50 protein-coding genes (2 of these 50 running past the window's edge) are annotated in these 57,460 nt (G+C 60.7%); 24 read left to right on the forward strand and 26 right to left on the reverse strand.

Translation table 11 applies throughout. The annotated features are described in order from the left end of the window. From GFU70_RS00265 to GFU70_RS00290, 6 genes are all read left to right on the forward strand, one after another. Positions 1-345, forward strand: partial view of a c-type cytochrome gene (locus tag GFU70_RS00265; protein ID WP_058544827.1) — the 3' portion only. 267 nt of this gene lie to the left of the window's left edge; the window shows 345 of its 612 coding nt (coding positions 268-612); its start codon lies off the left edge, out of view; the stop codon is at positions 343-345. Between the two features lie 198 nt (positions 346-543). Continuing rightward, a complete protein-coding gene (locus GFU70_RS00270; RefSeq protein WP_058544828.1) occupies positions 544-1,188 on the forward strand; it encodes a thiol:disulfide interchange protein DsbA/DsbL in 645 nt (214 codons plus the stop codon). 15 nt (positions 1,189-1,203) lie between these two features. Continuing rightward, entirely contained in the window at positions 1,204-2,082 is an 879-nt protein-coding gene (locus GFU70_RS00275) for an endonuclease/exonuclease/phosphatase family protein (RefSeq protein ID WP_058544829.1), read from the forward strand. Then, positions 2,079-4,199 carry a diguanylate cyclase gene (locus GFU70_RS00280; RefSeq protein ID WP_153387430.1) on the forward strand — a complete coding sequence of 707 codons (2,121 nt, stop codon included), beginning with the start codon at positions 2,079-2,081 and terminating at the stop codon, positions 4,197-4,199. Before GFU70_RS00275 ends, GFU70_RS00280 begins: the two co-directional genes overlap by 4 nt. Positions 4,200-4,303: 104 nt before the next feature. After that, positions 4,304-5,083, forward strand: coding sequence for an N-acetylmuramoyl-L-alanine amidase (locus GFU70_RS00285; RefSeq protein ID WP_058544831.1), 780 nt, complete (start codon positions 4,304-4,306; stop codon positions 5,081-5,083). Between the two features lie 75 nt (positions 5,084-5,158). Continuing rightward, entirely contained in the window at positions 5,159-6,772 is a 1,614-nt protein-coding gene (locus GFU70_RS00290) for an EAL domain-containing protein (RefSeq protein WP_058544858.1), read from the forward strand. Between the two features lie 19 nt (positions 6,773-6,791). Here the strand turns inward: GFU70_RS00290 and GFU70_RS00295 are convergent, their stop codons facing one another. Next, a complete protein-coding gene (locus GFU70_RS00295; RefSeq protein WP_116643524.1) occupies positions 6,792-8,582 on the reverse strand; it encodes an ATP-binding protein in 1,791 nt (596 codons plus the stop codon). A 10-nt stretch (positions 8,583-8,592) separates the two neighbouring features. Next, positions 8,593-9,939: a sigma-54-dependent response regulator transcription factor AlgB gene (algB, locus tag GFU70_RS00300; RefSeq protein ID WP_003196247.1), complete on the reverse strand. Its 1,347-nt coding sequence runs from the start codon at positions 9,937-9,939 to the stop codon at positions 8,593-8,595. A gap of 439 nt (positions 9,940-10,378) precedes the next feature. Between algB and GFU70_RS00305 the strand changes: the two genes are divergently transcribed. From GFU70_RS00305 to GFU70_RS00325, 5 genes are all read left to right on the forward strand, one after another. After that, positions 10,379-10,699, forward strand: coding sequence for a hypothetical protein (locus GFU70_RS00305; protein ID WP_058544833.1), 321 nt, complete (start codon positions 10,379-10,381; stop codon positions 10,697-10,699). 81 nt (positions 10,700-10,780) lie between these two features. Further along, positions 10,781-10,945, forward strand: coding sequence for a DUF1328 domain-containing protein (locus GFU70_RS00310; protein WP_003177151.1), 165 nt, complete (start codon positions 10,781-10,783; stop codon positions 10,943-10,945). 2 nt (positions 10,946-10,947) lie between these two features. Then, entirely contained in the window at positions 10,948-11,412 is a 465-nt protein-coding gene (locus tag GFU70_RS00315) for an inhibitor of vertebrate lysozyme family protein (RefSeq protein ID WP_058544834.1), read from the forward strand. Positions 11,413-12,116: 704 nt separating this feature from the next. Next, positions 12,117-13,448 (forward strand): glutamate/aspartate:proton symporter GltP, encoded by a 1,332-nt coding sequence (gltP, locus tag GFU70_RS00320; RefSeq protein ID WP_058544835.1) that lies wholly within the window; start codon positions 12,117-12,119, stop codon positions 13,446-13,448. 86 nt (positions 13,449-13,534) lie between these two features. Next, the gene (locus GFU70_RS00325) at positions 13,535-14,764 is read left to right on the forward strand and encodes a nucleoside recognition domain-containing protein (protein ID WP_116643522.1); all 1,230 of its coding nucleotides are present in this window, start codon (positions 13,535-13,537) and stop codon (positions 14,762-14,764) included. A gap of 31 nt (positions 14,765-14,795) precedes the next feature. Here the strand turns inward: GFU70_RS00325 and GFU70_RS00330 are convergent, their stop codons facing one another. From GFU70_RS00330 to GFU70_RS00375, 10 genes are all read right to left on the reverse strand, one after another. Next, the gene (locus tag GFU70_RS00330; protein ID WP_058544837.1) at positions 14,796-15,431 is read right to left on the reverse strand and encodes an ABC-type transport auxiliary lipoprotein family protein; all 636 of its coding nucleotides are present in this window, start codon (positions 15,429-15,431) and stop codon (positions 14,796-14,798) included. Then, positions 15,428-16,366, reverse strand: a complete 939-nt coding sequence (locus GFU70_RS00335; protein ID WP_058544838.1) for an MlaD family protein — start codon at positions 16,364-16,366, stop codon at positions 15,428-15,430. The genes GFU70_RS00330 and GFU70_RS00335 overlap by 4 nt, the downstream gene beginning before the upstream one ends. Position 16,367: 1 nt before the next feature. Beyond that, on the reverse strand, positions 16,368-17,171 hold the full coding sequence (locus GFU70_RS00340) for an ABC transporter ATP-binding protein (RefSeq protein ID WP_153387431.1): 804 nt from the start codon (positions 17,169-17,171) through the stop codon (positions 16,368-16,370). Beyond that, positions 17,168-18,316, reverse strand: a complete 1,149-nt coding sequence (locus GFU70_RS00345; protein WP_153387432.1) for an ABC transporter permease — start codon at positions 18,314-18,316, stop codon at positions 17,168-17,170. The genes GFU70_RS00340 and GFU70_RS00345 overlap by 4 nt, the downstream gene beginning before the upstream one ends. A gap of 52 nt (positions 18,317-18,368) precedes the next feature. Then, the gene (locus GFU70_RS00350; RefSeq protein WP_058544841.1) at positions 18,369-19,394 is read right to left on the reverse strand and encodes a DUF5924 family protein; all 1,026 of its coding nucleotides are present in this window, start codon (positions 19,392-19,394) and stop codon (positions 18,369-18,371) included. A gap of 202 nt (positions 19,395-19,596) precedes the next feature. Further along, the gene (locus GFU70_RS00355) at positions 19,597-20,979 is read right to left on the reverse strand and encodes a M16 family metallopeptidase (protein WP_153387433.1); all 1,383 of its coding nucleotides are present in this window, start codon (positions 20,977-20,979) and stop codon (positions 19,597-19,599) included. Between the two features lie 200 nt (positions 20,980-21,179). Continuing rightward, positions 21,180-22,838 carry a Na/Pi cotransporter family protein gene (locus GFU70_RS00360; protein WP_153387434.1) on the reverse strand — a complete coding sequence of 553 codons (1,659 nt, stop codon included), beginning with the start codon at positions 22,836-22,838 and terminating at the stop codon, positions 21,180-21,182. A gap of 338 nt (positions 22,839-23,176) precedes the next feature. Continuing rightward, positions 23,177-23,944: a TerC family protein gene (locus GFU70_RS00365; RefSeq protein ID WP_058544844.1), complete on the reverse strand. Its 768-nt coding sequence runs from the start codon at positions 23,942-23,944 to the stop codon at positions 23,177-23,179. A 61-nt stretch (positions 23,945-24,005) separates the two neighbouring features. After that, positions 24,006-25,313 carry a CitMHS family transporter gene (locus GFU70_RS00370; protein WP_116643518.1) on the reverse strand — a complete coding sequence of 436 codons (1,308 nt, stop codon included), beginning with the start codon at positions 25,311-25,313 and terminating at the stop codon, positions 24,006-24,008. Between the two features lie 390 nt (positions 25,314-25,703). Beyond that, positions 25,704-26,030, reverse strand: coding sequence for a DOPA 4,5-dioxygenase family protein (locus GFU70_RS00375; RefSeq protein ID WP_058544846.1), 327 nt, complete (start codon positions 26,028-26,030; stop codon positions 25,704-25,706). Positions 26,031-26,114: 84 nt separating this feature from the next. Between GFU70_RS00375 and GFU70_RS00380 the strand changes: the two genes are divergently transcribed. Then, positions 26,115-26,774: an NAD(P)-dependent oxidoreductase gene (locus tag GFU70_RS00380; RefSeq protein ID WP_153387435.1), complete on the forward strand. Its 660-nt coding sequence runs from the start codon at positions 26,115-26,117 to the stop codon at positions 26,772-26,774. A 5-nt stretch (positions 26,775-26,779) separates the two neighbouring features. Here the strand turns inward: GFU70_RS00380 and GFU70_RS00385 are convergent, their stop codons facing one another. Beyond that, on the reverse strand, positions 26,780-27,727 hold the full coding sequence (locus GFU70_RS00385) for a choline sulfate utilization transcriptional regulator (RefSeq protein ID WP_058544848.1): 948 nt from the start codon (positions 27,725-27,727) through the stop codon (positions 26,780-26,782). 114 nt (positions 27,728-27,841) lie between these two features. Between GFU70_RS00385 and betC the strand changes: the two genes are divergently transcribed. The 3 genes from betC to GFU70_RS00400 all read left to right on the forward strand — a co-directional run bounded on the left by betC (position 27,842) and on the right by GFU70_RS00400 (position 32,106). Further along, positions 27,842-29,356 (forward strand): choline-sulfatase, encoded by a 1,515-nt coding sequence (betC, locus tag GFU70_RS00390; RefSeq protein ID WP_058544849.1) that lies wholly within the window; start codon positions 27,842-27,844, stop codon positions 29,354-29,356. A gap of 15 nt (positions 29,357-29,371) precedes the next feature. Continuing rightward, positions 29,372-30,292 carry a choline ABC transporter substrate-binding protein gene (gene choX, locus GFU70_RS00395; RefSeq protein ID WP_058544850.1) on the forward strand — a complete coding sequence of 307 codons (921 nt, stop codon included), beginning with the start codon at positions 29,372-29,374 and terminating at the stop codon, positions 30,290-30,292. A 245-nt stretch (positions 30,293-30,537) separates the two neighbouring features. Further along, positions 30,538-32,106 (forward strand): SulP family inorganic anion transporter, encoded by a 1,569-nt coding sequence (locus GFU70_RS00400; protein ID WP_153387436.1) that lies wholly within the window; start codon positions 30,538-30,540, stop codon positions 32,104-32,106. 195 nt (positions 32,107-32,301) lie between these two features. Here the strand turns inward: GFU70_RS00400 and aroE are convergent, their stop codons facing one another. Then, positions 32,302-33,123, reverse strand: a complete 822-nt coding sequence (aroE, locus tag GFU70_RS00405; protein WP_058544852.1) for a shikimate dehydrogenase — start codon at positions 33,121-33,123, stop codon at positions 32,302-32,304. A gap of 13 nt (positions 33,124-33,136) precedes the next feature. Continuing rightward, entirely contained in the window at positions 33,137-34,051 is a 915-nt protein-coding gene (gene hemF, locus GFU70_RS00410; RefSeq protein ID WP_024617012.1) for an oxygen-dependent coproporphyrinogen oxidase, read from the reverse strand. A 163-nt stretch (positions 34,052-34,214) separates the two neighbouring features. Here hemF and GFU70_RS00415 point away from each other — a divergent pair, with 163 nt between their 5' ends. Beyond that, entirely contained in the window at positions 34,215-35,192 is a 978-nt protein-coding gene (locus GFU70_RS00415; RefSeq protein WP_153387437.1) for an NADPH:quinone reductase, read from the forward strand. 416 nt (positions 35,193-35,608) lie between these two features. Here GFU70_RS00415 and GFU70_RS00420 read toward each other — a convergent pair whose 3' ends face one another. The 3 genes from GFU70_RS00420 to GFU70_RS00430 form a co-directional block, all read right to left on the reverse strand. After that, on the reverse strand, positions 35,609-36,166 hold the full coding sequence (locus GFU70_RS00420) for an L-threonylcarbamoyladenylate synthase (RefSeq protein ID WP_003196294.1): 558 nt from the start codon (positions 36,164-36,166) through the stop codon (positions 35,609-35,611). Between the two features lie 61 nt (positions 36,167-36,227). Then, positions 36,228-37,322, reverse strand: a complete 1,095-nt coding sequence (gene dprA / locus GFU70_RS00425) for a DNA-processing protein DprA (protein ID WP_153387438.1) — start codon at positions 37,320-37,322, stop codon at positions 36,228-36,230. A gap of 81 nt (positions 37,323-37,403) precedes the next feature. Then, on the reverse strand, positions 37,404-38,429 hold the full coding sequence (locus GFU70_RS00430; protein ID WP_153387439.1) for a LysM peptidoglycan-binding domain-containing protein: 1,026 nt from the start codon (positions 38,427-38,429) through the stop codon (positions 37,404-37,406). 169 nt (positions 38,430-38,598) lie between these two features. On the opposite strand from GFU70_RS00430, the gene def reads away from it, so the two are divergent. From def to GFU70_RS00460, 6 genes are all read left to right on the forward strand, one after another. Continuing rightward, a complete protein-coding gene (gene def / locus GFU70_RS00435; RefSeq protein WP_003196300.1) occupies positions 38,599-39,105 on the forward strand; it encodes a peptide deformylase in 507 nt (168 codons plus the stop codon). Between the two features lie 71 nt (positions 39,106-39,176). Continuing rightward, complete coding sequence (gene fmt / locus GFU70_RS00440) at positions 39,177-40,136, forward strand: methionyl-tRNA formyltransferase (RefSeq protein WP_153387440.1); 960 nt, start codon at positions 39,177-39,179, stop codon at positions 40,134-40,136. After that, positions 40,133-41,443 (forward strand): 16S rRNA (cytosine(967)-C(5))-methyltransferase RsmB, encoded by a 1,311-nt coding sequence (gene rsmB, locus GFU70_RS00445; protein ID WP_153387441.1) that lies wholly within the window; start codon positions 40,133-40,135, stop codon positions 41,441-41,443. Before fmt ends, rsmB begins: the two co-directional genes overlap by 4 nt. A 24-nt stretch (positions 41,444-41,467) precedes the next feature. Then, a complete protein-coding gene (gene trkA / locus GFU70_RS00450; RefSeq protein ID WP_058543072.1) occupies positions 41,468-42,841 on the forward strand; it encodes a Trk system potassium transporter TrkA in 1,374 nt (457 codons plus the stop codon). Between the two features lie 238 nt (positions 42,842-43,079). Continuing rightward, positions 43,080-43,391, forward strand: coding sequence for a tetratricopeptide repeat protein (locus tag GFU70_RS00455; protein WP_116643511.1), 312 nt, complete (start codon positions 43,080-43,082; stop codon positions 43,389-43,391). 279 nt (positions 43,392-43,670) lie between these two features. Beyond that, positions 43,671-43,835 carry a hypothetical protein gene (locus GFU70_RS00460; RefSeq protein ID WP_153387442.1) on the forward strand — a complete coding sequence of 55 codons (165 nt, stop codon included), beginning with the start codon at positions 43,671-43,673 and terminating at the stop codon, positions 43,833-43,835. Positions 43,836-44,043: 208 nt separating this feature from the next. On the opposite strand, the gene GFU70_RS00465 is transcribed toward GFU70_RS00460, so the two are convergent. From GFU70_RS00465 to GFU70_RS00495, 7 genes are all read right to left on the reverse strand, one after another. Continuing rightward, positions 44,044-45,216: a hypothetical protein gene (locus GFU70_RS00465; RefSeq protein ID WP_058542486.1), complete on the reverse strand. Its 1,173-nt coding sequence runs from the start codon at positions 45,214-45,216 to the stop codon at positions 44,044-44,046. A 268-nt stretch (positions 45,217-45,484) separates the two neighbouring features. Then, positions 45,485-46,393 carry a DMT family transporter gene (locus GFU70_RS00470; protein WP_116643509.1) on the reverse strand — a complete coding sequence of 303 codons (909 nt, stop codon included), beginning with the start codon at positions 46,391-46,393 and terminating at the stop codon, positions 45,485-45,487. 3 nt (positions 46,394-46,396) lie between these two features. Further along, positions 46,397-47,371 (reverse strand): aKG-HExxH-type peptide beta-hydroxylase, encoded by a 975-nt coding sequence (locus GFU70_RS00475; RefSeq protein WP_193034269.1) that lies wholly within the window; start codon positions 47,369-47,371, stop codon positions 46,397-46,399. A gap of 481 nt (positions 47,372-47,852) precedes the next feature. Beyond that, complete coding sequence (locus GFU70_RS00480; RefSeq protein WP_153387444.1) at positions 47,853-50,813, reverse strand: bpX6 domain-containing protein; 2,961 nt, start codon at positions 50,811-50,813, stop codon at positions 47,853-47,855. After that, positions 50,800-52,629 carry a hypothetical protein gene (locus GFU70_RS00485; protein ID WP_153387445.1) on the reverse strand — a complete coding sequence of 610 codons (1,830 nt, stop codon included), beginning with the start codon at positions 52,627-52,629 and terminating at the stop codon, positions 50,800-50,802. The genes GFU70_RS00480 and GFU70_RS00485 overlap by 14 nt, the downstream gene beginning before the upstream one ends. Beyond that, positions 52,629-53,066, reverse strand: a complete 438-nt coding sequence (locus GFU70_RS00490; protein ID WP_153387446.1) for a hypothetical protein — start codon at positions 53,064-53,066, stop codon at positions 52,629-52,631. The genes GFU70_RS00485 and GFU70_RS00490 overlap by 1 nt, the downstream gene beginning before the upstream one ends. A gap of 5 nt (positions 53,067-53,071) precedes the next feature. Continuing rightward, entirely contained in the window at positions 53,072-54,193 is a 1,122-nt protein-coding gene (locus tag GFU70_RS00495) for an AAA family ATPase (RefSeq protein WP_153387447.1), read from the reverse strand. 551 nt (positions 54,194-54,744) lie between these two features. On the opposite strand from GFU70_RS00495, the gene GFU70_RS00500 reads away from it, so the two are divergent. Continuing rightward, positions 54,745-55,956, forward strand: coding sequence for an alpha/beta hydrolase (locus tag GFU70_RS00500; protein ID WP_153387448.1), 1,212 nt, complete (start codon positions 54,745-54,747; stop codon positions 55,954-55,956). 249 nt (positions 55,957-56,205) lie between these two features. Here the strand turns inward: GFU70_RS00500 and GFU70_RS00505 are convergent, their stop codons facing one another. Continuing rightward, positions 56,206-56,634, reverse strand: coding sequence for a hypothetical protein (locus tag GFU70_RS00505; protein ID WP_043042372.1), 429 nt, complete (start codon positions 56,632-56,634; stop codon positions 56,206-56,208). Between the two features lie 285 nt (positions 56,635-56,919). On the opposite strand from GFU70_RS00505, the gene GFU70_RS00510 reads away from it, so the two are divergent. Then, positions 56,920-57,460: the 5' end (the start) of a M10 family metallopeptidase C-terminal domain-containing protein gene (locus tag GFU70_RS00510; protein ID WP_153387449.1), read on the forward strand. Its footprint extends 1,448 nt past the window's final position; 541 of the gene's 1,989 nt are visible here — the first part of the coding sequence; its start codon is at positions 56,920-56,922; its stop codon lies beyond the right edge, outside the window.

A 57,460-nucleotide genomic window follows, 5' to 3' on the forward strand; every position in this document is an offset into this window, starting at 1 on the left:
GCGGACATCGCGGCGTATTTCGCCAGCCAGAAGGGCAGTGTCGGCGCCGCCGATCCGAAGCTCGTGGCACGTGGTGAAGCGCTCTTTCGTGGCGGCAACCTGGACAAAGGGCTTGCAGCCTGCACCGGTTGCCACTCGCCTGACGGCAAAGGCAATGCTGCAGCCGGCTTCCCGCACCTGGGCGGCCAGCATGCCCAATACGTAGCCAAGCAATTGACCGACTTCCGCAAAGAAGAAGGTGGCCGGACCAACGACGGCGATACCAAGCCGATGCAGAGCATTGCGAAAAAACTGAGCGACGAGGATATCGCCGCGGTATCCAGCTACATCCAAGGCCTGCACTGAGGCCTTTGGCTGGCGTTGCGAGGGGCGTACATCCCTTGCAGCGTTAACGCTCGATTAATCTGTCGATGCGAGCATCAAAAGGGTGGCTTTGGCCGCCCTTTTTTGTGGCCGCTGCCGTTACACTAGAGAACTTGAACCCGCCACGGTCTGTCTTAGAAACAGGTCTCGCGAGGCCCCCTCATTGTCCAGGAGTAAAGCATGCGTAATCTGATCATCAGCGCCGCGCTCGTCGTTTTCAGCCTGTTCGGTATGGCCGTTCAAGCCAACGCCGAGGAGTCCAAAGCCCCTTACGTCGAACTGAGTAACCCCGTTCCGGTGGCGGTGCCTGGCAAGATCGAAGTCGTGGAGCTGTTCTGGTACGGCTGCCCGCATTGCTACGCTTTTGAGCCGGTCATCAACCCATGGGTCGAGAAGCTGCCTTCGGACGTCAACTTCGTACGCGTCCCCGCCATGTTCGGCGGCCCATGGGATGCCCACGGCCAGATGTTCCTGACCCTTGAAGCCATGGGCGTCGAGCACAAGGTTCACGCCGCGGTATTCAACGCGATCCAGAAAGAAGGCAAGAAGCTGGTCAAGAAAGAAGACATGGCGGACTTCCTCGCCACCCAGGGCGTGGATAAGGACAAGTTCCTCGCCACGTTCGACTCCTTCGCCATCCAGGGCCAGATCAAGAAGGCCAAGGAGCTTGCGAAGAAATACGAGATCACGGGCGTACCGACCATGGTCGTCAACGGCAAATACCGCTTTGACATCGGCTCCGCCGGCGGCGCAAATGAAGCGCTGCAACTGGCCGACCAACTGATCGCCAAAGAGCGAGCGGCCACCAAGGCTGCCGCCAACTAAGCGCGGCCCACGCCCATGGCCCGCTGGAGCACCGAACGCATCGTTGGCCTGCATGAACCGCGGGTCAACGAGCATCATGTCACGTCCACGGGCCTGCCTGGCGACAGCCGCTTGCGGCTGCTCAGCTTCAATATCCAGGTGGGCATCAGCACCGAGCGCTACCGGCATTACCTGACTCGCGGCTGGCAACATTTGCTGCCGCACACCGGACGTGCCGGTAACCTGCAGAAAATCGGCGACCTGCTCAAGGACTTCGACCTGGTGGCCCTGCAAGAAGCCGACGGCGGGAGCATGCGCTCAGGTTACGTCAACCAGGTGGAGCACCTGGCCCAATTGGGCGCTTTCCCCTACTGGTACCAGCAACTCAATCGCAACCTCGGACGGCTCGGCCAGCACAGCAATGGTGTGTTGAGTCGCTTGCGCCCGTGGGCGATCGAAGACCATCCCTTGCCGGGGCCCAAGGGGCGCGGGGCGATCCTCGCGCGTTTCGGCGAAGGCCCCGAGGCGCTGGTCGTGGTCATGATGCACCTGGCGCTCGGGGCGCGTACCCGGACGATGCAGCTGGCGTACATTCGCGAGCTGATCGGTGGCTACAAGCACCAGGTGCTGATGGGCGACATGAACACCCATGCCACCGATCTGCTGCAGACTTCGCCCCTGCGCGATCTCGGTCTGCTCGCTCCACAACTGGAAGCGACATTCCCCAGCTGGCGCCCCCAGCGCTGCCTGGACCATATCCTGTTGAGCCCGACCCTGACCCTCGAACGCGTCGAGGTGCTGGCCCAACCCATTTCCGATCACCTGCCGGTCGCGGTAGAAATTCGTTTGCCGGGTTCGCTCACGGCCGATGCATTCCCCGCGCTGAGTCCTGCCCCTCGCGGATCCGATGAATGAGCGACGACGCCGAACGCTGGAGAGAGAAATATTTCAAGAGTATCGAACAGCAGGAAAAGCTCGAGCGCCGTTGGGAGGCTCGACTCGACTTGCTGCGTCGGGGCCTGGTGCGCAGCACCTTGGCTGCCGAGGGCACTGACCGGGCTGTCGATCAATGCATGAAAGAGATGCGCGAGGTGGTGCGCACCGATGACATGGATGCCGCCCTCGCTGCCCTGCTGCCGCGCCTGGAGAAAGCCGTACTCGATTCCGAACAGCGCCGCGAAACCCGGGTCGAGCAGACGAGCGCCGCGTTGACGGCCCTGGTTACCCAGTTGCAGAGCCTGCCGCTGCCCAAAGAAGTCAGCCGCTCGCTGAAGAAGTTTGCCAAGCAACTGGAAGATCGGGCCAGCCAGGCCCGGGAGATTCCGTTGCTGCTCAGCGAGTTGAGCGGCCTGCAAGGCAAGGCAATCAGTGCCCAGGAAGCCCCTGTCGAACCGAGTCGCCCCGGCCTGCTGCAACGGCTGTTTGGTGGCCAGGGCCATGAAGAAGCGCCGCGCCAGTCCCTCGAACCTGCCCGGGCCAGCGTGGCGCCTGCGACAGAAACCGTTTTGCCAGTGGCTGTGGAGCCAGCAACTGCCGCAGAATCCGTCGCACCAGCACCAGCACCAGCACCAGCACCAGCACCAGCACCAGCACCAGCACCAGCACCAGCACCAGCTCCGCAGCCATCGGTGGCAGAGCAAGCGCCAGCGTTGGAGACGACGCCCGTGCCGGTTGTCCTCACTGCGCAGAAGATCGAGCCAGACCCGGCACCCGCTCCAATACCAGCAGCAGAGGTGGTTCAGCCCACCAGTGAACCGGAGGAAGCAACCGAGCCTGCGCCACTGTCGACGCCGCTGCCGTCACCGGTCGTCGAAGAACGCCCGGTAGTGGCACCCACGCTCGAGAATCCCGACGAACTGATGCCCGAGGAGCTTGCGCAGGCCCTGCCCGCCCCCTCGCTGGCGTCTGTGGAGCCCGACGACGAGGCACTGGAAGTCGCCGATGTGGTCGACGCCCAGTACGCCCTGCCCGACTCACCGGAGCCGTCCTACAGCTCGGTCGCCAAGCATATCGAAGACACGCTGTTGGGCCTTTTGGGTGACCTGACCTTGCCCGAGCGTCATCGACCACAAGCCGAAGCCATGTGTGAGCGTCTGCGAAATGGCTTGAACTGGTACGAATTGTTGCCGATCCTCGATGATCTGGCCGTACTGATGCTCGCCATCACGGACACTGGCCAGCATGAATTCGAAGCCTACCTGCAGCGCCTCAACGATCGGCTCGAGTCATTCCAGAGCAGTCTGCAGGCCGCCAGTGAAGACCACGCCGACAACCTGTCGGCCTCCAGGGAAATGGACACCCAGATTCGTGAGCAGGTGGACGGCCTGCAAAGCAGCGTGAAGGAAGCCGATGACCTGGAAGGCCTCAAGCAAGTGCTCGAGAATCACCTCGAAGGCTTGCTCGGCACGATGGACCACCACCGTCAGCAACGTGATCAACGCGAGCAGGAGGTCTCGGTTCGCCTGAAAAGCCTGGCCGACCGCGTCGCCCTGATGGAGCAGGATGCCCAGGTCGTGCGGGAGAATCTCGAGGAACAGCGGCAAAAAGCGCTGATCGATCCGCTCACCGGGCTGCCCAACCGCGCCGCCTGGTCCGAGCGCCTGGAACATGAAGTCGCCCAGTGGCAGCGACATGGCAACAGCTTGCTGCTGGCCATGCTCGATCTCGATCACTTCAAGCGCATCAACGACAACTACGGTCATCTGGCCGGTGACCGGGTGCTGAAGCTCATTGCCTCGGTCCTGCGTAAACGCCTGCGTGGCAGCGATTTCATTGCGCGTTTTGGTGGCGAGGAGTTTGTCCTGCTGGTGCCCGATACGCCCATGGCTGCCGGTACCAAGCTGGCCGAGACGCTGCGCCTGGCCATCGAAGCCTGTCCGTTTCATTTCAAGGGCGAGCCGGTGACGGTGACGGTGTCCATTGGGCTGACCGCCTTCAAACCTGGCGAACACAGCGATTTGGTGCTTAAAAGAGCCGATCAGGCGCTTTACCGGGCGAAAAATGCCGGGCGTAACCGAGTGGAACTGGGCTAAGGGGCTAATTGTTCCAATTTGTTTAATATCGCCGCGCGCACCGGATCATCGCGAGGCGATACGTTACACTGTTGCATTACTTCCAGCGTGTATTGCCTTCCACCATGAAATTTCTTTCGCTCATTGTTTCTATATTTATCCTGGCCGGCTGCACCAGCGGCCCGCGGCTCGACACCAGTCATCCCTCCGTCAACCATGACAACCGCATCCAATTCGTGGTGGTGCATTACACCTCGGCTTCCCTGGAGCGTTCCCTGGCCCTGCTGACCCATGGCGAAGTCAGTGCCCATTACCTGATCGGCGACGATAAAGGCGCGACCGTCTACAAACTGGTAGATGAAAGCCGACGCGCCTGGCACGCCGGGGAAAGTGAATGGGAAGGCCGAACCTGGCTCAATTCCAGTTCCATCGGCATCGAAATCGTCAATCCGGGCTTTGTCGACACGCCCACCGGGCGCCTCTGGTATCCCTACAGCCAAGCCCAGGTCCAGGCCTTGATCGTTTTGCTCAAGGACATCATCCAGCGCAACGGGATCAGCCCGCGCAACATTATTGGCCACAGCGACATCGCGCCCCTGCGCAAGCTCGACCCGGGGCCGCTGTTCCCCTGGAAGCGCCTGGCGCAAGCCGGCCTGGGGGTCTGGCCAGACGAACAGGCCGTCGCCCGCCAGCAAGCCGTCTTCGCGCCGCAACTGCCGCCTGCCAGTTGGTTCCAGGCCGAGCTGGCCCGTCTGGGCTATCCGACGCCGCAGACCGGCGAGTGGGACGTGGCCACCCACCATGTGATGGCCGCCTTCCAGATGCATTACCGGCCGACCCGCTTCGATGGCATGCCGGATGCGCAAAGCGCGGCGATCCTGCAGGTGCTCAACCAGACAAAATAATGACGCCCGTCTGACGGATCGGGCCAAATCCAAATCAGAAGCTATAACTCATTGGTAACTTTCGGATTACCCATGATGACGGCTGCCCGCGAAACCCTACAAAGCTGGCTTCATCGCCCCCTTTTCCTGGCGATGGTGGCAACTGCCCTAAGTACCGTCCTGCTGCTGGCGGGAAGTCTGTTCGTGGTCGTGCAGCAGATCCAGCAGCGCGAAAGCGACCAGATGAATGCCCAGGGCGAGCGCTTTCTGCAGCGCCTGGAACAGCTTTTCGGGCAGTTGCGTGAAAGCCTCGACGACCTGCAAAACCAGCCGTTGCGCGGTTGCGACGATGACATGATCGCGACATTGCAACAGGTCAGCTTCAACTACCGTTTCGTCTACGAGGCGGTTTATATCGATGGCAGCGGCGTCTGCTCCAATCGTCCGCGCCAGAGTGGGTTGTCAGTGACCCGCCCGCCCGACATCCGCGGGCCAACCTACAATTACTGGCTCAACACCACCACCGAGCCCGACGAAGACCGCGCAGCGTTGATGCTGGGCCGCGGCAACTTTCGGGTGGCCACGTCCCGGGGGCATTTGACCGACATGGTCGATTTACCACCGGGCAGCAGCCTGCTGGTCGTCCTGGATGACGGTAAACGGGCCATTCCCGTGCTCGGGACGGACCAATACTGGCCACCGATCGAGCCCTGGCCGCCGAAAGGCCACAATGCCTTGCAAGTGACACAGGACCGGTTGATCTATCGGATGCCGACCGACAGTCCGGTTTATCAACTGGTACTGATCGCCCCGCGCAACGGTTTTCAGGTTCCGGCCAATGCCTGGTGGATGTTGCCCATCAGCCTGATGCTGGGCCTGGGGATTGGTTTCCAGGTGTTTCTGCTGGCGCGCCAGCGCCAGTCCATGGACGCCGAACTGCACGGGGCCATCCGGCGAGGTGAATTGCAGGTGCTTTACCAGCCGATTTTCGACCTGAGCAGCCGCAACTGCGTCGGGGCTGAGGCCTTGTTGCGCTGGCGAAGACCGGACGGCACCCTGACCAGCCCGGACTTGTTTATCCCGATGGCCGAGAACACCGGGCAGATCCGCCAGATCACCGATTTCGTGCTGCAGCGGCTCTTCGATCAATTGGGCCAGCTGTTGCGGGCCAATCCGCAGTTGTATATCTCGGTGAACCTGGCAGCCTGCGATGTAATGGTGCCGCGTATTGGCGAAGTGATCGCCCGCCTGCTGGCGCTGCATCGCGTGTCGGCGCACCAGATTGCCTTCGAAGTGACCGAGCGTGGGCTGATCGATGTGTTGGTCGCCCGGGATAACCTGCAATCGCTGCGCGACGTCGGGCATCAGGTGTTGATCGACGACTTCGGCACCGGTTATTGCAGCCTGGCCTACCTGCAAACCCTACCGGTGGACTGCCTGAAAATCGACAAGGCCTTCATCGACGCCTTGGGCCACGATGCCGCCAGCAGCGGCGTGGCCCCGCACATCATTCGCATGGCCCATGCGCTGCAACTCAAGGTGATTGCCGAAGGCATCGAGCATGAAGCCCAGGCTTCCTACTTGAGCAGCGAAGGGGTGAAGTTCGGCCAGGGCTGGCTGTTCGCCCATGCCCTCAGCGCGGTGCAGCTCATCGAACTGATTACCCGTGGCCGACGCCTGCGTGGGCGCCGCCTTGATGACGAAGCCTGAGCCTGCTCATACCGTCCACTCAGACCGCCAGCGCCATGTAGAACTGCGTGCCCTGCCCCGGCCTTGAATAAACGCCCATGCGCCCGCCGTGGAGCTGGACGATCTCCTTGCACAGCGCCAGGCCCAGGCCAGCACCACCCTTTTTGCGTCCGACCTGGACGAAAGGTTCGAAGATCCGTCCCTGCTGGCCGTAGGCAATGCCTTCACCGTTGTCTTCGACACTGATGATCACCCGCTCGCCGTGACGCCGGGCCTGCAAGCGAATCTGACCGTTTTCGGCGGTGTGGCGCATGGCGTTGTCGATCAGGTTGTCGAGCACTCGATCCAGTTGCGCAGCGTCGGCATGCAATCGCGGGAGCGGGCCCTGGATCGCCACGAGCAGCTCGATACCCTTGGCTTGGGCCTGTTCGGCAAACCGCAACCGGGCGGCCTCCAATAGATCGTCGATGGAGCACGGCGCCAGGGTCAGCTTCTGCAGGCCGTTCTGGTAGCGGGAGAAATTCAGCAGGTCATTGATGAGCTGCATCAGCCGCTGCATTTCTTCGTTGACGGTGTTGAGCAGGTCTGCCTCGCGGGAGTCTTCAGCGAAATGCACGCGCTCCTGCAACAGGCCGAACGCCATGTGCATGCCGGTGACGGGGGTGCGCAGTTCGTGGGACGCGCGTAACACGAACTCACTGCGTACCCGTTCGAAAGCACGCTGTTCAGTGACATCGTGCAGCACCATCACAGCGCCAAGGATATGACCCTGGGTATGGCTGACCGGTGTGAGGCTGTAGGTCAGTACTCGCGACTCGCCATCGACCTCGATGCTCAGGTCGTCCGGCGCCCGTTCCTGGGTTCCGCCGCGCAGGACCAGATGCAGTTCTTCATTGAGTTCAGGGCGGCTCAGCGCCTCGCCCAATCCCTGCCCGAGGCGCTCCTCATCCCAGCCCAATTGACGCTGGGCCACCGGGTTGAGGTGCTCCAGCTGGCCTTGGCGGTCGATCATCAGCAAGCCGTCGTCGATGCTGTCGAGCACCGCTTGCAAACGTTGCTGGCCAGCGAGCAGCTCATCGACGTTGGTGGCCTGGTGCTCGCGCAAGGCCTCGGCCATGACCCCGAAGCGACGGGTCAGGAGGTTCAACTCTGCGGCCGAGGAAACGGGTAGCGTGACCTCGAAATTGCCTTGGCCGATGTCGTCCGCCGCTGCGGCCAGTGCCTCGATTGGCGCGCCGAAACGCCGGGCAATGCCATGGGCGGTGATAAATCCGATGATCAGCACTGCAAACCCCACCAGCCCCAGCAGTCCGGAAATCCACATCGCGCGTTCACGGGCGCGGTCCTGGGTTTCACTGATGCTGGTCAAGGCCTGGCGATAGCTCCCGATCAGCCCATTGCGCAGCACGTTGAATTTTTCGGTGAGGTCCTTGACGCTCGTGAGCTGGCTCGGCTGTTGGCGAGATGCGGTGTAGGCTTCATAAAAATCAATGTAGTCAGCCTTGGCCTTGCTGAAGCTGCCTGGCGCATCATCCAGCCCCTGTTCGTGAGCGATGCCCTCGTCGATCAGCGCCAGGTATTGCTGCCTGGATTGCTCCAACGCAGCGAGGTTGGGCTTGTCATCGAGCATGATCATCAACTGATCGCCGAGGCTCTTGCGCAGCTTGAGGCCCAGGTCCAGCAGGACGAAGTTGTCGCGTACCGATTGTTCCTGGGTATTGGCCATCTGCATCACGCTGACCAGGCCAAGCACCAATCCCAGCAAGGCCACGGTAATCAGGGCCGAGATACTGACAAACAGTCGTGTGCGCAGCTTCATCGCCAGTTTCATAAGGTGTCGCTCACAGGTTGTACTGCTTGCGTTTGCGATACAGCGTGGAGGCATCGATACCCAGGGTCTTGGCCGCCTGGTCGAGGGTGTCGGCCGTGGCCAGTACCGCGCCGATGTGGGCTTTTTCCAATTCGTCGAGGCTCAGTGCGGCGCCAATGCGCGGAGCGTTGTTGACAGGCTGCTCGGCCATGCCCAAATGACTGATTTCGACTTTTTCCTGAGGGCAGATGATGCTGGCGCGTTCGACCACGTTGCGCAGTTCCCGGATGTTGCCCGGCCACCGATAGCCTAGCAGCGCTTCGCGCGCTTCGTCGCTGAAGCCCCGGGCCGGGCGCGCGTATTCCTTGACGAAGCGGGCCAGGAAGCGGTCGGCCAGGGTCAGGATGTCTTCGGCGCGCTCTCGTAGCGGCGGCAGGTGCAGGGTGATGACGTTCAGGCGATACAGCAGGTCTTCGCGAAAGCGCCCGTCGCGCACCATGTCTTCGAGGTTGAGGTTGGTCGCTGCGAGAATCCGCACGTCGGCGCGACGGGTGACTGGGTCGCCTACCCGTTCATATTCCTTGTCCTGGATGAAACGCAGCAACTTTGGTTGTAACGTCAGGGGAAAATCGCCGATCTCGTCGAGAAACAGCGTGCCACCGTCGGCCTGGTTGACGCGTCCCAGCGTGCTTTCGCTGGCGCCGGTGAAAGCCCCACGACTATGGCCGAACAATTCGCTTTCCATCAACTCAGCGGTCAGTGACGGGCAATTGATGGTGACGCAGGACTTTTTCGCGCGCTTGCTCCAGCCATGGATCGCTCGCGCCAACTCACCTTTACCGGTGCCGGACTCCCCGAGGATCAGAATGTTGGCATCGGTACTGGCAACCTGACGCGCGGTCTCCAGGACGACTTTCATCGCCGGGCTGTGGGAGTCCAGGCCGTCCTTGGGTTTGCGCACTTCCCCTTCAAGGGCTTCGAGCCTGGCCGACAGTTGGCGTACTTCCAATTGCTTGGCGGTCGCCAGGCGCAATTGATCAGGGCTGCAAGGCTTGACCAGATAGTCGGCCGCCCCGGCCTGGATCGCATCGACCGCAGTATCGACCGCCGAGTGGGCGGTGACGATGACCACGCGCATCCAGGGTGCCTGGATACGCATTTGTGCCAGGACATCCAGGCCATTGTCCTCCCCCAGGCGCAGGTCGAGAAAACACAGGTCGAACACCTGGCGTTGCAGCAGTGCGTCGGCCTGGGCGGCGCTGTTGGCGGTGGCGACGCTATAGCCTTCGTCTTCCAGGCAGTATCGGAACGTACGCAGGATGGCGGACTCGTCGTCTACCAGCAGAATGCGGCCTTGGTGCTCAGTGGCGGATTCCATTTTTCCTACGCTCCTTTGGTCAATGATGTTGGTTAGTGTCAGAAAAATCGGGCAAGTTGCATGGTCGATTCTGAGGGAATATTACTCACCGTGAATGGCTCTGTGGACGTCAGACTCCTAAAAGACTGATTTGAGTTCCTTTTTTTATGATTTGTGTGGTTCGGACGGTTCGCATCGCTCATTCCGACAGCTGTGTCTCACAGCCAATTCGAAAACAATCTAACGTCTTTTCTCTTTCATTCGTGCAATACGCACGACCCACAGGGGGGCCATCGTGCAGGATGCGCTCCCAGTGTTGTGCAGTTATTTATTAACTCATTGATTTTAAAGATGTTTTCATCTTAAAAATTCCTGGCACGCCGGCTGCAATGCTCTGGTTAACGTGGCGTTCGCGCGCCTCAACCAGATCACTGCACCCGGGTGGGGGAGGAATTCCAGGATGAATCGTCAACGTGCCGCTCGATTTGGCGCCGCCCAATTTAAAAGCGCTGCCCAATTTCGACTCTCTTCCCTGCACATCCAGCAGGGCATGTGGGCAGCCTTGGCATTGTTGGTCACCCTCGTGGCAGGCCAGCAATGGTTGCTCTGGCATGAAAGCCAGCAGCCCGAAGCGCCGCAGGTGTCGATTCACCGCGCCCCACAAACTCATTTCAGCGCCGTCAGCAGCCTCAAAGAAGCCTCCGCTTCAATGCGCATGATGGATGTCGACCAGGCTCAGCCATTGGGCGCCATGCCGCGTGAAGAGCGTTGGGTGTTCTAACCCGATGAACCGGTCGTCCACTGCGCCGGAACCATCACCGCAAGACCCTCACTAAATAGAAAAAGCGTAAGGAGAATCACCATGTTGAGCTGGGCAATTACCTTCCTGATCATTGCCATCATCGCCGCGGTACTGGGCTTCGGTGGTATCGCAGGCACCGCCACGGGCATCGCCAAGATTCTCTTTGTCGTGTTTCTGGTGATGTTCATCGCTTCCTTCTTCTTTGGCCGTCGTGGCCGAGGCTGACCATGAGCGTTTCATTCAAAGGACTGGCCGCCGCCCTGTTGCTGGGCGGCAGCGCCATGGCAATGGCTGCCAATGATGGACAGATGCGCGTCAATGAGTTGCTTGAGGCCGACCCGCAATACCGTGAAACCTGGCAGCAGGTCGTGGAAAAAGAAGAACGCCTGCCTGAATGGGTGATGAACCTGTCGGGCGATGCCCAGCAGATGAATGCCGTCGAGGAAGACGGCGACAAGTACTTGGTGGGACCACTGTGTGAAACCCAGGCGACGTGCCGCAGCAAGCGCCTGTTTGTCGCCGTCAGTTTCGACAAGGACGAGGCCTACGCCATGTTGGTTGAAGTCCCGGCCGCACTACCCGCCGACAAATCGCCGACTCGTCACGCTGACTACCGTTTCCTCGGCAAGCCCGATGACGGTATGCAGAAACTGTTAATGGAACAACTCAAGAAAGATCCGAACTGGTACTGATTCTGAAAAACGGGAAAGGCAGCCCTGCTTTTCTCTGCTGCACAGCCCGAGGAGGGCCGGTGCATGACCAGGGGGCCGGGACGTTCTGACGGATGAGCGTCGGAGTGACCTACGGGCACAAGGGGTGCCTGCGAAAGGGCCGGGTCAGGTAAAAGCTGCGACGCAGGTTCGCGAAGCCATCATGGCTTGGCGAACTTGCGTAGAGCTTTGTGACGCAAGATGCTTGCGCCAGAGCGGTTGCCGGATTGGGCGCCGCAGGCCGCCCGGCGATGCGGCATTTTGTCTCCTCCCGCCTGTTTATTCCCCTTTCCCTGACCGTATATCGGAGAATGCCGACGCAATTTCTCCCTGGGGCCGCGTCTCGATTCGCTGCCGTCTCACCGGTTCCCCCCGCTTGCGAGAGAAAGCCCAGCTACGCTGAAATGGCCGGTTCACGGCACTTATGCCTGCATAAATGTCGTATTCGAACCGCTTGGAGGGCGGGTTTCGTTTGAAAAATCTCATGCCGATTCGGCATAGGGTAGGCGTTTACGGCATTAGACGAGCCCCCCTTGCATCGCAATAGTTGCGCCTTTTTTCGCCTGCCAGTAAGCCGCTAACGCGCTCGGGGTGACCTTATACGGGGGCGGGGGCGCGGATGTTTTTTCGTCATCGACGATGCATTCGCGCCACTGTCCGAGTCCAACTGAAGTAAGGGTAACGATATGAAGAAGGCACGACTAAGCCTCGCCTGGCAGATCCTCATCGGTCTGGTGCTAGGGATTGCATTGGGCGCGCTGCTCAACCATTTCAGTGCCGAGAAGGCCTGGTGGATCAGCAACGTGCTGCAACCGGCGGGCGATATCTTTATCCGTCTGATCAAGATGATCGTGATCCCGATCGTGATTTCCTCGCTGATCGTCGGCATTGCCGGAGTCGGTGATGCCAAGAAGCTCGGGCGCATCGGTCTCAAGACCATCCTTTACTTCGAAGTCGTCACCACCATCGCCATCGTCGTCGGCCTGCTGCTGGCCAACTTCTTCCAGCCCGGCAGCGGCATCGACATGAGCACCCTGGGTACGGTGGATATTTCCAAATACCAGGCCACGGCCGCGGAAGTCCAGCATGAACATGCGTTCGTCCAGACCATCCTCAACCTGATCCCGTCGAATATCTTCGCCGCCGTTGCCCGTGGCGAGATGCTGCCGATCATTTTCTTCTCCGTATTGTTCGGCCTGGGCCTGTCCAGCCTGCAATCGGACCTGCGCGAGCCGCTGGTGAAGATGTTCCAGGGCGTGTCGGAAAGCATGTTCAAGGTCACCCACATGATCATGCAATACGCCCCGATCGGCGTGTTCGCCCTGATCGCGGTGACGGTCGCCAACTTCGGTTTCGCGTCGCTGCTGCCGCTGGCCAAACTGGTGATCCTGGTTTACGTCGCCATCGCCTTCTTCGCCTTCGTGGTGCTGGGCCTGATCGCCCGCCTGTTTGGCTTCTCGGTGCTCAAGCTGATGCGCATCTTCAAGGATGAGCTGGTGCTGGCTTACTCCACCGCCAGTTCCGAAACCGTGCTGCCGCGCGTGATCGAGAAGATGGAAGCCTATGGCGCGCCAAAAGCCATCTGCAGCTTCGTGGTGCCCACCGGCTATTCGTTCAACCTCGATGGCTCGACCCTGTACCAGAGCATCGCGGCGATTTTCATCGCCCAGCTGTACGGCATCGACCTGTCCATCAGCCAGCAGTTGCTGCTGGTGCTGACCTTGATGGTCACCTCCAAAGGCATCGCCGGTGTGCCGGGGGTGTCGTTCGTGGTGTTGCTGGCGACCTTGGGCAGCGTGGGCATTCCGCTCGAAGGCCTGGCTTTCATTGCCGGTGTCGACCGCATCATGGACATGGCCCGTACCGCCCTGAACGTTATCGGCAACGCCCTGGCCGTGCTGGTCATCGCCCGCTGGGAAGGCATGTACGACGACGCCAAGGGCCAGCGCTACTGGAACTCCCTGCCGCACTGGCGCAGCAAAGAGCCGCTGCCGGCGGGGGAAACTTCCAGCCATTGATGCCAAGCAAACCCCGGAGAAATCCGGGGTTTGTCGTTTCTGCCAGCCCCGCTATCATTCGCGGCATCTTCCGGGGGATTTGACCGATGCTCAATGGCCTGTGGCTTGGCTTCTTTATCGTGGCAGCCGTGTCGGCGCTGGCGCAGTGGCTGATCGGTGGCAACGCCGGAATCTTCGCGGCCATGGTGGAAAGCATCTTTGCCATGGCCAAGCTGTCGGTTGAGGTCATGGTCCTGCTGTTCGGCACCTTGACCCTGTGGTTGGGCTTTTTGCGCATCGCCGAAAAGGCCGGCATCGTCGACTGGCTGGCCAAGGCCCTCGGCCCGCTGTTCTTGCGCCTGATGCCCGAGGTGCCTGCCGGCCACCCGGCCATTGGCCTGATCACCCTCAACTTCGCCGCCAACGGCCTGGGACTGGACAACGCGGCCACCCCCATCGGCCTCAAGGCCATGCGCGCCCTGCAAGACCTCAACCCCAGCCCGACCATCGCCAGCAATGCGCAGATCCTGTTCCTGGTGCTCAATGCCTCGTCGCTGACGCTGCTGCCGGTGACGATCTTCATGTACCGCGCGCAGCAAGGCGCGCCGGACCCGACCCTGGTGTTCCTGCCGATCCTGCTCGCCACCAGCGCCTCGACCCTGGTGGGACTGCTGTCGGTGGCGTTCATGCAACGCCTGCGGTTGTGGGACCCGGTGGTGCTGGCTTATCTGATCCCGGGGGCGCTGGCGCTGGGCGGGTTCATGGCGCTGTTGGCAACGCTCTCGGCCACGGCGCTGGCGGGGTTGTCATCGATTCTTGGCAACCTGACGCTGTTTGGCCTGATCATCCTGTTCCTGGTGGTGGGGGCCCTGCGCAAGGTCAAGGTGTATGAAGCCTTCATCGAGGGCGCCAAGGAGGGCTTCGACGTCGCCAAGACGTTGCTGCCCTACCTGGTAGCCATGCTCTGCGCCGTGGGCGTGCTGCGGGCTTCGGGGGCGCTGGATTTCGGCCTCGACGGCATCCGGCACCTGGTGCAGTGGGCCGGCTGGGACACGCGCTTCGTCGATGCCTTGCCGACCGCCTTGGTCAAGCCATTCTCCGGCAGTGCCGCCCGGGCGATGCTGATCGAGACCATGAAGACCTCCGGCGTCGACAGCTTCCCGGCCATGGTGGCGGCAACCATCCAGGGCAGCACCGAGACCACGTTCTACGTGCTGGCGGTGTATTTCGGCGCCGTGGGCATCCAGCGGGCGCGCCATGCCGTGGGGTGTGCGCTGCTGGCCGAATTCTCCGGGGTCGTGGCGGCGATTGGGGTTTGCTACTGGTTCTTCGGCTGAACCCCAATCCATTGCTTCAGATGGCGCGCCTTCAGTCAGGCGCAGGCGTTGCGAAACGCTGGCCTTGCTCCAATGTCCAGGCCACTACTTCGGCCGTCAGCCGGTCACCGGCCCGGCCAAAGCCGTCCACCACCGCCGGCACTTTCACATCGCTCAACGGCTGGCGCACTTCAAAACGGCGACTGGCCAGGATGCGCTGGTCGAACCCGCGCACCAGCAGCGCGTCCAGGCGAACCACCACGGTGGCCGCAGTGCCCTGGTATTCGGTCTGGAACGCCTGCAATTGCCCGCCCAGTTCCAGGTCTGCTTGCAGGTTGCTGTCGGCGACGCTCAACAGCCTGACGCGTCCATCCTGGGCGAAGCCATCGAGCAGGCGGTTGCGCAACAACACCGGGGCCGGGTCGCTCCAGCGCGAGGCGGCGTAGCTGCTGAACAGATTGCCCTGGGGGATCACCGCGATTTTCGGGCTGTTGAGCACCTCGCTGGCCTGGGGGCTGGCCAGGCGCAGCGACCAGCTCACCGCCGTGCCCGCAGATGCCGGGACCTGGGTGGCGGGCAAGCGATACACATTCGAAGGTTCAGCCTTGGGCAAAATCGAGCAACCGCCTACCAGGACAAATCCTGCCAGCAAGAGAAGAGGGCGGATAAACCGGTTGGACGGCTTCATGGCGTGAACTCCTTGTCCTTGTCATTGCCCAGCAAATAGCCGCTGGGGTTGGCATCCAGGCGCCGGGAAATCCCCCGCAAGGCGCTCAGGGTTTCGCGCAGCTCGCGCACGGCTGGCGCAAGGGCATTGAGGCCTTGCATGCCGTTATTCAACGAATCGCGGTTGTCACTCAACAGTTTGTCGAGCGTTGCGGTGCTGCGAGCCAGGGACTGCATGGCCTGGCCGGCGCTGCCGAACGCTTGTTTGCCCTGGTCGTTGAGCAAGCCATTGGCGTTGCGCATCAACGCGGTGGTCTGTTCCAGCGTGGCGCTGGCCTGTTTGCCGATGGACGCCAGTTGCTGCATGGCCTGGCGAATATCGCCGCGCTGCTCGGCAATGACCCCGGTGGTTTGTTCCAGATGCTCGAGCGTCTTGCCCAGGCTTTGAACGTTGTCCGAGGAAAACACCTCATTGGCGTTGTGCAGCAGCAGGTTGATGCTGGTCATCACGTCATCGCTGTTGTTGAGCAGGCGGGCGATAGGCGAGGGTGCGGCGATGATCACTGGCGGCTCACCGTCGTGCCCCGTCAGCGCCGGGCTTTGGGGCGTGCCGCCGCTGAGCTGGATAATCGAGGTGCCGGTGATGCCGGTCAGTGCCAGCTTGGCCTGGGTGTCTTGCTTGACCGGTGTTTCCCCGCTCAAGCGCACCCGCGCCAACACCCGACGCGGGTCCTTCGGGTCCAGGCGCAGGTTGACGACGTCGCCGACCTTGATCCCGCTGTACTCCACCGAGCTGCCTCGGGACAACCCGCTGACCGCCTCGTTGAACACCACTTCGTAATACTTGAATTCGCTGTCCACGTTGGACTTGGCCAGCCACAGGCCAAACAACAGGGCGCCGGCCACCACAATGACGGTGAACAGGCCGATCAGCACATGATGGGCTCGGGTTTCCATGTCAAACCTCGTTGGATTGTGTAGCGGCCGATAACGCCGCGCGGCCGCGAGGGCCATGGAAGTATTCGTGAATCCAGGGGTCGTCGGTTTCCGACACCTTGTCGATGACATCGGCCACCAGGACTTTTTTCTGCGCCAGCACCGCCACCCGGTCGGTGATGGTGTAGAGGGTGTCCAGGTCGTGGGTGACCAGGAACACGCTCAAGCCCAGGGCATCGCGCAGCGTCAGGATCAACTGGTCGAACGCCGCCGCACCGATGGGATCGAGGCCGGCGGTGGGTTCGTCGAGAAACAGGATGTCCGGGTCCAGGGCCAGCGCACGGGCCAGGGCCGCGCGCTTGATCATGCCGCCGGACAGCGAGGCGGGGTATTTGTCGGCGGCCGAGAGTGGCAGCCCGGCCAGCGCGAGTTTCACCGCCGCCAGGTGCTCGGCGTCGGCCCGGCTGAGCCCGGCATGTTCGATCAGCGGCAGGGCGACGTTTTCTGTCACGGTCAGTGACGAAAACAGCGCGCCTTTCTGAAACAACACGCCAAAGCGCCGTTCCACCCGCGAACGTTGCTCCGGGGGCAGGCTCGGCAAGTCCTCGCCGAACACCCGCACGGAGCCTTCGCTGGGGCGGTTCAGGCCGACGATGCTGCGCAGCAGCACCGATTTGCCGCTGCCGGAGCCGCCGACCACGGCGAGAATCTCGCCCTTGTACACGTCCAGGTCGAGGTTTTCGTGCACGCTCTGGCGGCCAAAGCGATTGCACAGGCCCCGCACTTGAATCACCGCCTCAGCGGGTGGTCGTAGGGCTTGGCTCACCAGTTCATCTCCATGAAAAACAGCGCGGCCACGGCATCGAGCACAATCACCACGAAAATCGACTGCACCACGCTGGACGTGGTGTGAGCCCCGACCGACTCGGCACTGCCACTGACCTTGAAACCCTCCAGGCAGCCTACGGCGGCGATCAGGAAGGCAAAGATCGGCGCCTTGGCCATCCCCACCAGGAAATGTTGCACGCCGATGTCCGACTGCAACAGTGTCAGGAACATGGCCGGTGAAATACCCAGCGACAAAGCGCAGACCACGCCGCCACCGATAATTCCTGAAAGCATGGCCAGGAAGGTCAGCATCGGCAGCGCCACCAACAGCGCCAGCACCCGTGGAATGACCAGCAACTCGACCGGATCGAGGCCAAGGGTGCGGATCGCGTCGATTTCTTCGTTGGCCTTCATCGAGCCGATCTGCGCGGTGAACGCGCTGGCAGTGCGGCCCGCCATGAGGATGGCCGTGAGCAATACGCCGAACTCGCGCAGGAACGAGAACGCCACCAGGTCCACGGTAAAGATGCTGGCGCCGAAATCGGCCAGCACCGTCGCGCCGAGGAACGCCACCACCGCGCCCACCAGGAATGTCAGCAGGGCGACGATGGGGGCCGCGTCCAGGCCGGTCTGTTCGATGTGAACGACCATCGCTGTCATGCGCCACCGCCTGGGACGAAACAGGTTGCGGCCCAGGGTTTCCAGGATCAGGCCGACAAAACCCAGCAGTTGCAGGGTGTCTTGCCAGACTTTGTCCACGGCGCCGCCGATCCGTGCCAGCAGCTGTGTCATCACGCTGACCTGCGGCTCTTTCACCGGCGCACAAAAGTCTGTCAGCGAGCAGTAGACCGTCTGCAACAGCGCCCGCTCGGCGGCCGGCAAGCGGCAATCGGGGTGCTCGGCGGTCTTGCCCAGCCGTTCGGACCCCAGCAGCTCCACCAGCAACGAAGCCCCGGCGGTGTCGAGGGCGCCGAGGCCGTTGAGGTCGATCAGGGTGTTCTCGTCGTATTGGCCGCGCAAGGATTCGCTCAAGCGCTTGAGCTGCGCGTAATGGGCCAGCGTCCAGTCGCCGCCGACCCGTAGCTGCGCCGGAGAGCGAGACGTGTCCAGCCGGGCAGTGCCAATGTGGGATCCGGGGGTCATAAGCTCCATGCTCGTTCGACTTGAACAGCGCTACCTAATAGCACGACCGCCGTTAATTTGCTTCGGGCGTGGCGGCGTTCACCGTGAAACGCAGCACGCCGATCATCTGGCCATTTTCCGTCAGCACCCGCACCTGCCATTTGCCCGTCGGGTCTTGCGGGAAGTTCTGCTTGTGGGTCCAGGCGCGATAGCCTTCCTTGCGCCCGCCGTGGATGTCCAGGGCGATGCGGTCGACTTCTTTGCCGTTGAACTGCCAGACGTGATAAATCCGCTCATCAAGCCCTCGCGGCGCATTGATGGCGGTGTAGGCGTACAAGCCGTTGCCGCGAATCTGCGCCGCACTGACCTCCTTGAGGCTGGCGCCCGGCGTGCGGTCCTCCAGCTGGGTACTGATCGCCACTTCGGTCATCCACAGCGTGGCCGGTGGCACCCAGGAGCGCAGCACCCAGCCAGCGGCGCCAATCCCCACGGTGATGCACAGGATCGCCAGGGCGTTGCGCACGGTGCGGATCGGGAAGATCGAGGCCAGGCTGGGAAACGACAGCAGCATGGCAATGCCCAGGGCCAGCTTGAAGCTCTGGTCGGTGGTCAGGTGCAGGATGACCGGCAACGCCGTGAGCAGGGCGGCGAACAGCGTCAGCGTGTGCAACGCCAGGAAGGCCCAGCGCCGGGGCGCCAGCCATTTGTAGTACAGCGGGTCGATGATCGAAATCAGCGCCGCGACGGTCAGCAGGCCGGTGAAAATCAGCTGGCTGCTGTTCCAGGTGGTGGTGATGAAGAAAAACGGCAGGACGAAAAACAGGCTTTCCTGGTGAATCATCTGCGTGGCGTAGCGCAACAGCGGCTGGGGGATTTCCCGTTTGAAAATCCGCGCGAACAGCCGGGTCATGCTGTTCTCGACCATCAGCCAGAGCCAGCTCACCAGCATCATGATGGCGATCCACGTCGCCAGGCCCTGCTGGCGATCCACCAGCATGAAACTGCCGACCCCGGAAATGAAACCACCGAGCGCAATGACCCCTGGATAGCGCTTCATTAATTCAAGGATGCGCTGGATGTAGAGCGTCAGGTTTTGCATTCGGCGGTTCACAGTAAGTCGTAGGAAATATCCCTGACAGAGTATCGTCAGGACATCGATGTGACGAGTGCTCTTGTGGCAAGTGGATTTAGCAAAACTTGGCACCTCCCTGTAGGAGCTGCCGAAGGCTGCGATCTTTTGATCTTGATCTTTCACTTGATACTCAAGCGTCAGGGGAAAGATCGCAGCCTCGTTGCACTCGTCAGCTCCTACGTCGCCGACGCACTTGCCACATCACCAGTCCGAGCAACAGCAACCCCAGCAAGCCGCCCAGCCCCCAGACGAATTCATCATCACTGAGCAAAGGCTTCTCGATGCGCAGGTAACCCGGGTCCTTGAGCAGTTCGCGCAGGGCCACGTTGGCTTGTTCCAGGCTCACCTCCTGCAGGCGCAGGGCCGGGTTGGCGAAGCGGCCGTCTTCATAATCGCCCAGGGCACCCCAGTAGTAATCGGCCAGTGCGCTGTTGCCTTGAACCGCCCAGGATTGGTGGGCAATGGCCGCGCGTTTGATCCGCACGAAACCGGCGGGGTCCAGGCCATCCTTGAGCAATGACTTGCGCAGTTCTTCCAGCGCCTGTTCGGCTTGGGGCAGGTCTTCGCGGGACAGGTCCGCGTTCAGGCTGAAAAAGCCAACGCCGCCGAACACCTCGCGCTCGGTCCACGGTCCGTAGGACAAGCCGCGTGCCAGGCGCAGTTGGCGATAGAGTGCCCAGTCCAGGTAATCCTTGAGCAGGTCGAAGGTTTCGTCATGCTGCTCATCCAGCACCGGCTCCGGGAACAGCCAATGAAGCTTGGCGCTGTCGCCGACCAGGCCGTGGATCAGGTTGCGTTTGGTGACCGCCTTGTAGCGGATCTGCGGCAGTGCCTCATGTGCGCTGGGCTCCACCGGATCGAGTTCGCCAAAGGTGCGTTCCAGGTAGGCCGGCAACAGTCGGTCGAGATCGCCAACCACGATCAACGTCATGTTGTTCGGTGCATACCAGGCCTTGCGCACTTGTTCGAGGCGGGCAAGGGTGTGGCGCTGGACCTCGGCCCGTTCCGCGCAGTGCAGGCCCAACTCGACCGCCAACTGGTTGCTGGCCTTGTGGCCCAGGTCCTGGTGATCGAGCCAGCGTTGCAGGTGGGTGTAGTGGCCACCGTCCTCGCGTTCCACCACCCGCTTGGCCGCCTCCAAGGCGTTTTCGTCGATACGGGTGCGGGTCAACAGCGCCAGCAGCAGGTCCAGGACCTTGCGTTGATTGCGCGCCGGCGCCTCGATAACGAACGTGGTGTCGGCGTTGCTCGTGAAGGCATTCCACTCGCCACCCAAGGCTTGCATGCGCTCCTCCAGGCCGCCTTCACCGCTCTCATCGACGCCGCTGAACAGCAGGTGTTCGAGCAGATGCGGCAGTTCCTTGTCGGCACAGCTGAAGTCGTCCAGGCCCACGCCGACCACCAAGCGGATCGCCACATGCCCGCGCTCGGTGCCGGGCTTGAGTATCAGCTGCATGCCGTTGGGCAACGTATAGCCTTCGACCTGAAACCGGTCCAGGGCGACCACGGGCAGTGAACCGAGCAAAAGAACGGCGAGCAACAAACAGCGCATAAGGGCTTCCTGGCGGCTGAGTGGAGGTCCATGGTGCCGGGCAGGCCGTCATCGGCGGAGCGCCGCCCGGAGTCGGCTCGTCCCCCCTATCGAATCTATGCGTTTTTCATGACAGCGGGAGCAGGCGGGCCGGCGAACGGTTCAGGCCCGAGCCATGTTACTGGCTGACATTGTTACTGACTGACCAATGCGCCAGACGTTCACGGCGAATGGGTAATGTCGGAAATTTCATCCGCCTCCAGCGCGCCGATCTCGGAGGTTTCCAACACGACATAGGCGCTGCCGCAAAACAGCGAATTGAGGCGCCTCATGTCGGCGATCAGTTCCAGGTGCAGGGAACTGGTCTCCAGGCTTTGCACGACCTTGCGCTGCAATCGACTGACATGGGCATGGGCCATGCGCCGTTCCTGCGCCCGAAAGCGACGTTTCTCACGCAGCAACTGGCGGGCGCTTTCCCGGTCGGCACTGAGAAATACCGACAGCCCCAGCTGCAGATTGGCGATCAAGTGGCTGTGCAGCCCCGCCAGTTCCTCCAGGCCCACCTCGGAAAAGGAGCGACGCTGGGAGGTCTTCTGTTGCTGGACCTTGCGCAACATGCGCTCGATCAGGTCGCTGGCCAGTTTCAGGTTGATCGCCAGCTCGATGATTTCCGCCCAACGGCGGCTGTCCTGCCCACTGAGGTCCTCACGGGGCATTTGCGCCATGTACAACTTGATTGCGCTGCACAACGCTTCGACGTCGTCATTCATGCGCCGTACGTCCTGGGTCACCGCCGTTTGCGTACCCCGCAGCACATCCAGCATGGCTTCGAGCATGCTTTCGATCAGATCGCCAATGCGCAAGGTTTCCCGGGCGGCGTTTGCCAGCGCCAGGCTCGGGGTGGCGAGGGCGGCAGGGTCCAGATGTCGCGGCTTGGCCGTGCCGTTGGTGTCCGCACGTTCCGGCAGCAACCAGGCACAGAGCCGCGCCATGGGCGCGACGCTGGGCAGCAGCACCAGGCAACGCACGGTGTTGTAGAGCAGATGAAAACCGATCACCGTTTCCTGGGGGCTGAAATCCAGGTGGTCCAGCCAGCCCACCAGTGGGTCGAGCACCGGGATAATCAACAACAGCCCGATCAGCTTGTACAGCAGGCTGCCCAGCGCCACCTGGCGTCCGGCGGTGTTCTGCATGTTCGTGCTGAGGAACGCCAGTACACCGCTGCCGATGTTGGCGCCGATCACCAGGCCGATGGCCACCGGCAGGCTGATCACCGCGGCGCCGGCCAGCGTTGCGGTCAACAGCACGGCGGCCAGGCTGGAATAGGAGATCATCGCGAACAGCGCGCCGACCAAGGCATCGAGCAGGATGTCGCCGGTCAGCGAGGCGAAGATCACTTTCACGCCCTGGGCATGGGTGATGGGCGCCGCGGCTTCGACGATCAATTGCAAGGCCAGGATGATCAGCCCCAGGCCGATGCCGACCCGGCCCATTTGCCCGGCGCGTGTCTGTTTGCGCGACAGGAAAAAAATCACCCCGAGGAAAATCAGCAGCGGTGACAGCCACGACAGGTCGAGGGTCAGCACCCGTGCCATCAGCGCGGTGCCGACATCGGCGCCGAGCATGGTCGCCAGGGCCGGGGTCAGTGCCATCAGGCCCTGGCCGACGAACGAGGTGACGAGCATGGCCGTGGCATTGCTGCTCTGGACCATGGCCGTGACCATGATGCCGGCGACGAACGCCAGCCAACGTCGTGACATGTTCTGGCTGATGACATGGCGCAGGTTCGAGCCATAGACCCGCAAGATGCCGGTACGCACGATATGCGTGCCCCAGATCAGCAGGGCCACGGCGGAGAGCAAATTGAGCAGGGTCAGCATGAGAGGCCCCCTGTTAGCGTCCCAAAGGAACAAATTGACGATGCCACATTCTTCGTTCTTGTACTTAAGCTGTAGTTGGCGAACGGTTCGGGCGCCAGCATTGCACAGCTAAAGAATCGTTTGAAACAAAACCGTCATAAAAATACATTCCTCAAAAACACCCAAACCCCCTGTGGGAGCGAGCTTGCTCGCGATAGCGGCCTGACAGCCAAAGAAGATGTTGGATGTCATGGCCTCATCGCGAGCAAGCCCGCTCCCACAGGGTTTTGCATCCGGCCGTTTTTTTGCGGGCATGAAAAAGGGGCTCCAAGAGCCCCTTCATTCATTGCCCTATACCGTTACTGACCCGGCATATCCTTGCGCAGTTTCACCGGATCCTGCTGCTTGCGCTTGCGCGCAATCGCGGTGCGCATCTTGATGTTGATGGCTTCCACCGCCAGGGAGAACGCCATGGCGAAGTAGACGTAGCCTTTTGGCACGTGCACGTCGAACGATTCGGCGATCAGCACGGTACCGACCACCAGCAGGAACGACAGCGCCAGCATCTTCAGCGACGGGTGCTTGTCGATGAACTCGCTGATGGTGGCCGCCGCCAACATCATCACCAGCACCGCCACGATGATTGCCGCGACCATCACCGGTACATGGGAGACCATGCCGACGGCGGTAATGACCGAGTCCAGGGAGAACACGATGTCGATGATCGCGATCTGGATGATGGTGTAGATGAAGCTGCCGCCCTTGCCCGAAGGTTCGTCGTTGGTTTCATCTTCGCCTTCCAGCGCGTGGTACATCTCCTGGGAGCTTTTCCACAGCAGGAACAGGCCACCGAAGAACAGGATCAGGTCACGACCGGAGATGCCCTGGCCGAACACTTCGAACAAATCGGCGGTCAGGCGCATGACCCAGGTGATGGACAGCAGCAACAGAATCCGCGTGACCATGGCCAGCGCCAGGCCGAAGATCCGGGTGCGCGCCTGCATGTGCTTGGGCATGCGGCTGACCAGGATCGAGATCATGATGATGTTGTCGATGCCCAGGACAATTTCCAGGGCGGTCAGGGTAAAGAAGGCAACCCAGATTTCCGGGTTGGTCAGCCATTCCATGTGAGTTCCTTTGAGCGAGTGTTAGGCCGCGCCGCTGATGGCGGCGCAGCGGGCGTTGCTTTTATAGAGTGCTGAACAGCGGAAAAATCCCCATCAGCAAGGCGGCGAACATTATGCATAGGCAAACCAGTACTGCCCACTTCAGGGTGAAGCGCTGGTGGTCGCCGAACTCGATCCCGGCCAATGCTACCAGTAGGTAGGTCGACGGAACCAGCGGGCTTAACAGGTGGACGGGCTGGCCGACGATGGAGGCACGGGCCATTTCAACGGCGGTGATGCCGTAATGGCTGGCTGCCTCGGCGAGAACCGGTAACACCCCGTAATAAAATGCATCGTTCGACATGAAGAACGTGAACGGCATGCTCACCAGCGCGGTAATCACAGCCAGGTACGGACCGAGGAAGTCCGGGATCACTGACAACAAGCTCTTGGACATGGCGTCGACCATGCCGGTGCCGGACAGGATGCCGGTAAAGATACCGGCCGCGAAAATCAGCCCGACCACCGCCAACACGCTGCCGGCATGGGCCGCAACGCGGTCTTTCTGCTGTTGCAAGCAAGGGTAGTTGACGATCATCGCGATACTGAAGGCCACCATGAACAGCACCGGCAGCGGCAACAGGCCGGCGATCAGGGTGCACATCAGGGCCAGCGTCAACGCGCCGTTGAACCAGATGAGCTTCGGACGACGGGCGTCCGGGAATTGGGAAACGCTGATTTCGCTGTGGTCGATTTCATCATCGACCAGATGCAATTCACCCAGGCGTGCGCGCTCGCGCTTGCCGTACAGGTAGGCAATCAGCAGGATCGCCACCACACCGGCGGCCATCGCCGGAATCATCGGCACGAAGATGTCGGACGGGTCCACGTGCAGGGCACTGGCCGCGCGGGCTGTCGGGCCGCCCCACGGGGTCATGTTCATCACTCCGCCAGCGAGGATGATCAGGCCAGCCATGATGCGTGGGCTCATGCCGATGCGGCTGTAGAGCGGCAGCATCGCGGCCACGCAGATCATGTAAGTGGTCGCGCCGTCACCATCAAGGGAAACGACGAGCGCCAGAACGGCGGTACCGACCGAAACTTTCAACGGGTCGCCCTTGACCAACTTGAGGATCTTGCGCACGGCCGGGTCGAACAGGCCGGAGTCGATCATCAGGGCAAAATACAGAATCGCGAACATCAGCATCACCCCGGTCGGGGCGAGCTTGGTGATGCCTTCGAGCATCATCGGGCCGATTTTCGGCGCAAAGCCGCCGAACAGGGCGAACAGGATCGGGATGATGATCAAGGCGATCAGCGCGGACAGGCGCTTGGTCATGATCAGGAACATGAACGTGATGACCATGGCAAAGCCAAGGAAAGTCAGCATAGGAAATACTCCAGGCGTGGCGCGGCGGGCAAAGGCGAACCGGACAGGTCAGCGCAGGATGCAAGGCTCGGGGCGAACGGATGGAGTGGGTGCAGCGGGACGGGTAGCAGCGGACATCAGAATCACCATTGTTGTTGTAGAGGGGCCAGGCGAGCCTTGGAAACTCGCTTTGGCCGACCGGTCTGTTGCCGGTAGTGGGGCGATCCTAATCGCGCAAGCTTTCAGTCAGCTTTCGTTGCAGACAATGGAGTTTTTTCTGTGGGGACAACGCTTATCTGTGGGAGCAAAGCGTGCTCGCGATGAAGTTGACACATTTGCCCTTGAGAGCTGCGGTGTCTTTAATCGCAAGCAAGCTTTGCTCCCACAGACAGTCTGCGCTCCCCCGATAAATCAAAATGCCGAAAGATCCAACGGCCGCACCGCCCCCATCCAGATCGCATGGTCGGTGTGGTCGGCCAGGTCATCGCCGGTCTCCGGGTGCATGAAAATCACCAGGCCTTTGCGATTGAGCGCCAGCCAGGGCAAGACCACTCCGATGTACTGGGGGTCGAACGCCAGCTGACAGCTCCAGTCCGGGTGCGGGCCGACCGGGCGTTGATGGACGCGGCCCATTTTCAACGGGAACAATTGCGCCGCTTCCTCGCACAGGGCCCGCGCCTGGTCGAGGGTGTTGGCGTCGAAATACACGTGAGCGTGGTAGCCCTTGATCCGCTGCATCTGTCACTCCTTGAAAAGAGGCCGAACCCTCGCCGTTTACCGCGTGTCAGAGCCTTTACACGCGGGATAAAGAGGAAAACAGCCATGAAAAACGCCGAAACCCCGGTCATCAAAGTGGTGCTTTATGGTGCCATGAGCAGCCTCGGCGGTGCGTTGATGGCTGAAATGCTGCGGCGCCAGCACGAAGTCATCGCCATTCTCGACGATCTTACTGCCCTGGCTCCACGCCCGGGTCTGCGGACCAAGACCGGTGTCCTGTTCGATCCCGAGCGGGTCAAGCAAAGTGTTGCCGGTGCCAGCGCCGTGGTGTGTCTGCTGAACGCGCCGGGTTTGCCGATGAACAGCGAGTACGTGGAGCGCACATTGATTCCCGGCCCGGTGGAACAAGTATTGGCCGTGGATGCACTGATCGCCGGCATGCAGGCGGTGAACATTCCCCGGCTGTTCCTGGTGGGCGACTTTGCGATGCTCGACGAGGAGCCGACGGATGACGATTTGCAGCGCCACGCCGCCGAAGAAGTGCTCGATGCCCTGAAGAACAGCACCTTGCAGTGGACCTTGATCAACGCACCCTATGCCGCGCCTGGCTTGGGCATAGAACATTTCAGCCAGGTCAGCACGAGCCTGGAACCCGGCATGGCCGAATCCCTGGAGCGGCTCAACCGGGTGGCGGTCGGCATCGCCGATGAGCTGCGCCTGAACCTGCATGTGGGCGAGCATGTGAGTTTTGTCGCGGCCGTGTAGGGGCATTAAACGGCAATGGAAGGCAGCGCCAAGCCAGTGAGTGATTCGGCACTGTTAGCCTGTTCTTCCATCAGCCAATCGACGAATTGCCTGATCAATGCACCGCGGCGTTTACGCTGGGGCAAGACCACGTAGTAGCCCTGCCGCGATAGCACCGTTTCAGCGATCGGACGACACAGCAGCCCTTGCGCCAATAAGTTATCCACAAGGTGGCGCCAGCCGATGGCGACGCCTTGGCCGCCAATCGCCGCCTGGATGAGCAGCGTGTAGTTGTCGAAGCGCAACTGCCCCGGGGCAGGCGGTGAAGTGATGCCCAGTTCGCGAAATACGCCGCTCCACTCGAACCAGTTGTTGTTCCCCGCTCGCAGGTGCAGCAATGGAAATTCTGCCAAGGCCTGGGCGGGCAAGGGCATGGGGTGTTCCTTGAGCAACAGCGGGCTGCACACCGGAAAGACTTCTTCGTTGAACAACCAGCGACTTTCGCCTTGTTTGAAGCGACCGTCGCCAAACAGTACGGCAACGTCGATATCGGTGCGCAGCATGTTGTGGTTGCGTTCGCTGGTCACCAGGCTAACGTCCACTTGTGGGTTGGCCGCGTGAAAGCGATGCAGGCGCGGCATCAGCCAATAGGCGGCGAATGCGAAATCCGTGGCGACTTGCAGCACCTCATGCTGATGCTGGGCGGTGATCGCGCTCAGCCCGGCATCGATGCTTTGCAAGCCGACCTGTACCTGCTCAAACAGGATTGTCCCGGCCTCGGTCAGTTCGATGCCGCGGTAGATACGGTCGAACAACCGCGTACCCAGTTGCTCTTCCAGGCGCTTGATCTGCTGGCTGATGGCCGGTTGCGTGGTGCCCAGCTCAATCGCCGCCGCGGTGAAACTTTGTTGGCGCGCCGCGGCTTCAAAGGCGCGGAACAGTTCCAGGGACAGGTTACCCAGAGCGTCATACATAAGCTGTGCTTATCCTAGTCATTATCCTGCATGGGCTTTACCCCAAAACCTGGGGGCTACATGCTCAATCGCAGCAATGTCGCATAACTGCCTACTATGGAATGCCGCGAATACATGAAGCGCAAGAACATTCTTTTCATCATGGCCGATCAAATGGCCGCGCCAATGTTGCCGATCTACGGACCTTCGCCGATCAAGCTGCCGAACCTGTCGCGCCTGGCCGCCGAGGGCGTGGTGTTCGACGCTGCCTATTGCAACAGCCCGCTTTGCGCGCCGTCGCGTTTTACCTTGGTGAGCGGCCAGTTGCCGAGCAAGATCGGTGCGTACGACAACGCGGCGGATTTCCCAGCGGACGTGCCGACTTACGCCCATTACCTGCGTCGCCTCGGCTACCGCACGGCGCTGTCCGGCAAGATGCACTTTTGCGGGCCGGACCAGTTGCACGGCTACGAAGAGCGCCTGACCAGCGACATTTACCCGGCCGACTACGGCTGGTCGGTGAACTGGGACGAGCCGGACGTGCGGCCGAGTTGGTATCACAACATGTCGTCGGTGCTGCAGGCCGGGCCGTGCGTGCGCACCAACCAGTTGGATTTCGATGAAGAAGTGGTGTTCAAGGCCCAGCAGTACCTGTTCGACCACATCCGCGAGGACGGTGACCAGCCGTTTTGCCTCACCGTATCGATGACGCACCCACACGACCCGTACACGATTCCCAAGACGTTCTGGGATTTGTATGACGACAACGACATCCCTTTACCGCAGACCCCGGCGCAAACGGCGCTCGATCCACACTCCCAGCGGCTGCTGAAGGTCTATGACCTGTGGGACAAGCCACTGCCTGTGGATAAGATTCGTGACGCGCGCCGCGCCTATTTCGGCGCATGCAGCTACATTGACAGCAACGTCGGCAAGCTGCTGCAGACCTTGGAAGACACCGGTCTGCTGGACGACACGATCATCGTGTTCTCTGGCGATCACGGGGACATGCTCGGCGAAAAGGGCCTCTGGTACAAAATGCACTGGTTCGAAATGGCCGCCCGCGTACCGTTGCTGATCAGTGCGCCGGGACAGTTCGCCAGCGGCCGGGTAGGCGCGGCCGTGTCCACCGCCGATTTGCTGCCAACCCTGGTGGAGCTGGCCGGCGGCACACTGGAGCCGGGCTTGCCGCTCGATGGCCGTTCACTGGTGCCGCACCTGCAAGGGCAGGGCGGGCATGATGAAGTCTTCGGTGAATACATGGCCGAAGGCACCATCAGCCCCTTGATGATGATCCGTCGCGGCCCGTGGAAATTCATCTACAGCGAAGATGACCCATGCTTGCTGTTCGACGTACGCAATGACCCCAAGGAACTGGAAAATCTCAGTCAATCGCCTGAGCATCAATCCCTGTTCGCCGAATTTCTCGCCGAGGCGCGTGCCAAGTGGGACATCCCGGCTATTCATCGACAGGTGCTCGCCAGCCAGCGCCGTCGCCGTTTCGTCGCCCAGGCGCTGACCCTGGGCAAACTCAAGAGCTGGGATCACCAGCCGCTGGTGGACGCCAGCCAGCAGTACATGCGTAACCACATCGACCTCGACGATCTGGAGCGCAAGGCCCGTTATCCACAACCCTGCCAAAACCAATAACGTAAGGGGCATGCCATGCAAAAGTTATCCACAGTACTGACCGCTGGACTGTTGGCGTTGAGCAGTGCTTCGGCCTGGGCCGAGCAAAGCTGCGAAACGGTGAAGATGGCCGACCCGGGCTGGAGCGATATCGCCGCCACCAATGCCATCACCGGTTTCCTGCTGGAGGGGATGGGCTACAAGGCCAAGGTCGACACCCTGGCGGTGCCGATCACCTTCGGTGGCCTCAAGGATGGCCAGGTGGATGTGTTTCTGGGTAACTGGATGCCGGCACAGCAGGGTTTCTACGACAAGTTCGTGGCCAATGGTGATGTCACGCAACTGACCAAGAACCTGGACGGCACCGAGTTCACCCTGGCGGTCCCGGACTACGTCTGGGACGCCGGTGTGCATAACTTTGCCGACCTGAACAAATTCGCCGACAAGTTCGGCAAGAAGATCTACGGCATTGGCTCCGGCGCTCCGGCCAACCTCTCCCTGAAAGAAATCATCAAGACCAATGACTTCGGCATGGGTGAGTGGAAACTGGTGGAATCCAGCGAACAGGCGATGCTGGCGGAAGTCTCCCGGGCGGTGAAGAAACAGAAGTTCGTGACCTTCCTCGGCTGGACCCCGCACCCGATGAACGTGCAATTGAAAATGCATTACCTCAAGGGCGGCGAGAAATACTTCGGCGACACGGGCAGTGTCTACACCTTGACCCGCAAGGGTTATGCACAGGCCTGCCCGAACGTCGGCAAACTGCTGACCAACCTGAGCTTCACCCAGGACATGGAAAACAGCATCATGGCCGAGGTGGTGAACAACAAGGTCAGCAACGCCGATGCGGCCAAGGCCTGGATCAAGGCCAACCCGGCGGTGCTGGATAAATGGCTGGACGGTGTGAAGACCCTCGATGGCAAGGATGCGCTGGCGGCGGTGAAGGCCAAGCTCTGACGAGCTCTTGTGGCGAGAGCTTGCTCCCGCTGGGCTCTGTAGGAGCTATGTAGGAGCTATGTAGGAGCTGTGTAGGAGCTGTCGAGTGCAACGAGGCTGCGATCTTTCCCCAGACACTTGAATCTCAAGCGAAAGATCAAAAGATCAAAAGATCGCAGCCTTCGGCAGCTCCTACAGTGAAGTCCAGCGGGAGCAAGCTTGGTTCACCTGATACTCTTGCGCCAAACCCCATTCCTTGAGGCCCCATGGCAATTCCCACGCGCCGTTCACTCATGCCTTTCCTGAACTGGCTGCCCCGGCAGACTCGCGCCAGTGTCGGCCGTGACTTGATCGTCGGCCTGAGCGGCGCGATTCTCGCGTTGCCGCAGTCCATTGCCTACGCCCTGATTGCCGGTTTGCCACCGGAATACGGCTTGTATGCGGCGATCGTGCCGGTGCTGATCGCCTGCCTGTGGGGTTCGTCGTGGCACCTGATCTGCGGGCCCACGGCGGCGATTTCCATCGTTTTGTACGCCACCGTCAGTCCGCTGGCCGTCCCCGCCAGCCAGGACTACATCACCTTGATCCTGCTGCTGACGGTGTTGGCGGGTATTTTCCAATGGTTGCTGGGATTGCTGCGTTTCGGTGCGCTGGTGAATTTCGTCTCGCACTCGGTGGTACTGGGTTTCACCTTGGGCGCGGCGGTGGTCATTGCCCTGGGGCAGTTGCCGAACCTGCTGGGCCTCGACCTGCCGAACGAAGCCACGGCGTTGAGAGGTTTACTGATGTTGGGCAGCCACATCGGGGCCGTGGATAAGCCATCGCTGCTGCTGGGGTTGGGGACCTTGGTGCTGGGCGTGGCGCTCAAGCGCTTGCTGCCGCGTTGGCCGAGCCTGTTGATAACTTTAGTCATCAGCAGCCTGGTGGTCTGGTTATGGCCGGCGATGTTCGGGCATGTGGCGCTGGTCAGTGCGTTTGCCGGGCGCCTGCCGCCCTTCACGCCGCTGCCGTTGGACCTGGAGCTGATTCTGCGCCTGCTGCCCGGGGCTGTTGCGGTGGGCATGCTCGGGCTGGTCACCAGCCTGTCCATCGCCCGCTCGTTGTCGGTACGTTCCGGGCAATTGCTCGATGCGAATCAGGAGGTGAGGGCGCAGGGGCTTTCCAACATCGTTGGAGGATTTTTCTCCGGATCATTGTCGGCCGGCTCCTTTACCCGTTCCGGCCTCAGCTATGAAGCCGGGGCCTGCTCGCCCCTGGCCGGGGTGTTCTCGGCCCTGTGGGTGGCGTTGTTTGCGGTCGCTGGAGCGAAACTGATCGCGCACATCCCGATTCCAGCCATGGCCGGCAGCATCCTGTTGATCGCCTGGGGGCTGGTGGACCACCGCGGCATCCGGGCGTTGTACCGCGTGAGCCGCGCCGAATTCGTGGTGATGAGCCTGACCTGCCTGGCCACGTTGCTGCTGGAACTGCAAACCGCCATCTACGCCGGCGTACTGGCCTCGCTGTTCTTTTACCTCAAGCGCACTTCACAGCCGCGGGTGCAGCATTCCCACGAAGGGGAAGCAGACATCCTACGGGTTGGCGGCTCGATCTTTTTTGGTGCCAGCCACTACTTGCAAGTGCGGTTGCAACGGCTGCACGCGCAGCGGGTGGTGATCGATGCCCAGCAGATCAATTTCATCGATTATTCCGGGGTGGAAATGCTCCACCAGGAAGCCCGGCGCCTGCGCAGCCAGAGGCGCAGCCTGACGTTGCGCAAGGCCAGGCCGCATGTGGTGGAGGAGTTGTTGAAGCTGGAGGGGCCGGAGCATTGCCCGATTCACTTCGAGGACTGAACTGATTCAACCCTGTAGGAGCTGCCGAAGGCTGCGATCTTTTGATTTTGAGTCTTTCACTTTTGACTCAATTGTTTTTGAAAAGATCGCAGCCTCGTTGCACTCGACAGCTCCTACACAGCTCCTACACAGCTCCTACACAGCTCCTACACAGCTCTTACACAGCTCAGCTCTTACATAGCTCCTGCACAGCTCTTACAGCGCCAGCTGGCGGCGCAGTTCGGCCAGTACTGGCGCGGTGTCCGGGCGTACCCCGCGCCACAGGTAGAACGCTTCACCCGCCTGTTCGGCGAGCATGCCCAGGCCATCCATTGCCACCGCCGCGCCGTGTTCCTTGGCCCAACGGCAGAACGAGGTCGGTTCCTTGCCATACATCATGTCGTAGCAAACCGTCTTGCCGGGCTCGATCAGGCTCGCGGCAATCGGCGGTACATCCCCCGACAGGCTCGCGGAGGTGGCGTTGATGATCAGGTCCACCGGCTCTTGCAGCCAGTCGAACCCGCTGGCTGAGACCGGGCCCAGGTCGGCGAACAACTCGGCCAGCAATTCGGCCTTTTCCACCGTGCGATTAGCGATGATCACCGAGGCCGGCGCTTCGGCCAGCAGCGGCTCCAGGGCACCGCGCACCGCGCCACCGGCCCCGAGCAACAGGATGCGCTTGTCTTTGAGGCTAAAGCCGGCATTGACGGTCAGGTCCCGGACCAGCCCGGCGCCGTCGGTGTTGTCACCCAACAGGCGACCGTCGGCCAGTTTGCTCAACGTATTGACCGCCCCGGCCCGCTGGGCTCGCTCGGTCAGGGTGTCGGCCAGGCGGAAGGCGTCTTCCTTGAACGGCACCGTGACGTTCGCCCCACGCCCTTCGCGGAAAAATTCCTGCGCGCAACCGGCGAAATCCTCCAGGGGCGCCAGCAGCGTGCTGTAGTCCAGCGTTTGCCCGGTCTGCTCGGCAAACAGGCGATGGATCAACGGCGACTTGCTGTGGCCGATCGGGTTACCCATTACAACGTAGCGGTCCATGGATAATCCTCGTTCAGGCCGTCGCCAGCCAATCGCGATCCTGCAGGAAGTACTCGGTCAGCCGCGCCTCTTCGCTGCCCGGTTCGGCTTTCCAGTCGTAGCCCCAGCGCACTTGCGGCGGCAGCGACATCAGGATCGACTCGGTACGTCCGCCCGACTGCAGCCCGAACAAGGTACCGCGGTCATAGACCAGGTTGAACTCCACGTAGCGCCCACGGCGAAACTCCTGGAATTCCCGCTGCTTGGCGGTGAACGCGTCGTGCTTGCGGCGGCGCACGATCGGCAGGTACGCATCGATGTAGGCGTCGCCGATGGCGCGGATGAAGGCGAAGCAGGTGTCGAAATCCCACGCGTTCAGGTCGTCGAAAAACAGGCCGCCGATGCCCCGGGGCTCGTTGCGATGCTTGAGGTGGAAATAGCTGTCGCACCAGGCTTTGTAGCGCGGGTACACCTCGGGGCCGAACGGCGCGCAGGCCTGCTCGGCGACACGGTGCCAATGGACGCAGTCTTCTTCGACGCCGTAGTAAGGCGTCAGGTCGAAGCCGCCGCCAAACCACCAGACCGGCTCTTCGCCTTCCTTTTCGGCGATGAAGAAGCGCACGTTGGCGTGGGAGGTCGGCACGTGCGGGTTGTGCGGGTGGATCACCAGCGACACGCCCAAGGCTTCGAAGCCGCGCCCGGCCAGTTCTGGCCGATGGGCGCTGGCCGAGGGCGGCAGGCCGCTGCCGAAGACGTGGGAAAAGTTGACGCCGCCCTTTTCGATCACCGTGCCGTTTTCGATCACCCGCGTGCGACCGCCACCGCCGGCCGGCCGGGTCCAGGCATCTTCGACGAAGCGAGTGCCGCCGTCTTCGGTTTCCAGGGCGGCGCAAATACGGTCTTGCAGGTCGAGCAGGTAGGCTTTCACGGCCTCGGTGCGAGTGGACATGACATCACCTTGATCAGGGCTACGCTACGCGGCGTATAGCGGGCCGGTGGCAAATGGGCGCACAGGATACCACCGCACTTGCCTACACCACAGTTGACGACGGTCAAGCTTAGGAGTCCGATAGCAGGCTTGGTAAAAGCCCTGCGACAAGGAGAAAGTGAAGATGGCCAAACGTATCCAGTTCAGTTCCCACGGCGGTCCCGAAGTGCTTGAGTACGTCGATTACTCGCCTGCCGAGCCCGGCCCGCAGCAGGTGCGCGTCAGCAACAAGGCGATCGGCCTGAATTTCATCGACACCTACTACCGCAGTGGTCTGTATCCGCCGCCAGCGCTGCCATCGGGCCTGGGTGCCGAAGGCGCGGGCGTGGTCGAGGCGGTTGGGTCGGACGTCACGCGGTTCAAGGTCGGCGACCGGGTGGCCTACGGCAGCGGCCCACTGGGGGCCTACAGCGATGTGCATGTGTTGCCTGAGGCCAACCTGGTGCATTTGCCCGAATCCATCAGTTTCGAACAGGCGGCGGGCGTGATGCTCAAGGGCCTGACTGTGCAGTACCTGTTGCGCCAGACCTATGAACTCAAGGGTGGCGAAACCATCCTGTTCCACGCCGCGGCCGGTGGCGTGGGTTCCTTGGCCTGTCAGTGGGCCAAGGCCTTGGGCGTGAAGCTGATTGGCACCGTGAGCTCGCCGGAAAAGGCCGCCATCGCCAAATCCCACGGCGCTTGGGAAACCATCGACTACAGCAAGGAAAACGTCGCACAGCGGGTGCTGGAATTGACTGACGGCAAGAAGGTGCCCGTGGTGTACGACGGGGTTGGCAAGGACACCTGGCTGACCTCCCTGGACAGCGTCGCGCCCCGTGGCCTGGTGGTGAGTTTCGGCAACGCCTCGGGTGCGGTAGAAGGTGTGAACCTGGGAATTCTCGCGGCCAAGGGCTCGCTGTACGTCACCCGCCCGACCCTGGCGACTTACGCCAACAACGCCGAAAACCTGCAGCGCATGGCTGATGAATTGTTCGGGATGATCGCCAGCGGCAAGCTTGTGGTGGATATCAACCAGCGTTATCCACTGGCGGAAGCGGCCAAGGCTCATACTGAGCTGTCGGCGCGCCGGACGACCGGGTCGACCGTTCTTTTGCCTTGAATTAAAGGGTGTTTGTGATGGCCTCATCGCGGGCAAGCCTTGCTCCCACAGAGTAAAACCTGTGGGAGTGAGGCCTGCTTCCACAGAGCAAAACCTGTGGGAATGAGGCCTGCTTCCACAGAGCAAAACCTGTGGGAATGAGGCCTGCTTCCACAGAGCAAAACCTGTGGGAATGAGGCCTGCTTCCACAGAGTAAAACCTGTGGGAGTGAGGCCTGCTTCCACAGAGCAAAACCTGTGGGAATGAGGCCTGCTTCCACAGAGCAAAACCTGTGGGAATGAGGCCTGCTTCCACAGAGCAAAACCTGTGGGAATGAGGCCTGCTTCCACAGAGCAAAACCTGTGGGAATGAGGCCTGCTTCCACAGGACATGGCCTGTGGGAGCAAGGCTTGCCCGCGATGAACGATGACGCGGTATCAGTCCGGCCGCACAACCTTGCCAGTAGCCAGGTCGCGAATCACGCTGGGGTTCTTGCGCCCGCCCAGGTTGCCGCCCAGCACCAGGTCGATCTGCCCACGGAAATACTGCTCGACGCGAATCCGCGTGCGCGCCGCCGGGCGTCCTTGCGGGTTGGCCGAGGTGGACACCAGCGGCCCGACCAACGAGCACAGGTCGCGCACGGTGGGATGATCGCTGACCCGCAGCGCGACGGTGTCGTGCACCCCGGTGATCCATTCCGGCAGCAGGTTCTGGTGCGGCACCAGCCAGGTATTGGGCCCCGGCCAGGTGCTGGCCATGCGGTCCATCCAGGTGTCGGGGAAGTCTTCGAACAGAAAGTCGAACTGGTGGATGTTGTCAGCCACCAGGATCAGGCCTTTGTCGGGCAGCCGCGACTTGATCGCCAGCAGGCGTTCCACCGCCTCTTCGTTCCATGGGTCACAACCCAGGCCCCAGACCGCTTCGGTTGGATAGGCAATCACCGCCCCGGCGCGAATTTCTCGCGCGGCTTGTTGCACACGCCAACTGTTGACCATGAAAGATTCTCCCGCAACGCAAATAAGGCTGTGGGCAGTTTACCGATCTTCCCCATAAAACCTAGCGTGCAAACCAGCGTCCATTGTCACAGGTGGCGCGTCCTTCCATCTCCAGCTCGGTCAACGCCGCCAGCACTTTGGGCAAGCCCCAGCCACTGGCGTCGGCCAGCGCCTCGCTGCTCAGCGGCGCGGCATGCAGCAGGCGCAGCAGCGGATGGGTCACGGGCACAGGCTCCGAGGCCAGCGGCAACTGTTGCCAACCGCGCAGCGCTTCGAGGATGTGCTCGACGGTTTCCACCAGCGCCGCACCGTCGCGGATCAATTGATGGCAGCCTCGGGCACCAGGGTGATGGATCGATCCAGGAATGGCATACACCTCGCGGCCCTGCTCCGCGGCCAGGCGGGCGGTGATCAGCGAGCCGCTGGCGACACTGGCCTCCACCACCAGCACCCCCAGGGACAAGCCACTGATGATCCGGTTGCGGCGCGGAAAATTGCTGGCGTGGGGCGGCGCGTCCAACGGGAACTCCGACAATACCGCGCTGCCTTGCGCAATCATCGCGTCCGCCAGCCGACGATTGCGCTGTGGATAAAAATTTTCCAGGCCGGTGCCCAACACGCCGACGGTGCGCCCGCCGACGTCCAGTGCTGCTTGATGAGCCGCTGCATCGATGCCCAGGGCCAGCCCGCTGGTGATGACAAAACCGGCCCCGGCCAGGCTTCGGGAAAACGCCGCCGCGGTGTCCATGCCGGGGCGTGATGCGCGGCGACTGCCGACCATCGCCAGCTGGGGTTTTTCCAGGATCGAGGTGTCGCCGGCGACGAACAGCAGCGGCGGCGCGTCGCTGATCTGCGCCAGCAGTGCCGGGTAGTCGGGTTGGTCCCACATCAGTAAATGCTGGCCCGCACGCTCAAGCCAGGCCAATGCATGGGCGGCGCCGTCACGTACATCCGGGTTGCGCCGCGCCTCGGCACAGGCCAGCGGCAAGCCCAGCGCTCGCCATGCGCTGGCCGGTGCACTGATGGCCTTGGAGGCCGAGCCGAAGGCCTCCATCAGGGTCATGAAACGTTTGGGTCCCAGCTCCGGCAAGCGGTGAAGGCGTAGCCGGGCCTCCAGTTCCGCAGGGGAAACCGGCGCAGATTCTGGCAGTGGCATGTGATCAATCCTTGATCGTTATGAGCCCCGTTCAAACGGGAACAAGCTGTGGATAACTCTGTTGGTAACTTGTGAAACCCGTTATGGATTACGGACCTTGTCGAGCACCGCCAACGAGCGCGAGGCGTACAGCACCAGGCCATAACTGAGCTTGTCGTAGGTGCGGAACACCATCAGCAGGCCGGCCCGCTCATCGGGAATTTTCACCCGCTCGCCCGTGATGCGGTCGCGCACGGTTTCACCGGTCTTCATCACCGCCAGCACATTGCCTTCGACCAGCCCGTCGCGGCGGCCCTTGTTCAGGGTGACCACGTCCAGCGCGCCGATCTGGGTCACGCCTCTCGGCACGTCCAGGATCAACCCGTGGATGTCCGATTTTGGCGCGCTGGGCATGAAGGTCGAGTTGATCGAGCGCTCTTCGCCGCTGAACAGACGATCACCCAAGCGTACTTCCTGGGTGGTGCGTTGCAGGGCCAGGGTGGTGACATCGCCCTCGGTGGCGACCACCTCGCCGCCGCCGATGTCGTCGGCATTGATGCCCAGGAATTCCTGGGTCTCGGGGTCGGTGTAGACCTTGCCCTGGCGAAAGATGCCGTACGCCGACTGGTTCGCATCGAACGTGCCGCGGGCAAAGACCCGATCCCCCATGCCGCTGAGCACCCGCTCGGCATTGCCGGCGACGATGTAGGGGGCCTTGTTGAAATCTTCAGGCGTGTCGACGATGCGGTTGTTCAACAGGAAGCTATTGATGGCTTGCAGCGGAATGCTCGGGATGGCGTCGGCCACTGGCGAGCTGCGAATGCGCGGCGACAGCTTGATGGTGCCCCGCGAGGCACCGCGATTGAGGGTCAGGCGCGGCTGGCCATTGACGTAGACCAGCGACAGGGTGTCGCCCGGATAAATCAGGTTGGGGTTTTCGATCTGCGGGTTGGCCTGCCAGAGTTCTGGCCATTTCCACGGTTCGCGCAGGTATTTGCCGGAAATGTCCCAGAGTGTGTCCCCCGTCACCACCGTGTATTGCTGGGGAAAACCTTCCCGAAGTTGCACTTGCCCGTGCGCGATACCGGCCGAGGCCAGGAGCAGCAGGGCGAGTAGTGATTTCCTCATGCGGTGAATCCCTTTATTATGTGCGTTCGCGTAAAACGCCAGAGCCCCCGTGGCTCGCTGCCTTGCGGAGCTATTGTCCCAAGAGCAACGTTTTACAACGGTAGCCTGCATCCCAAGAGACGCCAGGCCTGCCACCCGACTTTACCTCAGACGTGCATTTATCAAGCTTATGGCCATTTTGAACATTCTCGAATTTCCGGACCCGCGCCTGCGCACTATCGCCAAACCAGTGGCCGTAGTGGACGACGAAGTGCGCCAGTTGGTCGATGACATGTTTGAAACAATGTATGAGGCGCCAGGCATCGGCCTCGCCGCGACCCAGGTCAACGTGCACAAGCGTATCGTCGTGATGGACCTTTCCGAAGACCGCAGCGAGCCGCGGGTGTTCATCAACCCCGAGTTCGAAACCCTCACCGACGAGATGGACCAGTACCAGGAAGGCTGCCTCTCGGTGCCGGGCTTCTACGAAAACGTCGACCGCCCGCAGAAGGTCAAGATCAAGGCCCTGGACCGTGACGGCCAGCCTTATGAACTGATCGCCGAAGGTTTGCTGGCGGTGTGCATCCAGCACGAGTGTGACCACCTCAACGGCAAGCTGTTCGTGGATTACCTGTCTACCCTCAAGCGTGACCGCATCAAGAAAAAACTGGAAAAACTTCATCGCCAGAATGCTTGATGCCCCCTTTAAAAGGCTTGCCGCGGCAAGCCTTTTTCTTTTTGCGACTGCTTTGTAATTGAGAGCTACCCATGACTGAGCCACTGCGCATCGTCTTTGCCGGCACTCCCGAATTTGCCGCCGAACACCTCAAGGCCCTGCTGGCCAGCCCCCACGAAATCGTCGCGGTCTACACCCAGCCGGACCGGCCGGCCGGCCGCGGGCAAAAACTGATGCCCAGCCCGGTCAAGCAACTGGCCCTGGAGCACGGCATCGAGGTGTTGCAGCCGCCGACCCTGCGCGACGCGCAAGCCCAGGCCGAACTGGCGGCGCTCAAGCCAGACTTGATGGTGGTGGTCGCCTACGGCCTGATCCTGCCCCAAGTGGTGCTGGATATCCCGCGCCTGGGTTGCATCAACAGCCACGCCTCGCTGCTGCCGCGCTGGCGCGGTGCGGCGCCGATCCAGCGCGCCGTGGAAGCCGGCGATGCCGAGAGCGGCGTGACCGTAATGCGCATGGAAGCCGGCCTGGACACCGGGCCGATGCTGCTCAAGGTCAGCACCCCCATCAGCGCCGACGACACCGGTGGCAGCCTGCACGACCGCCTCGCGCTCATCGGCCCGCCAGCGGTGATCCAGGCGATTGCCGGCCTGGCCGCCGGCACGCTGGAAGGCGAAGTGCAGGACGACAGCCTCGCCACCTACGCACACAAACTGAACAAGGACGAAGCCCGTATCGACTGGAGCCGCCCAGCCGTTGAGCTGGAGCGCCTGGTGCGGGCCTTCAACCCTTGGCCGATCTGCCACAGCACCTTGAACGGCGAAGCCCTGAAAGTGCTGGCGGCCAGTTACGCCGAAGGGAAGGGCGCACCGGGTGAAATCCTCAGCGCCAGCAAGGACGGGCTCCTCGTTGCCTGCGGTGAGCAGGCGCTGTGCCTGACGCGCCTGCAACTGCCCGGGGGCAAGGCGCTGGGCTTCAGCGACCTGTTCAACAGCCGCCGTGAAAAATTTGCCGTCGGCACTGTGCTTGGCCAAGCGACGGACGCCTCATGAACCCACGTCTGGCCGCCGCCAAGGCACTTGCCGCCGTCCTCAGCGGGAAAGCCTCCCTCAACAGTTCCCTGCCGACCCAACTGGACAAGGTGGAAGACCGTGATCGCGGCTTCACCCAGGACCTGGCGTTCGGCACCGCCCGTTGGCAGCCGCGGCTGTCGGCCCTGGCGGCCAAGCTGTTGCAGAAACCGTTCAAGGCCGCCGACGCCGACGTCGAGGCGCTGCTGCTGGTGGGGCTCTATCAACTGCTCTACACCCGCGTCCCGGCCCACGCCGCCATCGGCGAAACCGTAGGCTGCGCCGACAAGCTGAAAAAGCCCTGGGCCAAGGCCCTGCTCAACGCCGTGTTGCGCCGCGCCCAGCGGGAAAGCGAAGCCCTGCTGGCCGAGCTGGAACATGACCCGGTGGTGCGTACCGCTCACCCGCGCTGGTTGCAGAAATCCCTCAAGGCGTTCTGGCCCGAGCAATGGGAAGCCATCTGTGCGGCCAACAATGCTCATCCGCCGATGATCCTGCGGGCCAACCGTCGCCACCATAGCCGCGACGCCTACCTGGCGTTGCTCGGCGAGGCTGGCATCCCGGCCGTTCCGTGCCAGTACAGCCGCGACGGCATCGTCCTGGAAACCCCGGGCGATGTGCGCGCCTTGCCGGGCTTTGCCGAGGGCTGGATCAGCGTCCAGGACGAAGCCGCCCAATTGGCCGCCGACCTGCTGGAGCTGGCGCCCGGCCAACGGGTGCTTGACGCCTGCTGCGCGCCGGGTGGCAAGACCTGCCATATTCTCGAGGCCGAGCCGAAGCTGGCCGGCGTGGTGGCGGTGGACCTGGAAGCCAAGCGCCTGGTGCGCGTGAAGGAAAACCTCGAGCGCCTGGGCCTGGAGGCCGAGCTGATCGCCGCCGATGGCCGCGACACTGCAACCTGGTGGGACGGCAAGCCGTTCCAGCGCATCCTCCTTGATGCCCCATGCTCGGCCACCGGCGTGATCCGCCGGCATCCGGACATCAAGCTCACCCGCCAGCCGGACGACATTGCGGCACTGGCCGTGTTGCAGGGCGAACTGCTCGATGCCCTGTGGCCGACCCTGGAAGTCGGTGGCATGCTGCTCTACGCCACCTGCTCGACCTTGCCGACCGAGAACACCGAAGTGATCGACGCCTTCCTCGCCCGCACCCCAGGGGCGCGGGAACTGGACATTGCCAGCCAGGCCGGCCTGAAACAGCCCCATGGCCGCCAGTTGCTGGCCCAGGAAGGTGGTCACGACGGGTTCTATTACGCCAAGCTGATCAAGATCGCCGCTGCACGCGGTTAAGACCGATTCGATAGGAGTGACTGGATGAAAATCATCATCCTCGGCGCAGGACAAGTCGGCGGTTCGCTGGCGGAACATCTGGCCAGCGAGGCCAACGACATCACCGTGGTCGACACCGACGGCGAACGCTTGCGCGACTTGGGCGACCGCCTCGACATCCGCACCGTGCAAGGTCGCGGGTCGTTGCCGACGGTGCTGCGCCAGGCCGGCGCCGACGATGCCGACATGCTCGTGGCCGTGACCAACAGCGATGAAACCAACATGGTCGCCTGCCAGGTCGCCCACACGTTGTTTCATACCCCGACCAAGATTGCGCGGGTGCGCGAAGCGTCCTACCTGACCCGCGCCGACCTGTTCGACAACGAAGCGATCCCGGTGGATGTGCTGATCAGCCCCGAGCAGGTGGTGACCAACTACATCAAGCGCTTGATCCAACACCCCGGCGCCTTGCAGGTAATCGACTTTGCCGAAGGCAAGGCGCAACTGGTGGCGGTCAAGGCCTACTACGGCGGGCCGCTGGTGGGCCAGCAACTGCGCCAGTTGCGCGAGCACATGCCGAATGTGGATACCCGGGTCGCAGCGATTTTCCGCCGTGACCGGCCGATCCTGCCCCAGGGCGACACGGTGATCGAAGCCGACGACGAAGTATTTTTCATTGCCGCCAAGGCGAACATTCGCGCGGTCATGAGCGAAATGCGCCGCCTCGATGAGAACTACAAGCGCATCGTCATCGCCGGTGGCGGGCAGATCGGCGAACGCCTGGCCGAAGCCATCGAAAGCCGCTACCAGGTCAAGATCATCGAGATGAACCCGGCGCGCTGCCGCTACCTCTCCGACACCCTCGACAGCACCGTGGTGCTGCAGGGCAGCGCCTCGGACCGCGACCTGCTGTTGGAAGAAAACATCGCCGATGCCGACATCTTCCTGGCCCTGACCAACGACGACGAAGCCAACATCATGTCGTCGCTATTGGCCAAGCGCCTGGGGGCGAAGAAGGTCATGACCATCATCAACAACCCGGCCTACGTCGACCTGATCCAGGGCGGCGACATCGACATCGCCATCAGCCCGCAACTGGCAACCATCGGCACCTTGCTGGCCCACGTGCGCCGCGGCGACATCGTCAGCGTCCACTCCCTGCGCCGCGGCGCGGCCGAAGCCATCGAGGCCATTGCCCATGGCGATGCCAAGTCCAGCAAAGTCATCGGCAAGGCCATCCGCGACATCGGCCTGCCGCCGGGCACCACCATCGGCGCGATCATCCGCGACGAAGAAGTACTGATCGCCCACGACGACACCACCATCCAGACCGGCGACCATGTGATTCTGTTCCTGGTGGACAAGAAGCACATTCGCGATGTCGAGAAGCTGTTCCATGTGGGGTTGAGTTTCTTCTGATCCAGGATTTGCGGTGATGGATTGGGCCTCATCGCGGGCAAGCCTTGCTCCCACAGGAACTGGACTGTGGGGAGATCTGTGGGAGAACTGTTTATAGATCTGTGGGAGAACTGTTTATAGATCTGTAGGAGAACTGCTGGAGATTTGTGGGAGTAGACCTGTGGGAGCAAGGCTTGCCCGCGATAGCGATCTCATTCCCAACCGGTCAATCACTGACACAACCGAAAAGGACGCCGCCATGCTCGATTCCCTGGAAAAAATGCTCGCCAAGGGTGTGGATAACGCCCTGCTGCGCTTCGGCCTGGGCAAGGGCTACCTCGACCTCGGCGAATTCGCCCGGGCAGCCGAACACTTCCAACGCTGCGTCGAACTCGACCCCAAATACTCAGCAGCCTGGAAACTACTGGGCAAGGCCCACCAAGGCCAAGGCGACCTACCGGCAGCCCGCCAAGCCTGGGAACAAGGCCTGGAAGCCGCCCGCGCCCACGGCGACAAACAGGCCGAAAAAGAAATGACCGTGTTCCTCAAAAAACTGGATCGCCAGCCCTGAACGCCATGCACCTGTAGCGAGGGAGCTTGCTCCCGCTTGACCGGGCTGGCGCTCCAGTGCGAAGCACTCACAAAAAAGCCCACCCCCCAATCCACTGCCAATCCGCCAAAAGCTCAGCCGGCGCAAAATCTGTGGGAGCAAAGCTTGCTCGCGATAGCGGTAGACCAGCCAAACCCGTTGTCGACTGACCTGCCCCAATCGCGAGCAAGCTTTGCTCCCACAGGTTTGCGGCTGAACGCCCTCTCGACACTGATCATCAAGACCTGACTGGAAACACACATGTCCGAAATTACCCAAATGATCATTGCCCTGGCGCTGTCCTTTCTGCTCGATCGGTTTCTCAAGCCGTATCTGCTGCGCAAGTGGCTAGGGGTGGCGCTGGTGGTGGCGGGGGCGGTCGGCTGCGTTGTGGCAGGTCAGACCCGCTTGTTGGGGTTTGTTTGATCTGGGGTTGCTCCCGCTTGACCGGGCTGGCGCTCCAGTGCGCAGCACTCACAAAAAAGCCCTCCCCAATCCACTGCCAATCCGCTAAAAGCTCAGACAGCGCAAATCTGTGGGAGCAAAGGTTGCTCGCGATGGCGGTAGACCAGCCAAACCCATTGTCGACAGACCTGCCCCAATCGGGGGTTATGTTGCCCCCGGATAAGGACTATCAGGCACCTGCTGTTACCGGGCTCGTGTGTCCTTGGGCAAAGCGAGTCGCCGATGTCTGCAGCAATAGAACAATGGACAAGGTAATCATCAGAAACGGTATCAGCCACGCGCTCTCGATCAATGCCAGCTGCAGGCTGAGGATTAACAGCAAGACCGGTGTTGCGAGGGCATTCGCCCGGCTAACACACGCACCAACGGCAGCCTCGCTGTAGCGGTAGGCAATGGCTGCTCGGATATGCACCCGCGCACCGCCAAAGGCCATGCCAAGGATCAGCAGGCTCAGCGCCTTGAGCACCAGGGTATCTGGCACCATAAACCATACCGCTGCGGAAATGATGGCCAGCCCGATCAGCCCCGAGAGAAATACCGATAGATTGCGACCGGTATTACTCAGAATGATCAGCACTCCCACCAACGCCATCCCCATGCCGAACACTGCGTCCAGCACACCAAGCTCAAATAGCGCCCAGCCATGGCTCGACACATACACGGGAAGCATGAAGTTGAAGGCACCGAGGATTGGCCAGATCAGTACCATTGGCACAAACAGGGTGAGTGGAAGCTTGGCTGGCGCAACTGTCTCGCTAGCCTCTTGTGCCACCACCGAGAGACCCTGGCGGATGTAACAAATCGCTGATACCAGCAGGAATCCAGCGCCCAGAAAAATGAAGAACCCCATACCCGGCAGGATCGGCATCAAGCCGGCTGCCAACAACGGACCAATCATCAGGGCCGCTTGACCGGTTGCAGTGGTTGCACCACTGATTCGTCTGACAGAGGCTTCATCCATACCACGCTGAACCTGGGTGAACCACATGTCCAAGCTGGCTTCGAGCAGCATGAAAACCAGCCAGACAAAGAGGTTGGCGGCTAGTAGAGCGATGGTGATGTCTCGGCTTGCCCCTACCACCAGGCTGAGACCGGCCAGACAAAACGTAAACCAGCTGCTCATTTTTCGTCCGTTCATTCGCGCCGACAGCCGCTTGATAATCACCGGCGTGATGAAGGCCGGAATGAAGGAGCAAAAAATCGCCAATGCCAAAGGTAAATAACCACCTTCGTTCTGGTTGAGGATGGTCCACGTCAGGGAGACCACCAATGCCCCGGAACATAGGCGGTAAGCCGTTGAGCAGACTAAAAAAATAGCTAATTCTTTTGAAAAATTCTTCATGAAGATTTCCCTATCGTAAGCGTTTCGGCATGACGGAAGTGAAAACTACCGCTTGGGCCGTGATAAGTGCAGGCCGTACCGTTTTTGTGCACGCTCCAATCCCGTGTTTAAGACGCTTTGAAAGTTAAAGTTTGCAACTAAATCAACGGGCAAAAAGCGCGCTCCAAAATGACTAGCGAAACGCACTTTTTTTGGGCGGTTTGGCCGAGACGGCATTGAAGTGGTGCATGCGTTCCTGCTGCAAATTTTAAACCTGAGCAAGGTCGTGTCATCTTTGTATGGCGGTCTTGTTAGACAACTGCTCAATGCTGTGTCGTAGGTTGAACAAAATCACGCCGCAGAAAACCAAGCCTATCGATAGAATGACTGTTCCATTTATCGGATAGCTAAAGAACAAGTAGGAAATGATGATGGCGAAAAACGGAACCAGCAAGCCAATGGGGGCCACGGTGGAGCCAGAATACTTTCTTATGTTGTAGTTCCATATCCAGTACCCCAGCAGAGTCGTCACGTAAGACTGTGAGATCAGCGACACTATGACTTTGTAGTTTATCGCATCCTTCAGGCTATAGAATGACTCGGCACCTTCAAAGTACAAGGCAAGAACGAATAGAACTGGAAGGCTAAATAAGAAGCTCCAAACCATAAAGGGTAGCAGGTCTTTAGGCTTGTATTTTTGAATAATAAAAGTACACATACTAAAGCAAAAAGCTGCGAGCAAGCAGATAGCAACGCCCAACGGACCTGAACCCTGATTGTTCTTGAGTAGCATCAAGAAAAGGCCAGAGAGTGATATCGCGAGGGCGATAATGCTGATGTTGGAAGCTCTTTCCTTAAAGGCAATCAGGCCAATGATAAATGTAATGAATGCGCTGAGCTGAATGATGAGGGATACAGTGCCGGGAGAGGTGCCTGTATAGATGGCAATGTTGGCGCACCCCCATATTCCGCCACCAAACAATATTCCATAGGCAGCGAGTACATAAGCTGGAATTTTAGGTCTTGGCATGAAAAATACAAACGGGAAGACGCAAAGCGAAAACCTGATGAATGTCATCACGAAGGGTTTGATTTGTTCAAGCCCTACTTTAATTAAGGCGAAGTTTCCCCCCCAGATCAGCGCCACTAGCAATAAGAATGCGTAATCATGTGGGGCGATTTTTTTAAAACTGTTCATTGCTCAGAATCCACTTTTCAGCATGTCATCATAAACATTACGAAAAGGTGATATTTTGGTCATTTCCCCCAAGCACTCATCGAAAATCTGTTGTCCCATGGGCGTCAACACACCGTCCCGCTTGATCTGAGCTGCGGTCGCGAAAAATCTCTTCTCAGCCACCCGCCCTTTCTCAAGCGCTTCCTCTGCCAGTTTTCCAGGCGCTACTTTTCCCAAACCAGACATTGCGAGTGCAATTCTAGCCAGTACGAAAAGTGCGTGAAATATACCGAGCATGGGACGGGCGTCAGGCCTGAATGGCGCTGTGTATAATTCACTCTCTGGATTCAAAACAAACCTGTCATCTGTGCTTTTTAAAAACAGTCGTAAATGGGCGGCCTCATGGACTACCTGTTGTGCGTAATAGATGGGGCTATGGACTTCATCGGCCCATATCAAAACCAGCCCTAATAAATTGTAACTGCTGGCCGATCTGACATGGTATTCATCACCAGGACCAGTCAGGACTATTTCATCTATTAAGATCTCAGCTTCATTGTAGAGGTCTAACGATTGGGCCTTGAGAAGTTCTATTCCTGCGATTAATTTGGTTTTCTCTATCTCAGCAACATCAGCGCCGATGAAACCAATACTGATTTTGCCAGACGCCTCTTCTCGTACTTCATCGGCAACCAAGTCGATTTCTTCTTTTCGGTTGTTTTCAGAGAACCCGGAAACCCTGAATCCTTCTGATCCATGCCTTTCGTTTTGCTTGGCTTCTTGAAAAAAATGTAAGCCTGAATCTGCATCGTTGGCTTGCAAGCTCTTGATGCACTTATTGTAGAATGCGAAAGACTTCCAAGACAGCTTGGTCACAGAGTCGGATTTTTGATAGTCATCATTAAACACGCTCGCCAAGTAGCTCATCGACTCTTTGTATTGATTGAGCAATGCGTAGGAATCTTGGCGATACTCTTCATTTGTGATTAAGATGCTCAATTGATTTCTCCTTGAAAGCAGGCTCTCCATAAAAAGAAGGACCGCCATAGCGATATGGCAGTCCTTCTAATAAATCACCGTCGAAATTTATTCGCCGATAGATTTGTTTACGCTCGACAGCGCAACCATTGCAGTCAGGCTCAGTGCGGATTGAGATACGATCAGTTTGGACATATCGAGTTTCATAAAAAGCTCCATTTTTTTGAAAGATTATGCCGTTCGCATTTCATTGCAAGGCAAAGCGAAACTAACATAATCATTTTGATAAATGACACTATTATTTTTTTGCGTTATATACTCATTTGCTATATTGGATCCAATTTTTAAGAATATAGATTGTCGCTTGGCCGTCGAAAGGTGTAAGCAGAATTCCTTACATCGAGGATCGCTTTGCGTCGGACGGAACTCATGCAAAACAGCTTTTTTGTGGCGAGGGAGCTTGCTCCCGCTTGAGTGCGAAAGCACTCATAAAACCCGTGCGTCACTGCACCGACAGAGTTCGAGTCATAGAGCTGGTTGTGTCGATATGCAACAGCCGGCCCTGATGGTCGAAAATTACCCATTCATTGCCCACGCAACGCAGCTGCGCTTCATGCAGCGGCCAATGCAGGACGGCGCATAGCCGGTCACTGTGGCGGTGGATGAAGTGCCAGCGTGCGTCATCGTCGCCGGTTGCGTAGCACACCACCAGCCACTGCTCGAACGAGTAGATGTGCAACGGATCGGTAAACGCTTGAATCAGACCGGGCAAGGGATAGCCCTTGCTCGTGCCGCTCTCGTACGCCATCAGCACGGGATCGCTGTCGGCTGCGTGCTTGATCCAGAACTCAGTGGTCCGGCCTGCCGCGTTATACACCTGCCAACTGTGTTCCTGACGCCTCACGGGCATGGATTCGCGGCTGAGCAATCGGCGGTCGGGCAGGCGGTAATGCCAGAGTTGGAAATTGTGTGGAGTGTCCAGCAATACGGATTCGTTTCGCTCGTCGTCCCGAAGGAAGCCAATCTGCCCGGGCAGATCGCCGACGTGCCAGAGTGTTTCGAACCGGCGATCCACATCCACGACGCGCAATTGCGAGCCTCGGCCGACGGTCCAGGTCGTGCCGTCGAAATGCTTGGCGAAGGCGTCCAGCATCAGCACGCCCAGATCGCTGGCGCTGCGATTGACCAGATCCAGTTTGCAGATGCGCCAGACGTCGCCGCGACGCGCCAGCGCCAGCGCGACCTGTCGGCTGTGGCCCAGCACGAGGGTCTGAGCGGGCACCGGAAAGTGAAAGGCCGTCTTGCCGCTAGCCTCGACCACCGATGCGCCAGCTTCGCCCAGTGCCAAGAGGTAGCGTCCGTCAGTCAGGGGCACGGCATCGCACAGCGTCCGATTGCCCCTTTCTGGCGCCGTGAATGACAAGGGGGTACTTGCCCGCTCAAGGCCCTGATTGAGATGTCTGTTCTTGGGCAGGGCGCTGCCAGGCAGGTCCGCTTGTAGCAGTTTGTCCTTGCTCATTTTTACCAGCGCTTGAAGCTGATTCTGGGTGAGATGAGCGTGTGGCCCGGCCTGATCACAGATCATCGTCCGTACGGTCGCGGCAGCCAGCCAGGCCAGCGCGGGACTATGGGCCTTGTGCGTCAGCAGCGCCTGGGCCAGTGTGGCGCGCTCCATGACCCGCTCGGGGTCGTCGCGCAGTTTTTCGACCCAGGTTTCGTATGTCGAGAGGGTGTCGGGAAGCAGGATCGCCCGTTTCACCAGCGCGCCGATCGCCAGGCTACCTCCTGCGGCCTCGGCAGCCAGCAGCCATTGCGTGGCGCGTTCGTGCTCTGCGGGCAGACTCCAGATCACGTCCACCGCCTGCAACCACAACCCTTTTTCGGTCAGGGCCAGCGCCCATTCCAGACGCAGGCGCGCGGCGGCTTCCGGCCATTTCTTTTCGAGCAGGATGACGGCATCGGCGAACGCGTTGTCGCGCCGCGCGACTTGCAACGCTCGCTGCCAATCCCCGGCCAGGCACAGCATACGAACGATGGTCGAGGTGGGCATGTCCCAGGCCAGCGCAAGGTCAGCCGCCTGTTGGTAGCGCTGGTGCTTTTCCAGATAGTCGAGCGCTTCCTGTCGTGCCCTCAACAGTTCGGCCAGGACAAACACGGCTTCCTCGATACGCCCCTCGCGATCCAGTCGCTCAAAGGACTGCCGGTAGACCTGCCTGAGGTGGGTTTCAAGATCGACCTCAAACAGCATGCTGGTGCGCGGCCCTGAATGCTGGGTGAGCGCCAGATCCTGGCGCCTGCTAGGTGTGCCAAAGGCTTGACCTGCATTGCCCTGGCCGCCGCCCAGCGGAATGGCGTGGCGCAGTGCTTCTTCCAGATCGCCGTTTTCGAACATTTCCAGCATGCGTTGCATATAAGCGGCCTGCCGCTTTCCGTACAGCGCTGACAAGCGTGAATTCTGGGTCAGGCGCGTCAGCCAGCGCCGCCACCTGGCCGGGCCAAGTGGCTGGCCCGACGCCCGTGGCGGCACGGGCGGCTTTGAGGGGCGGGCAGCATTGGCGGTAGCGGAAGGAGGCGTGTTGCTTGCTGCCGAGTGTGTGCCATTGCGCCGCATCCAGGCGCGCACGGCCATCAGTATCAGGGTGAAGAGTGCCGCGCCGATTACCGTCCAGATCAAGACACTGCCCAAATCGAATGTGGAGGGATCCACAGGGCGCGGCGGCTTGGCTCTCTCAGCAGCAGGGGTAGCGGTCGGCAAGTGCGAACCTTTGAGGGAAAGAAACCAGTAAAGGCCAATACCCACGGCCAGCCCAATGAAACCTGGCAGGGCGTTTTTCAACGCGTCGGTGCTCTGCCGGTTGTTCGCGGGGCCGGGCGTGTGACGCGCCGTAGGTGCGCTAGGGGTGGCGACCTGACGCTGGCGCTCCAGCAGGGCTTGCATCACCGCCTCCCGCTCGGGGCTGACCGGCGCAAGCGAGTCACCCAGGATTTCCCGTATGTCGGTCTGTACTGCCAGAGGGTCGGCTTGTGGTTCCGGCAATACGTCTTGGCAGTCGTAAGTGTCGAGTAGCGCGTACTGGCTGACGTCGATCCATTGACCGGGGGCCAGCGTAGTGGCGTCGCGCAGGTGCAGGGAATTGACCTGCGTGCCGCGTACCAGCCAGACATCGGCGTGGGCCAGGCGCTGCATTTCTTCAGGACTCAACCGGGCTGAGCAGAGCGTTCGGCCTTGGCGGATCAGTGGCCAACCCGCGAGCCCTTCACAAAGCATGGCGCGTGCCTTGGGAAAGCGCAGCAGGTCACCGTCGGCAAAGCGTTCGGCCCTGGCGTCGGTTTGCCAGTGGGTGAGTATCAGCCGCGCCCGTTCCTGCTCGCTGAAGCGCTCGACGGGGAACCACAGCGCTTCGATCGGTTGATAACCGCTGAGTGCCGGACGGCGAATAGTGACTGCATCAGGTCCGGACATGGGTGTCGTCCTCCGACTGCGTTTGTGCCTGGTTGCACATGACCTGCAACACCCTGCGCTCGTCCCGGACCGCATACACCACCAGTTCCCGAGCCTTGGTCAGGGCGGCGACCAGCCCGCTCATCGGGCAAAAGCTGATCCTGGCAATGGTCTCGTTGGTGGTGAACAGCACACGTTGCTCACCCCCGCAGTACAGGGCGACGGTCTGCTGGTTGGGGCCGAGCAGGACCATGGACAGCGCCTCGTCCTCCCCAATCAACAACCCCAGGCCTTTCCAGCCGGGTGCCAGATCGATCTGTCCGGTCTGAAGGTCCGGAGCCACCATCTGCCACTGCTGCTGCTCGTCGACCAGGCGCATCCACGCGCAACCGTGGAAGGCGCGCTCCCAGCATGGACTTGCCGGGAACAGAACCTGATCGATGTCCTTCGTCGTGCCGACCACATGGCCTGTGGACTGGCTGATCCAGGAATTGAGCCGGTGGACATACAATCGACCGGCATCATGGCGCAGATAGGCCAGCGTGTTGCGATCGACCTGCGCCATGCCCACCACCTTATCGGCTATCGAGTGGGTGACACCGGGCTGGTGCGGGGTGGGCAGCTTGCCGCTGTCGACCACCCAGAAGGCCAGATGACCGTTGTTGTCAAGCAGGAAAACCCTGCCGTAGGTGCCGTTGTGCAACCACACCATGGGCAGCAGCGTGGCAGTGCCCGCCGGCAGCTGCAGTTGCTCCCGCCCGGGCCGGGCAACGGGATTGAGGCCAGGCATGTTCCAAAAGACCAGTTGCTCGTCGAGGCTCAGGATCGCGCCGGGCATGCGACCCGGGAACGTGATCGCCAGTGGCGTGCTGCGGTTGTTCCAGAGAGTCCGGCGAACATCGAGTGGTTTTTTCTGCCGGGGAGCGGGAAGCTTGATCACCACAAGCCCAGGCTCGTCGAGCAGTTTCAGGGCGACATGGAAGCCGCTGCTGGCAATGATCGGGGCCAGCGTCAGTGCGACCCGTGGAATGAGGGACTTGACCGCAGTGCGAGCCATCGGTCGCGCGATGTCGAACTCGCCCTTGATCAATTGCAAGGCAGGGCGCTGGTCGGGGTTGGGCAGGGCAACTTGTCGGGTGGCCCGGTCTTGCAGCGCGACCATCAGGCTGCGGCCATCGAGGCTGCGCTGTATCTGGACCCGATGAGTGCAGGAGCGGGCGTCGGTGGCGGGCAGCCGTTGGCCGACGATCCAGCGTTCGCCGCTGTCGTAATCCTGCTCCGACAGCCAGGCGCGCCAGGTGTGCCAGTGCTCATCGCTGACGGTCTGGTACGTGCGGGCGTCGAGCAGTTGCTTCAAATGCGCTGCGCTCTTGAACTCCTGCAACTGTGGCGCGTTTTGCAGGATACCCCAGCGCAGCTCGGCCCCGGCTTCGCTGGCCCGGCGGGCGAGCAGGATCAGCAGCGCCAGGTGCACCAGTCGCGGCCCGCCCAGTTGCAGTGGACCGGCGTCGAACAGCACAACGATCATGCGGTTGGCCTGATGAGTGCGATATTGCGGTGCCAGGAACAGATGTTCGCCCACTGTCGCCCTGCGTAGAAATTCGTCGGGTAGCTCATCGGCCAGCAACCACTCGCTGGCCAACAGTCGTTCATACGGACCACGGCGTTGCAGATCGCCAAGGCCGTCGGGTTCGGGTACGCCGCCCTGCTGCATGCCGCGCAAGGGGCCTAGCAGCGGATTGAGGCGTGCGAACAGATCCGCCAGCAATGGCAGCTGTTCGGGGGGAAACCATTGCAGCCAATCTCGCCAGGGTTGCAGGGATTGCGGTAATTGCATCAGCGACCTGCCCACTCATCCTGAATGCGTTGTAGATGCCGGGTCGTGACGGGCAGGCATCGGTCGAGCGGCACCACTACCCTGGGGGCATGCCACAGCAGCAGTGGCGCGCGCGCGAATCTGCCGAGCAGCGCTTGCCCCATCAGGTCCAGCGGTACGTCGGGTTCCCAACTGGTGGGCAGCCAGAGGCCGGGTGCGGCGGGCTCGGTGCAGGCGTAATCGACGCCCTCGACCCACGGCAGGTTATCGGCATTGCCCGTGACGATCAGCACGTCACGGTTGGCAGTGGCTTGCAGGTGCGCGGTCTGGTCTTCGGGCATGCGCAGCAGCCGTGCGTGCAGGCGCGCCGCGACTTCGCCCCAGGCCACGGCAGCCTGTGGTTGTCCGGGTTCGCGCCGCACTCGCCAGTTCCAGTCGATGACAGTGGCGGCGACCATGTTCGTCATGCCTGGGTTGTCAGCAGATGGGCCACTTGTCCGCGGGCTTCATGCAGGCGCTGGGGAATGGTCTGGCTGTTGAAGTTGGCATCGATTTCGCGCAGCAGCGCTTCCAGCAACGGGCTGGCAGGCGGTTCGCTGCGCCCCAGGTAATCCTCTGCCGTTTCAAGCAGACGATGCAGGCGAGCCATCGGTTGCAGCGTCGCTTCCTCGACGGCACTGAACAGATGGTTGTTGCTGCACTGGGCAAAAAGATCCTGCAACACCTCACGGCCGTGCTGCTGAATTTCCCGGGTCGGCAGCACGTAAAGCAGCGGCCAGAGGTCGGCTTCGCTGGCTTCCAGATGCCCGCGCAGCAAAGCCGCCGCTGCGATCAGGCGCTGGGATTTGACGATACGTCGGTCGGAGAGCTGTATACCGGCCTCCCGCAACCGGCGGATGGCCTGGGCCAGCGCTGGCCGTACCTGTGACAAATCGACGTCCTTGAGCGCGTGGCCCAGTGTGTCGAGCTGAGTGAGCCCCAGCAGTTGCGGAACCGGGCGCTGCTCCGACTGCCAGCCGCCGGCCAGCATCGCTTCGAGCTGGTTGTCGGGTACTGCGTCCACGAACAGATGCAGCAAAAAGCGATCGCCAAAGGCCGCCAGCGATTCGTCGTCGGGCAGGCCGTTCGCCGCTGCGACACAGACGCGCAAGGGACACTGGACCTGTGTGTGACCACGGCGAAAACGTCGTTCGTTGAGCACGCCAAGCAGGGTGTTGAGGATGGCCGTCGAGCCCAGGAACACTTCATCCAGGAACACAATGTCAGCTTCAGGCAGCATGCCGCTGATATCGGTTTCAACCGTGCCTTCACGCAGCTTCTTCAGATCGACCGTGCCAAACAATTCCGAAGGCTCGGTGAAGCGGCCCAGCAGGTACTCGAAGTAGCGACCGCCCATGGATTGCGCGACCCGACGCACCACGGCGCTTTTCGCCGTGCCGGGCGGGCCCACCACCAGAATGTGCTCCTGAGCGACAGCCGCCAGTACGATCAGCTCGGCCAACTGCTCGCGACCGACCAAGCCCTCGGTGGCTGCGCGAACGGCGTGACGGATCTGACTGGCGGCGAGATCGAGCGAAGCGGACATTGGGCATCTTCCTTGAGTCTGGAGGGGCACATCTTGCCTGAAGGATAGGGCGAACTGGCAAGTTCATCGGCATGCGATGCGCAAGCTTGAGGCTGCATGGGGCATCCTTCGCTGGGGCGCTGGGGCGCTGGGGCGCTGGGGGGGTCTATGAGATGGCGGCGGATTGAGTAGATTGGCTGAACGGAATTTAATATCAGAAGGTAAATCCGTCCCCCTTATTTCTCAGCTGGGGCGTGGGCTGAGCCAGTTTTTAAGCGGAATGAGCGAGAAAGATGGCTATGTGCTACGTTTTCAAAGTCACTCATCTGCCGTTCTTACAGGGATATGTATGCTTACCGACATCAAGCCCGGCCCGAAACCCAAGCGCGAAGATGGCAAGGAGGACCGCAGATGGCATGTGAATCCACCCAACGATAAAAAACACCCAACTTTGCCGGTCCATAAGCATAAGCCTGGAGACTAGCTGCAGGCTGACGACCAAAGAAAAAGGGAGGGTTTATTTCTCGAAAATAAATCTGACCCCTTATGTATTAATCCAAGGAGGGCTGGCAGTGGCGAAATTCAGGGATCTAAAGGTCGGTTGCTTTCTTCTATTGGCCACCTGCCTGGTGTCAGGGTGCGCATCTACGTCTAAACCGGCAGTGGTGGTTGAAGCTCCGGAGATTGAACTCCCTACCACTACCATCGAAATCATTGATCCTGAGTTGGTTTCTATCCCGCTACCTAACGAGGCTGTCCCGGTAGCACCGCCCGAGCCATCCACCAAGAACAACGTAATCATCCGCACTTACTACGGTACTAATCGGCGTGCTACGGGATCAAAACTACCTTACCAAGCTTATGGGACACATGAGGGGGAGCTTAGTTACGGCGTGGCCGATGTCAGTATCCCTCGTGATCATCGGCTGGGGGTGTTGGAGAGCCCGAAATCTGGCATGCGTGCGTTTGAGAACAAAAACAAACACATCATGCTCATGGGGCTTCAGCCCGTAGAGAGAGAGCTCCTGCTTACGTTGATTGCCCAGGATGTAGAGAACTCAGATGGGAAAAGTGCCATGGTGTTTATCCATGGCTACACCGTTTCATTTGAGGATGCAGCGCGCCGTACTGCGCAGTTGAGCTATGACTTGGGCTTTAAAGGGGTGCCCATTTTTTACAGCTGGCCATCTTGGGAGAACAAATGGAAGTACAAGCAGGATGGGGAAGTGATCAAAAGGTCGACTCCCAAATTCGCCGCATTCCTTGAGGATATTTTCAAGAGAACTGGCGTTGAAAATGTGTACTTGATTGCTCACAGCATGGGGAACCGTGCCATGGTTGAGGCGATGTCGACTTTGATTCAGGACGATCAGATCAGGCCTAAGATAAGGCAGTTAATCCTGACCGCTCCAGACGTTAAAGCGAGCGAGTTTGAGGAGAACTATGCGCCTGCTCTGGTGGGCGCTGGGGCGCCGGTGACGATTTATGCGTCATCGAGAGATATAGCACTGATGGCGTCCAGAGAAGTAAATGAGGGGGATCGACGTCTCGGAGATACAAAGGATGAGGTGTCTGTGATGAAAGGGATTGAGACTATTGACGCCAGCGCTGTGAAAACAGACTTCATGGGGCATTCGTACTTCGCAGAGAGCGGGTCCGTCGTTTCCGACATCTTCTATCTGTTTCGTACCAACCTGCGACCAGAGCTTCGGTTCAATATGAAAGGGGTCGACATCCAGCGAGGGCGGTACTGGGCTTTCCAGTCGAGCCTCTGTACGCCCTAAGGTGGTTGAGTGTTCCACTAGTGCTCGGCGTCAGTGGCTCTTGGGCAGGGCGGCTCGGCAGGTGGCAGGCAGTCGGCGAACTCCTTGAAAGTTTCCCCATGACTCCCACTTCAGCAGGCACGCCTGCGATGATCAACAGGATGTTGCTGAATCGGAGCATATCAGTCTGCTTTTGGCCGTTTTCTGCCTATCATGGTCACAAAACGTACCGAGCAACATCGACTGAAAAGGGGACTCACTCCGCCCCAGCTAGCCGGGCTGATTACCTATGCAATCAGGTAGGTCGGTGCCAATCGTGATCATTTCGACGGAAACGGTGGGGTGGCTGCCGAAGCCCCAAGAAACAGGTCCCCCATAATTCACCAGATCGTAGATCGCGCTTTCGCCAATAAGCTGGCCGTTGCGATTATCGTACAAGCGAAAAAAGGCCGGAATCTCCCAGCGAACAAACCACTGCAGCTGCTCTGGTTCATCCGGGGGCGACTGGGGGTGAAAGAGGCCGGGCAGTACCCAAAAAGGTTTGAACTCCTGAACTCGGTAGCAGCCGTTGGGGCTGATCCTGGCGGCGCCAACGGGCTTCGCCAGAGCCTTTTCCCACCACTGTGAAACGGCCCACAGCCCCGCGCAGAACACGAGTGCAATGAGGGCTAACGTTGGGAGCCGGGTTAGTTTTTTCATGTTCGCAGACCTATCGGTAACTCGCATATGAAGTTGTTCTTCCCACTCTTGAGCCCCTGGCACTGGGCTAACACTCAATGCGCGGTTTGACTGCCGGGATGGCGGTCACCTTACTCAAGGCAGATTTGAGACGTCGCGGGCAAGCTATTGAGGGACAGAAAAGGGAACGGGTTGCATCGATAGCAGAGCAGAAGGTCGTCCAAGAACCTCCCTTCGTCTCGTAAATGGCAACCTGACTGAGCCGTGTCTATAGTTTTTGGCGCCAAATCTATCGGAGGCTTGGACATGAGCCAGAGCATTTCGCCCGTCGCTTCAACCGCGCAAAAAACAGGTATGGCCGCCACGACCTTATGGGGCTCGGACAAAATCGCAGGTATCACGGTCGATCCGGACGGTGCTATCTGGCTCGGTGCTTATAGTCGCCTGGGGCTGGGAGGCGAAGAGGATTCAGGCTTCACCGCCAGCCTGGTCCGGTTCAATGACAACGGTAGCCTGGACCGCACCTTCAGTGGCGACGGCAAATCCCTGCTCCCTGTGGCGCTCGATATCGAGGACGGCGGCAATGCCGCCGTGCAGCCGGGAGGGGGCTACCTGGTGACGCGCTACGTGCAAGTAGGCGACGCCTGGGTGTCGGGCATCAGTCGTAACCTGGCTGACGGTAGCCTTGATACGAGTTTCGGGAACGGCGGCACCGTGACAGTGCCTTTCTATTGGAATGACTCTTTAGGCCAGCAAGCGTCGTTCTCCGTGCAACGCGACGGCAGCTTCTTCGCAAGCGCTGGGTATCCCTCCGGGGAGATCTATATCGCCCGCTTCGACGCGACGG

The organism is Pseudomonas brassicacearum (assembly GCF_009601685.2).
Taxonomy (GTDB): Bacteria; Pseudomonadota; Gammaproteobacteria; order Pseudomonadales; family Pseudomonadaceae; genus Aquipseudomonas; species Aquipseudomonas kilonensis_B.

What these genes read in the sequence shown, in the direction of transcription:
- GFU70_RS00270 (WP_058544828.1), top strand. Translation starts at nt 544, where the DNA reads ATGCGTAATCTGATCATCAGCGCCGCGCTCGTCGTTTTCAGCCTGTTC.
- GFU70_RS00275 (WP_058544829.1), top strand. Translation starts at nt 1,204, where the DNA reads ATGGCCCGCTGGAGCACCGAACGCATCGTTGGCCTGCATGAACCGCGG.
- GFU70_RS00280 (WP_153387430.1), top strand. Translation starts at nt 2,079, where the DNA reads ATGAGCGACGACGCCGAACGCTGGAGAGAGAAATATTTCAAGAGTATC.
- GFU70_RS00285 (WP_058544831.1), top strand. Translation starts at nt 4,304, where the DNA reads ATGAAATTTCTTTCGCTCATTGTTTCTATATTTATCCTGGCCGGCTGC.
- GFU70_RS00290 (WP_058544858.1), top strand. Translation starts at nt 5,159, where the DNA reads ATGACGGCTGCCCGCGAAACCCTACAAAGCTGGCTTCATCGCCCCCTT.
- GFU70_RS00295 (WP_116643524.1), bottom strand. Translation starts at nt 8,582, where the DNA reads ATGAAACTGGCGATGAAGCTGCGCACACGACTGTTTGTCAGTATCTCG.
- algB (WP_003196247.1), bottom strand. Translation starts at nt 9,939, where the DNA reads ATGGAATCCGCCACTGAGCACCAAGGCCGCATTCTGCTGGTAGACGAC.
- GFU70_RS00305 (WP_058544833.1), top strand. Translation starts at nt 10,379, where the DNA reads ATGAATCGTCAACGTGCCGCTCGATTTGGCGCCGCCCAATTTAAAAGC.
- GFU70_RS00310 (WP_003177151.1), top strand. Translation starts at nt 10,781, where the DNA reads ATGTTGAGCTGGGCAATTACCTTCCTGATCATTGCCATCATCGCCGCG.
- GFU70_RS00315 (WP_058544834.1), top strand. Translation starts at nt 10,948, where the DNA reads ATGAGCGTTTCATTCAAAGGACTGGCCGCCGCCCTGTTGCTGGGCGGC.
- gltP (WP_058544835.1), top strand. Translation starts at nt 12,117, where the DNA reads ATGAAGAAGGCACGACTAAGCCTCGCCTGGCAGATCCTCATCGGTCTG.
- GFU70_RS00325 (WP_116643522.1), top strand. Translation starts at nt 13,535, where the DNA reads ATGCTCAATGGCCTGTGGCTTGGCTTCTTTATCGTGGCAGCCGTGTCG.
- GFU70_RS00330 (WP_058544837.1), bottom strand. Translation starts at nt 15,431, where the DNA reads ATGAAGCCGTCCAACCGGTTTATCCGCCCTCTTCTCTTGCTGGCAGGA.
- GFU70_RS00335 (WP_058544838.1), bottom strand. Translation starts at nt 16,366, where the DNA reads ATGGAAACCCGAGCCCATCATGTGCTGATCGGCCTGTTCACCGTCATT.
- GFU70_RS00345 (WP_153387432.1), bottom strand. Translation starts at nt 18,316, where the DNA reads ATGACCCCCGGATCCCACATTGGCACTGCCCGGCTGGACACGTCTCGC.
- GFU70_RS00350 (WP_058544841.1), bottom strand. Translation starts at nt 19,394, where the DNA reads ATGCAAAACCTGACGCTCTACATCCAGCGCATCCTTGAATTAATGAAG.
- GFU70_RS00355 (WP_153387433.1), bottom strand. Translation starts at nt 20,979, where the DNA reads ATGCGCTGTTTGTTGCTCGCCGTTCTTTTGCTCGGTTCACTGCCCGTG.
- GFU70_RS00360 (WP_153387434.1), bottom strand. Translation starts at nt 22,838, where the DNA reads ATGCTGACCCTGCTCAATTTGCTCTCCGCCGTGGCCCTGCTGATCTGG.
- GFU70_RS00365 (WP_058544844.1), bottom strand. Translation starts at nt 23,944, where the DNA reads ATGGAATGGCTGACCAACCCGGAAATCTGGGTTGCCTTCTTTACCCTG.
- GFU70_RS00370 (WP_116643518.1), bottom strand. Translation starts at nt 25,313, where the DNA reads ATGCTGACTTTCCTTGGCTTTGCCATGGTCATCACGTTCATGTTCCTG.
- GFU70_RS00375 (WP_058544846.1), bottom strand. Translation starts at nt 26,030, where the DNA reads ATGCAGCGGATCAAGGGCTACCACGCTCACGTGTATTTCGACGCCAAC.
- GFU70_RS00380 (WP_153387435.1), top strand. Translation starts at nt 26,115, where the DNA reads ATGAAAAACGCCGAAACCCCGGTCATCAAAGTGGTGCTTTATGGTGCC.
- GFU70_RS00385 (WP_058544848.1), bottom strand. Translation starts at nt 27,727, where the DNA reads ATGTATGACGCTCTGGGTAACCTGTCCCTGGAACTGTTCCGCGCCTTT.
- betC (WP_058544849.1), top strand. Translation starts at nt 27,842, where the DNA reads ATGAAGCGCAAGAACATTCTTTTCATCATGGCCGATCAAATGGCCGCG.
- choX (WP_058544850.1), top strand. Translation starts at nt 29,372, where the DNA reads ATGCAAAAGTTATCCACAGTACTGACCGCTGGACTGTTGGCGTTGAGC.
- GFU70_RS00400 (WP_153387436.1), top strand. Translation starts at nt 30,538, where the DNA reads ATGGCAATTCCCACGCGCCGTTCACTCATGCCTTTCCTGAACTGGCTG.
- aroE (WP_058544852.1), bottom strand. Translation starts at nt 33,123, where the DNA reads ATGGACCGCTACGTTGTAATGGGTAACCCGATCGGCCACAGCAAGTCG.
- hemF (WP_024617012.1), bottom strand. Translation starts at nt 34,051, where the DNA reads ATGTCCACTCGCACCGAGGCCGTGAAAGCCTACCTGCTCGACCTGCAA.
- GFU70_RS00415 (WP_153387437.1), top strand. Translation starts at nt 34,215, where the DNA reads ATGGCCAAACGTATCCAGTTCAGTTCCCACGGCGGTCCCGAAGTGCTT.
- GFU70_RS00420 (WP_003196294.1), bottom strand. Translation starts at nt 36,166, where the DNA reads ATGGTCAACAGTTGGCGTGTGCAACAAGCCGCGCGAGAAATTCGCGCC.
- dprA (WP_153387438.1), bottom strand. Translation starts at nt 37,322, where the DNA reads ATGCCACTGCCAGAATCTGCGCCGGTTTCCCCTGCGGAACTGGAGGCC.
- GFU70_RS00430 (WP_153387439.1), bottom strand. Translation starts at nt 38,429, where the DNA reads ATGAGGAAATCACTACTCGCCCTGCTGCTCCTGGCCTCGGCCGGTATC.
- def (WP_003196300.1), top strand. Translation starts at nt 38,599, where the DNA reads ATGGCCATTTTGAACATTCTCGAATTTCCGGACCCGCGCCTGCGCACT.
- fmt (WP_153387440.1), top strand. Translation starts at nt 39,177, where the DNA reads ATGACTGAGCCACTGCGCATCGTCTTTGCCGGCACTCCCGAATTTGCC.
- rsmB (WP_153387441.1), top strand. Translation starts at nt 40,133, where the DNA reads ATGAACCCACGTCTGGCCGCCGCCAAGGCACTTGCCGCCGTCCTCAGC.
- trkA (WP_058543072.1), top strand. Translation starts at nt 41,468, where the DNA reads ATGAAAATCATCATCCTCGGCGCAGGACAAGTCGGCGGTTCGCTGGCG.
- GFU70_RS00455 (WP_116643511.1), top strand. Translation starts at nt 43,080, where the DNA reads ATGCTCGATTCCCTGGAAAAAATGCTCGCCAAGGGTGTGGATAACGCC.
- GFU70_RS00460 (WP_153387442.1), top strand. Translation starts at nt 43,671, where the DNA reads ATGTCCGAAATTACCCAAATGATCATTGCCCTGGCGCTGTCCTTTCTG.
- GFU70_RS00465 (WP_058542486.1), bottom strand. Translation starts at nt 45,216, where the DNA reads ATGAAGAATTTTTCAAAAGAATTAGCTATTTTTTTAGTCTGCTCAACG.
- GFU70_RS00470 (WP_116643509.1), bottom strand. Translation starts at nt 46,393, where the DNA reads ATGAACAGTTTTAAAAAAATCGCCCCACATGATTACGCATTCTTATTG.
- GFU70_RS00480 (WP_153387444.1), bottom strand. Translation starts at nt 50,813, where the DNA reads ATGTCCGGACCTGATGCAGTCACTATTCGCCGTCCGGCACTCAGCGGT.
- GFU70_RS00485 (WP_153387445.1), bottom strand. Translation starts at nt 52,629, where the DNA reads ATGCAATTACCGCAATCCCTGCAACCCTGGCGAGATTGGCTGCAATGG.
- GFU70_RS00490 (WP_153387446.1), bottom strand. Translation starts at nt 53,066, where the DNA reads ATGGTCGCCGCCACTGTCATCGACTGGAACTGGCGAGTGCGGCGCGAA.
- GFU70_RS00495 (WP_153387447.1), bottom strand. Translation starts at nt 54,193, where the DNA reads ATGTCCGCTTCGCTCGATCTCGCCGCCAGTCAGATCCGTCACGCCGTT.
- GFU70_RS00505 (WP_043042372.1), bottom strand. Translation starts at nt 56,634, where the DNA reads ATGAAAAAACTAACCCGGCTCCCAACGTTAGCCCTCATTGCACTCGTG.